This window comes from Spirillospora sp. NPDC048819, assembly GCF_040650055.1.
Taxonomy (GTDB): Bacteria; Actinomycetota; Actinomycetes; order Streptosporangiales; family Streptosporangiaceae; genus Spirillospora.
Genome location: NZ_JBEZGN010000011.1, coordinates 55767 through 109284 on the forward strand (window position 1 = coordinate 55767; position 53518 = coordinate 109284).

The following is a 53518-nucleotide window of genomic DNA, read 5'->3' on the forward strand; positions in this document are numbered from 1 at the left end:
ACCACGTCAGCGTCGAGGAGACCGTCGAGTCGATCTCCCCGGAGAAGCAGACGGCGCTCGGCGCGGGACGCTTCGTCAGCACGGTCAAGACGTACCGGGACGCGTCCGGCGAGATCGTCGCCACGCAGAAGTGGCGGCTGCTCCGCTTCCGTCCCGCCGGGAAGCCCGCGCCGAAGGCGCTGCGGCCGAGGCCCGCGATCAACCCCGACAACGCGTTCTGGTTCGACGCGGCCCGCGAGCACCGGCTCGTCATCCAGCGCTGCGCCGACTGCAAGTCGCTGCGGCACCCGCCCGGCCCGTGCTGCCCGCAGTGCGGCTCGTTCGACTGGGACACCGTCGAGGCGCAGGGCGAGGGCCACGTCCACAGCTACGTGGTCAACCACCACCCGCGCCACCCGGCGTTCGAGTATCCGCTGGTCGTCGCGCTGATCGAGCTGACCGAGGGCACCCGGCTGATCACGAACATGACCGGGGTCGCGCCCGAGGACGTCGAGGTCGGCATGCCCGTCGTCCTCGACTGGATCGACCCGGACCCCGACCTGTCGCTGCCGGCGTTCCGCCCGGCCGCCGCGAAGGAGCGCTGATGGACTTCACACTGGGCGAGGAGCTGGAGGCCGTCAGGGACCTGGCCCGGCAGATCTTCGCCGACCGGGCGACCCAGGCGCGGATCAAGGCCGCGGAGGAGTCCGAGCGCGGCTTCGACGAGGGCCTGTGGACGGAGCTGGGCGAGACGGGCCTGCTCGGCGTCGCGCTCCCGGAGGACGCCGGCGGGGCCGGGCTCGGCGCCGCCGGGCTGGCCGTCCTGCTGGAGGAGCAGGGCCGCACCGTCGCGCCCGTCCCGATCTGGCCGTCCGTCGTCGCCGCCTTGACGATCGCCGAGCACGGGTCGCCCGCGCAGCGGGACGTCCTGGACGGCTCGGCGCGGCTGACCGTCGCGCTGGAGGAGTTCGGGACGGCCGACCCCGCCGCGCCGCGCTGCACCGCCGTCCGCGACGGGGACGGCTGGCTGCTGACCGGCACGAAGGCCGTCGTCCCGACACCGTCCGGGACGAGCCACGTCCTGGTGGCGGCCTCCTCCCCGGACGGCCCCGGCCTGTTCCTGGTGGAGACCTCCGCGGCCGGGACGTCGTGGGAACGCACCGAAACCACCACCCGCGACAAGGCCGGACACCTCACCCTCGACGGCGCCCCCGCCCAGCCCCTCGGCGACGGGGCCCTGGCGGCCGCGCTCCGGCTCGCCCGCGTCTCCCTGGCGGCCGTCCAGATCGGCGTGGCCGAAGGCGCGCTCCGCCTGGCCGCCGACCACCTCACCGGACGCGAGCAGTTCGGCCGGCCGCTCGCCACGTTCCAGGCCGTGCAGCACCAGCTCGCCGACTGCTACATCGAGATCGACGCGCTCCGCGTCTGCCTCTGGCACGCGATCTCCCTGATCGCCGCAGGGGAGGACGCCGAGACCGCCGTCCTGGTCGCCAAATGGTGGTCGGACCAGGGCGGGCTGAACGTCGTCCACCGCGTCCAGCACCTGCACGGCGGCATCGGCGTGGACGTCGACTATCCGGTGCACCGGCACTTCCTGTGGGGCAAGCAGATCTCCGGGACGCTCGGCGGCGCCTCCTTCGACCTCGAACTCCTCGGAGCGGCCCTGTGAGCGACCACGAGGTGAAGCACTACGACGACGTGGCGGTGGGGGAGGAACTCCCCGAGCTGAGCATCCCGCTCACCCGCACGATGATCGTCGCGACCGCCCTCGCCAGCCGCGACTACCAGGACGTCCACCACGACCCGTCGCTCGCCGTCGAGCGCGGCTCCAAGGACGTCTTCATGAACATCCTGACGACCAACGGGCTCGTCGACCGGTACGTCACCGGCTGGGCCGGGCCCGCCGCCGTGGTGAAGGCGATCAGGATCCGGCTCGGTGCGCCCAACTACCCGGGCGACACGATGGTCCTCACCGGCACCGTCTCCGCCAAGCACGACGACCGCCGTGTCGAGATCTCGGTGCGCGGCGTCAACGCCCTCGGCCCCCACGTCACCGGCACGGTCGTCGTCCAACTGCAGGGAAGGGACTCATGAGCGTGCTCCCCGGGGCGGCCGCGATCGCGGGGATCGGCGCCACCGAGTTCTCCAAGGAGTCCGGCCGCAGCGAACTGCGGCTGGCCTGCGAGGCGGTCCTCGCCGCCGTCACCGACGCCGGCCTGGAACCGTCCGACGTGGACGGCATGGTGACGTTCACCGCCGACACCAGCTCCGAGATCCACATCGCCCGCAACCTCGGCATCGGCGAGCTGAAGTTCTTCTCCCGCATCGGCCACGGCGGCGGCGCCGCCTGCGCCACCGTCCAGCAGGCCGCGATGGCCGTCGCGACCGGCGTCGCCGACGTCGTCGTCTGCTACCGCGCGTTCAACGAGCGCTCCGGCGTCCGCTACGGCCTCGGCCAGGCGGACCGCCCCGTCGACGTCAGCGCCGACCGCGCCGCCTACTCGTGGATGACGCCGTTCGGCCTGGCCACCCCCGCCCAGTGGGTCGCCATGTTCGCCCGCCGGTACATGCACGAGTACGGCGCCACGAGCGAGGACTTCGGCCGCGTCGCCGTCGTCGACCGGGCGCACGCCGCGAAGAACCCCGCCGCGTGGTTCTACGGCCGCCCCATCACCCTGGAGGACCACCAGGCGTCCCGCTGGATCGCCGAACCGCTCCGCCTTCTGGACTGCTGCCAGGAGAGCGACGGCGGCCAGGCCCTCGTCGTCGTCTCCGCCGAACGGGCCCGCGACCTCCCGCACCACCCGGCGCTCATCTGGGGCGCCGCGCAGGGGTCCGGCAACGACCAGCACATGATGACGAGCTACTACCGCTCCGAGATCTCCGGCATCCCGGAAATGGGCCTGGTGGGACGGCAGCTCTACACGCAGTCCCGCCTCACCCCCGCCGACGTCCAGGCCGCGATCCTCTACGACCACTTCACGCCGCTCGTCCTGCCGCAGCTCGAAGAACTCGGCTTCTGCGCCAAGGGCGAGGCCAAGGACTTCGTCGCGGACGGCAACCTCGAACTCGGCGGACGTCTCCCGTTCAACACCCACGGCGGCCAGCTGGGCGAGGCGTACATCCACGGCATGAACGGCATCGCGGAAGGCGTCCGCCTCGTGCGGGGCACCTCGGTGAACCAGCCGGGCGACGTCCACAACGTCCTCGTCACCGCGGGTACGGGCGTCCCGACCAGCGGCCTGATCCTCGGCGCGGACGCGTGATCGAATAGCGCGGCCGAGATCTCGCTGTCGGTGCGACGCCGTGGGCGGTGCCGTTCATCGCCCGGCTCGCCGCCCACTCCGGGACGCGCCGGCGCGGGACGCTGGTGTCCCTGCTCGGTGCGATCGCCGCCACCGACGACGCCGCCCCGCAGGTCATCGCGGACGTGGGCGCGGCCCTGGCCGGCGAGACCCGGCTGCTGCTGCCGCTGCTGGACGATCCGGACGCCGGGATCCGGCACCACGCCACCTACGTGCTCGGCCACCTTCCTCGCGACCGCGCGGCCCAGGTGGTGCCCGCGCTGCGGGCGCGGCGGAGACGGGAGAGGTCGCCGCGCGTGCTGGCGGGCCTGCTGGCCGCCGCCGGCCGCCTCGACCCGCCGGGCAGCGCCGCATGACTGGCCGATGAGGTGGCGGGACGGTCGTCCGCCGTCCGTGCCGGCGCGTTGTGGGCGATCGCCGCCAACGGGCTCCCATGGTCGGACGCGGCTTCGGCCGCGGTCATCGAATGCTGGATGAAAGGTGAGCCGCTCAAGGGCTGGGTCTGGGCGGACGACCCGTTCGGCGACATCGCCGCCCGGATCGACGGTGCGTCGTTCTCGGCCCTGGCCCGCACGCTGTTCGACCAGGGCACCGCCGATTCCGCGCGGACGGCCATCGACGCCGCCTACGAGCGGTGCGTGCGGTCACGCTCGGCCCGCGCCGAGTCGGCGCCGCTGCTCGCAGCGGGCATCCGGCATCCCGACATCGGCGTTCGCCTCACCGCGGCCACCGCGATCCGTGATGTGGCCGAGGCCGCCGCGGAGGCCGTCGAATCCCTGGCGCAACAGGTCGCCGACCCACCGCCCGCCGCGTTCGAGGACGTCGGCTCACTTGAGGCGCGGGTGTTCGGCGCGGCTCTGGAGGCGCTGATCGCGCTCGGCGATCCCCGCTGGCGCAGACCGTTCATGACCGCGCTCGTCGCGGGCGGGATCACCGCGGACGCCCTGAACCTGCTCATCGACACCGGCGTGACCGCCGACCCGGAGCTGCTGGCCGCGGTGCGGCGGCGGCTGGCGGCGCTGCCTCCCGAAGGGCCCGCGGAGTCCGGCGGGTACGACGCGTACCTCGGCAGGATGCAGTGGCACAACGAGGTGAACGGGCTGACGCGGCTGCTGCACCTGTGGGGGCCGGTCGCGGCGGGCGCGGTGCCCGAACTCGTCCCGCTCGTCCTGCACGACCGCGGGTGGACGGTTCGGGCGCTCGCCGCGATCGGTCCCGCGGCGTCGGCGGCGGTGCCCGCGCTGACCCTGGTCCGCGACGACCCGGAGGCCCCCTGGGGGCGGCGCCTCGACTGCGCGCGGGCGCTCGCCGCGATCACCGGGGACACCGGACAGGTGAGCGCCCGCATCGCCGAAGCCGCAGCCTGCGGCGAGCCTCTGCCAGCGGCGCGAACGGCGGTCGAGCACGAACTGCCCATCGATAATCTCCTTCCCGCACTGCGCGACGTCGCGGCCACGTCCGGCGGGGACGACCCGTCCGCGATCCGGCGAGGCCGCGCCGCTCGTGGACGCCGTCCGGCGGCGGCTCGCACACCTGGGAGCCGGGCCGTGGATCGTCGAGCCGCTGCGGGACCTGGGCGCGGACGCCGCCCCGCTGCTGCCCGAGCTTCACGAACTGGCCAACGGCGATGCCGCGATACGGGGCGGCGGCTTCTACGGTCAGCAGGTCCGCCAGGACGAGGAGGAACGCCGCCGGCTCCTCGCCACCCTGCCCGGCCTCGCGACCTAGAAAGAGAAACCGCCCCCGCCGCGGTGGACGGGGGCGGTGTCGTGCCGTCCGGACTCGTCCGGTGCCCGATCAGTACTTGATCAGTACAGGCCCCACAGCTCGTAGCTGGCCCACGGCGCGGAGCTGCCCTTGCAGTCGTAGGCCTGCCAGCCGGAGGACATCCCGGCCTTGCCCGCCGCGGCGCAGCTGGAGTACCAGTAGAAGGTCTGGCCGGTGTTGTGCCACGACGCGGCGAGCGCCGGGGTGGCGGTCGCGCCGACGGTCAGTGCGGAGCCCGCGACCACGGCGGCGAGGGCGGCTTTCCTGATCCTCACGGATCCTCCCTGATTACTCGGAGTGGTCGTACGACTGCAGTGTGTGCTCGGAAGGTCTGCGGCCGGTATCCGGGAAATCACGTACGTTCCGGCGCGGCCAGCCCGGCTTCCCGTCGAAATCAATCTAGGCATTGACAAGATGGCCCTGTGGCGGTGAAACTTGTCAGTGACAAGTTCGAAGGGGGATCGACATGGCACCATTGATGTTCTTGATCGGAGGCACGCTGGCCGGGCTGGTGGCGGGCCGGGCGGGCGTCCGGAGGCTGCGGCCGTGGCCGGTGCCGCTGCGCGGCGGGCTCGCCCTGATGTTCACGGTGACGGGGATCGCGCACTTCGTCGGCATGCGCCAGGAACTGATCGACATGGTTCCGCCCGCGCTGCCCGCACCGGAGTTCCTGGTGAACGTGACCGGCGTGCTGGAGCTCGCCGGCGCGGCGGGACTCCTGTGGGGGCGGACCGCGCCGTGGGCCGCGGGCGGCCTCAGCCTGATGCTGGTCGGGATGTTCCCGGCGAACGTGCACCTGGCCCTCAACGGAACGGACCTTCCGTGGGACGACCGCCTGGTCCCCAGGACCGTGATGCAGGTGATCTTCCTGGCCGCGGCGCTGGCCGTGGTCGCGCACCACGCGCGGGAGGCCCGCCGCCCGGAGCCCGGGAACGCCCGGCCGGCGGACCGGCGGCTGAAGGTGTGAGCCGCCTCCTGCCGGGCGCGGACCTCGTCCGTGCCCGGCAGCTCAGGTGTTCGGAGGCGCGATTCTTCCGGTGCGGGCGGGGTTCAGCGAGTTTTCATCCGCCGGGACGGGCTCGTCGCCCGCGCTGTCGTGGCAGGCCAGAGGGGGTCGGGACGGGGCTGGACGGCAGCTTCCGACCAAAGGCGGGGTCGCGGCTGAGCAATGCGTGACATTTATTGGGATTTGTCCCAAATGTCACCGTCGCAGTGCCGCCGTTCCCGCCCCGCTCAGAGCGCCCCCCGCCCTGGCAGGGAACGGCCGCAGAAGGGCTCCCCCCGATGCGACGACCGTTCCTGCTCCTGCTACCCGCGGTGCTGGCCGCGGCGCTGATCGGCGTTCCCGCCGCGCCGGCGTCCGCGACCCCGCCCAACATCCCGTCCGCCTCCACCGCCGCGTACCGGCTGGCCGCGCTCACCGTCGCCGCCGAGTCGCACGCCGGCAGCTACGACCGCGACCTGTTCCCGCACTGGATCACGATCTCCGGGTCGTGCAACACCCGCGAGACCGTCCTCAAGCGGGACGGCCGGAACGTCGCCACCAACTCCTCCTGCTACCCGACCTCCGGCTCCTGGTACTCGCCCTACGACGGCGCCACCTGGTACGCGGCGTCCGACGTGGACATCGACCACGTGGTGCCCCTCGCCGAGGCGTGGGCGTCGGGCGCCTGGGCCTGGTCGACGTCCCGCCGCCAGACCTACGCCAACGACCTCGGCGGCCCCGAGCTGTGGGCCGTCACCGACAACGTCAACCAGGCCAAGGGGCACAAGGACCCCGCCGAATGGCAGCCGCCGCGTTCCGCGTTCCGCTGCACCTACGCCCGCGCCTGGATCCAGGTGAAGTGGTACTACGACCTCACCGTCGACGGCGCCGAGAAGAGCGCCCTGTCGGCGATGCTCGGCACCTGCTGACCGCAGGCGCCGCCGCCCCCGGCCATGCGGACGGGGCGGCGGCGCCCGCCGGGCCCTCAGCCGGCGGCGCAGCGGAAGCCGGTGTTGCCGGAGGAGCTGTCGGGGGAGTTGTTCGTGCGGGCGGCCACGCGGTAGCGGTTGCAGTAGGAGTCGTGGCACAGGTAGGAGCCGCCGCGCAGGGCTCTGCCGTCGTCCCAGGAGTCGGCGCACCATTCCCAGACGTTCCCGGCCATGTTGTGCAGGCCGTAGCCGTTCGGTGGGAAGGCGGTGACCGGGGCGGTGCCCTTGTAGCCGTCCTCGGCGGTGTTGCGGGTGGGGAAACGGCCCTGCCAGATGTTGCACATGTGCCGGCCGTCCGGGGTGAGGTCGTCGCCCCACGGGAAGCGTCTGCCCACCAGGCCGCCGCGGGCGGCGTACTCCCATTCGGTTTCGGTGGGGAGGCGGACGCCGGCCCAGCGGCAGAACGCGGTGGCGTCGTTCCAGGAGACGTGGACGACGGGGTGGTCGGCGCGGCCGTCCAGCGAGGAGCCCGGCCCTTCGGGCCGCCGCCAGGACGCTTCGCGGACGGCGCACCACCACGGGGCGCGTTCGGTCCGCGGGGAGACGCGGCGGAGCGAGGCCGGGAGGAAGCCCGCGAAGACGTGCGACCAGCCGAAACGTTCGGCGTCGGTGCGGTGTCCGGTGGCGTCGGCGAACGCGGCGAATTCGGCGTTGGTCACGGTGTACGGGGAAATGGCGAACGGCGCCACGGAGACCTCACGGACCGGGCCTTCGCCGTCGCCGGGATTCGCGTCGCGGTCCTCACCGCCCATCAGGAACGGGCCGCCCGGGAGATGGATCAGGGTGGTCACAGGTCGCTCAGGTCGTCGGCGATGTCGTGCAGGGTTTCGCGGCTGATGACGCCCACGGCCATTCCGGCGATTTCGAGGAGGGAGAACGGCATCGCCTCCGGCAGCAGCGGGCTGTCCATGAGGGCCCCGAGATGTTTCCGCAGGACGGCCTCGGCGGCCGGTTCGGCGACGAGGAGGTGCGTCGGCGTCGTCACGGACAGGCGGGACGCGGGGAACTCCGCGGCGGTCAGCGGCGGTTTTCCGGACGCCCGCACCTGGTCCCATTGCTTCTCGACCAGGAGATGCGCGGCGGTCACCGGCCCGGAGGGCGGCAGGCCGAGACGTTCGTACTGTTCGGCGGGCGCGTGTTCGGCGCGCATCAGGTCGACCATGAGCGTGACCATGCGCAATTCGAGTTCATCGTCGATGAGGGGTGAACGCTGTTCCGGGTCGTTCTCCAGGTCGTACAGGAGCGTGCCGAAGGAGTAGGGGTCGGTGTAGGAGAAACCGGGGAGCCGCAGCGGTGCGACGCCCTTCGTGAACGGGAACGGGTCGGCCATTGTCGCGTCCCGCAGCGTCTCCACCGGCATGCGGCCCCGCATGTGGGTGGGCATGAGGGTGTACTCGGCGAGCGGCCGGTTCCCCGGCTCCGCGCACGCGCGCATGTAGACGTGGCGGCCGTCGGTGACGCTGACATGGCCGCCGAAACAGCCGAACAGGCCCGCCTTCCGGACGGGGGAGTCCCGCGCGACGGTCTCGCGCAGCGGGACGCCCCGCATGTCGGGGGTGCGGTCGACGCCGAAGAACTCCAGGAGGGTGGGCCCGAAGTCGATCGTCTGGACGAGGCCGGCCCGCCGCTCGCCCGCGACCCGGCTGCGCGGATCCCAGATGAACAGCGGGGTGTGGATCGTCTCGTCCCAGAACGGCGGCGCGTTCTTGCCCCACCAGTCGTGCTCGCCCAGCAGGAGCCCGTGGTCGGTGCAAACGATGAGGAGCGTGTCGTCCCACAGGTCGAGTTCGTCCATCGTGTCGAGGACGCGTCCGAGGGACCGGTCGCACATGGACAGCAGCGCCATGTACTGGTTCCTCAGATGCGCGACCTGCTCGGGCGTCTCGGTGACCTGTTTGTAGTCGGGCCAGTCGAAGTGCGGGCCGTCGTAGTCGTCCGGGTAGAGCTTCCTGTAGTCGTCGTAGGTGAAGAACGGCTCGTGCGGGTCGAACGTCTCGATCTGGACGAACCAGTTGTCCTCGGCATGGTTGGTCTTGATGAAATGCAGGCCCGCGTCGAACGTGCCCGTCTGCGGATGGTCCGCCTCCTCCTTCATGTAAAGGCGGTTCACCCAGTCCTGGCGGCGCAGCGGGTTCGCCGAATGCGGGACGGAGTCGGGCACGGCGGGGTCGGCGACATGTCCCTTCCACTCGTCGCCCTCCTGCCCCCGGAAGAACTCGAAGGTGTTGAAGCGCGGATGGTAGGTCGAGCCGCCGTCCAGCCAGTAATGCTGGTGGTCGGTGGCCAGGTGCGTGTAGACGCCGTTCTCCTTGAGGATTTCCGGCACCGAGTCGTCGAACGGCTCCAGCGGCCCCCAGCCGCGATGCAGGAAGTTGTACCTGCCGGTGTGCATTTCGCGGCGCGCCGGCATGCACGGCATGCTGCCGCCGTAGCAGTTGTCGAACGTGGCCGTCCGCTCGGCGAGCCGGGTGAAGTTGGGGGCGTGCACGCCCGATGCCCCGTACGGCGGCAGGAACCGCCGGTTGAGGGTGTCGAACATGACCATGACGGCTTTCACCGCACACTCCTGATCCGGTAGACGGAGACGGAACCGAGCAGCATGATGACGGCGGCCGTGGCGTACAGGACCCGGTAACCGCCGACGAAGGTGAGCACGAGCCAGGCGACGCCGAACGCCAGCGGGACGTTCTGCGCCGCGTTGATGACGCCGAGGTCGCGGGCGCGGCTGCGCTGGTCCGGCAGCACGTCGGTGACCAGGGCCTGGTCGACGGACAGGAACGCGCCGTAGCCCGCGCCGAGCAGCACCGCCCCCGCCATCGCCGCCGGCCAGGCGGGCGCGATCGCGAGCAGCGCCGCCGCGCCGGCCTGCAGCGCCCCCGCGACGGCGATCAGGTCGCGGCGGCGTCCCAGCAGGTCCGACGCCTTGCCGCCGAGCCAGCCGGTCGTGGCGCAGCACACCAGGTAGATCAGCGTGAGGATGAGCAGCGACGTCTCCGGGTCGGGCCGGTGCAGGACGTCGGTGAGGAAGTACAGCAGGTACGTCGTCCCCGCCAGGTTCCCCGCGTTGATCAGAACCCGGGACGTCAGCGCCCAGTAGTAGTCGGGGTCCTTCCGGGGACGCGGGAACGGCACCCGCTCCCCGGGCCGGGGCGCCCCGACCGGGTCCGCGACCACGTCTGCGGGCATGTCCATGGGCGCGTCCGTAGAAGGGGCCATCGGCCGTTCGGCGGGCCGGGATCGTGTCCGGGCGAGGAAGAACGGCAGCGGCGACGCGGCGGCCAGCACCGCGATGAGCGCCCAGCTCCACGGAATGGACGTGACGACCATCGTTACCAGGATCATGCCGACGACGAGGGCGATCACCTGCGGGACGCCCATCGCGGCGGACGCGGCGCCCCGCCGGTGCGGCGGCACCCGGTCGGCGATCACGGCGCTGAGCGAGGCCAGCACCGCCGACGCCCCCACCGACACGACCACCATCAGGCCCGCCACGACCGGCCAGCTCGTCTGCGCGCCGATCATCGCGTACGGGACGGCGGCGAGCAGGAAACCGCCGAGCGCCCAGACGCGGCGGCGGCCGAACCTGGTCCGGCTCCGGTCGCAGAGCATCCCGGCGACCGGCACGCAGACCACCACGACCAGCGAGTTCTGGACCATCAGGTAGGACAGCACGCCCACCTTGTCGTCCGGTGCGATGTGCCCGATGAGGTGGGGCGTCATGAACTGCGGCGGCAGGAGGATGACGAGCCAGTAGCCGAACCAGGCGGCCCCGTATCCGAGCAGCCAGTTCCGCCCCACCCCGCCGTCGTCGCGGATGCCGGGAGGCCCGGCGACCTTCACCTCGTCCATCGGACCTCGGCTTCGCGGCGACGGGGCGTGGCGGTCATCGATCACCTCGGGGCGGGCGGCGGTTCATGGGGCTTCGTGAGTGATATCACCGATCCGGCCAAAAGTGAACAAGGCTCATGTTATTCGCCCGCGCCGGTGTCCTCCGAGGGGCCGGCCACCTCCGCGAAATAGGCGCGCAGGAGGCGGGCGCCGAGGGCGATCACGGCCGGGTCCCCGTCCTCGCGCGAGCGGTGGGCGAGCCGCAGCAGGCCGTCCGAGGAGGTGATGGCGACGAGCAGGACGCGCTCGTGGTCGGGCAGCGGCGGGAGCCCGGCCTTCTCGGTCCCGAGCTCGTACATGCGCGCCGCCATCTGCGCGTCGATCCGGTGCACGAGGTCGGTGTCGATGGCGCCGGTGTCGCGGAAGTCGGCCACGAAGAAGCCGGGGACGGTCCGGCGCAGCGCGAGGCTCTCCTCGTAGACCAGGACGGCCGCGTCCGCCCAGCTCCGCATCGGCTCGCGGGTCAGCCGTTCGTGGACGCGCGCGACCAGGATCGACAGGTTGCGCATCGCCAGCTCGTACAGCAGGCCGGACTTGCCGTCGAAGAACTGGTAGAGCGTGCCGATCGGGACGTTCGCCCGCCGGGCGACGTCCCGGGTGGTCAGCGCCTCGTGCCCGGTCTCGGCGAGCAGTTCGGCGCACGCGTCGAGCAGCCGCTCGACGCGCTCGACGCTGCGCCGCTGGGTCGGCCTGCGCCGCACCCCGTCCGGAGTCCCCATCCCCCACCTCTCGAAAACATGACGCATGTTCATGTTAAATATGACGCACACTCATGTTAGGAGAGGAGAGCGCGTGCTTCCCCGATTTCCCGAAGGCTTCCTCTGGGGCACGGCCACGGCCGCCTACCAGATCGAAGGTGCGGTGAAGGAGGACGGCAGGGGCGCCTCCATCTGGGACGCCTTCTGCGCCGAACCCGGCCGGATCAGGAACGGCGACACCGGCGACGTCGCCTGCGACCACTACCACCGCTGGCCGGAGGACGTCGCGCTGATGGCCGGCCTCGGCGTCGACGCCTACCGGTTCTCGGTCGCGTGGCCGCGGATCCAGCCCGAGGGCCGCGGACCCGCCAACGCCGCGGGCCTCGACTTCTACGACCGGCTGGTCGACGCGCTCGCCGAGCGGCAGATCACGCCCGCGCTCACCCTCTACCACTGGGACCTTCCGCAGGCGCTCCAGGACGGCGGCGGCTGGCTGAACCGCGACACCGCCCACCGCTTCGCCGAGTACGCCGGCCTCGTCGCCGACCGCCTGGGCGACCGGGTCGGCATCTGGATCACGCTGAACGAGCCGTTCGTCCACATGTCCGAGGGCTACGCCATCGGGACGCACGCCCCGGGGGAGACGCTCCTGCTGGACGCCCTGCCGGTGGCCCACCACCTGCTCCTCGGCCACGGACTCGCCGTTCCGGTGCTGCGGGAGCGGACGTCCGGCCAGATCGCGATCACCAACAACTACAGCCCGGTGTGGACGGCCACCGGCGCCCCCGCGGACCGCAGGGCCGCCGACGCCTTCGACGCCCTCCAGAACCGCCTGTTCACGGACCCGGTTCTGCTCGGCCGCCTGCCCGACCTCGCTGCCTTCGGCGTCCCGGCGGAGCCGGACTACATCCGCGACGGCGATCTCGCCGTGATCTCCGCGCCGCTCGACCGCCTCGGCGTCAACTACTACAGCCCGACCCGGATCGCCGCCCCGGGCGGCTCCGGCGACGCCGCCCCCGGAGCGTCCGTGCTCAGCGAGGTTGAGGGGCACATCCAGGCCGCCGGGCTGCCGTTCGCGGACACGCCCATCGAGGGCTACCCGGTCACCGCGTTCGGCTGGCCGGTCGTCCCGGGCGGGCTCCACGAACTGCTGACGGGACTGCGCGGCACCTACGGCGAGGCCCTGCCGCCGATCCTCATCACCGAGAACGGCTGTTCGGCCCGCGACGAGCCGGGCACCCCCGACCGCGACCGGATCGCCTACCTGGACGGCCACATCCGGGCACTGCACCGGGCCATCGAGGACGGGGTGGACGTCCGCGGCTACTTCATCTGGTCGCTGATCGACAACTTCGAGTGGGCCGAGGGCAACGACCAGCGATTCGGTCTCGTGCACGTCGACTTCGCCACGCAGAAGCGCACGCCCAAGGCGTCCTACCACTGGCTGCGGGACCAACTGGCCGCGCGCCGATAAATTAGAGAGAGTCTCTAGAGAGAGTCTCCAGTACCGGCTACGCTGCCCTGCCATGGGCGAGACGCTGAACGTGGTGGTGACGGGCGGGAACCGCGGGGTGGGGCGGGCCGTGGCGGCGGAGGCCGCCCGGCGCGGCCACCGGGTGACGATCATGGCGCGGCGGCCGGACGAAGGGCGGGCCGCCGCGCGGGAGATCGGCGCGGAACTCCTCGTCGGGGACCTGTCGACCCTCCGGACGGCGCGGGCCGCCGCCGGGGAGATCGCCGCGGCGGTCCCCGCCATCGACGCGCTCGTCCACAACGCGGCGGTCTGGCCCAGCCGCCGCGACCTCAACGAGGACGGGTTCGAGCAGGCGTTCTTCACCAACCATCTCGCGCCGTTCCTGCTGAACCAGCTGCTTGAGCGGCAACTGCGGCGGGTCGTGCAGGTCAGCGCCGGCCTGTACGTCATGGGCAAGGTCGACCCGGATCGCACGCCGGCCGGCGCTGACTTCAGCGCCACCAAGACCTACGCCAACACCAAGCTCGCCAACCTGCTGATGGTCCCGCTGTTCGCCGAGCGGTGGAAAGATGCCGGTGTGACGATCGACGCCGTGCACCCGGGCGTCCTGCGGACCGGCCTGGGCGAGCGCGGTGGCGTCCAAGGACTGCTGCTGCGGACCGTCAAGCGGACGCTCAAGTCCGCCGAGGCCGGCGCCGAGCCCGTGGCGAACCTGCTGACCGCCGAAGGGACGGGCCGGTACTTCCACGGACGCAGGGAGCAGCGGCTCAAGCCCGTCGCCCGCGACACCGCCCTCGCCCGGCGGCTCTGGGACGACGCCGTGAAGGCAGTCGATGCCGCGTAAGCACCAGGGCACGGACGTGACCGTCGCCCGGGTCCTCGACGCGGCCCTCCGGGTGCACGCGGAACACGGCCGCGAGGGCTTCACGATGACGGCCGTCATCGACGCCACCGGCCTGAGCAGCGGCAGCCTCTACCACCATTTCGGCTCCTTCGACGGCCTCGCCGCCGCGCTGTGCGCCCGCTGCCTGGCCGATCTCCTGGACGCCCTCCTCGACGCGCTCACCGGGATCACCGAGGCGCGGGCGGGCGTCGAGGCGGTGGCACGCGCCTACCTGGCGTTCACCCGGGAGCACAGCGACGCCGCGCGGTTCATCCACGCGTCGGCGCACGCCGCGTTCCTCCCTGAGCACGCGGACGTCGTCGCCGAACTGAAGGCGCCCCGGATCGCGCGTCTCGTCGAATGGATGGTCCCGCACATCAAGGCGGGAGAGGTGGCCCCGCTCTCGCCCGCGACGATGGAGATGCTCCTCATCGGCCCCGTCGCCGAGACCGCCCGCCGCTGGCTGTCGTGCGACCCCGCCATCGACCTGGACGAGGCCGCCGACGTCCTCCCGTCCCGCATCTGGCGGTCGCTCCAACCCTGACTCCCCGGCTCCCGACGAGCAGGTGACGCATGGCCCCTCTACGCCCCGGCGACCCCCGCACGATCGGCCCCTACCGGCTCGACGCCCGCCTCGGCGAGGGCGGCATGGGCCAGGTGTTCCTGGGGGAGTCGCCCGGCGGACGCCAGGTGGCGGTGAAGCTGATCCGCCCCGAACACGCCGGCGACGCCCACTTCCGGGAACGGTTCGCGCGGGGGCGGCGCCGCCGCGATCGCGTTCAACCGGGACGGGCGACGGCTCGCCACCGGGAACAAGCGCGGACGGCACGCTCGTCAGCGGCAGCCAGGACCGGGAGATCCGGGTGTGGGACGCCGCCGCCCGCCCCGCGAAGCGGCCGGGCACCCTGAGCGGCCACACCACCGAGGTCTCCACGGTCGCGTTCGCGCCCAACGGCAAAATGCTCGCCGCCGCTGCGGGCTCCGGCAGCGGAGCAACCCGCCTCTGGCGCTACCGATGACTCAGCTGGCCCTCGCCCCGGCCGGCGGTGCGGTGAGCGCGTAGATCAGCAGCACGCACAGGGCGATGGTGAGCACCGACCAGATGGGAAACGCCTGAAGGAAGGCCAGGTGCCCGATCGCCGCCAGGACGGCGAAGAACACGCCGACCGCACGGGCCCACATCTGGCCCGCCACAATGCCGGCGCCGACCGCGATCTGGACGATGCCCAGAATGAGCCAGATCCAGCCCCAGGCCGTGAAATCGAAGACCAGGATCTGGTTCTCGCCGACGAGGTAGTAGTCGTCGTCGAACAGCGCCACCAGTCCGGCGATGATGTTGAACGCGCCGACCACCAGGGCGAGCGTGCCGGCGAAGGTCAGCCACCCCGAGGTGCGGTGGCGCTGCCGCGTGGAGGCCGAGGCAGCGCCGTGGGCCATCTTGGTCGTCATGGGAACCCCTCCCTCACGGCGGACCGGGGCCGCCGACTCGGTGACCGAAAGCTCCCCCTTTGTGGGGAGGGTGCAAACCTTGACCAACCGCCTTCTAAGGGTGATTTGACGAAAACGTGCACCGTCCATGAAGTGGCGAAAAGGCCGCACAACCGGCGTGGCATCGACGCCTTGACGGCGGGTATGCAGGAATGCCAGCGGCGTATTCGTCCGCGGATCGGGGACGCATATGGGCGAGGCCATCGGGGAACTGCTGCCGCTGGCGGTCGGGGTGGCGATCAGCCCGATCCCGGTCATCGCCGTGATCCTCATGCTGCTGGCGCCCCGGGCACGCGCCTCCGGGCTGGGCTTCCTTATCGGCTGGGTCGCCGGCATCGTGATCGCGACGACCGTGCTGATCGTGATCGCCAACGCCGTAGGGATGACCGCCTCGTCCGGCGAGCCCAAGACACCGGTCTCGTGGATCAAGCTGCTGCTCGGCGTGCTCATGCTGACCTTGGCCGCGAAGCAGTGGACCACACGTCCCGTCCAGGGTGAGGCCGCCGAACTGCCCGGGTGGATGAAGGCCATCGACAAGCTGACCCCGGCGAGGGCGGCGTCGCTGGGGGCGCTGCTGTCGGCGGTGAACCCGAAGAACCTGATGATGTGCGCCGCCGCAGGAATCGCCATAGCCCAGGGCGAGATGGGCGCCGGCGGCGAGACCGTCGCGGTCGCCGTGTTCACCGTGATCGCGGCGTCCAGCGTGGCGGTGCCGGTCGCGGTCTACCTCACCAACGCCGAACGGATGCGCGGCCCACTGAACACCCTCAAGGCGTGGCTGGAGCACAACAACGCCACAGTGATGTTCGTACTGCTGCTGGTCATCGGCACCGTCCTACTCGGCAAGGGCCTCAGCGGCCTCATCAACTAACCTCACCACCCAGCGCGGCGGCCGTCGAGGATCCGGGGCGTCCGTCCCGCCGATCTCATCCCCGCCGACCACGACCGACCCCCAGCACTACCGCAGACAACGCGGCGGTGGAAATGTTCGCGGGTACATCTGGTGTTTGAGGAGACCGTCGATCCGCTCGGCCGCCGCCTGGGCGTCCCCGCACGCGAACAAGAACTCCGACCGTCCCGTCTTGACGGCGAAGTAGCCCCAGGTCCCGCGGGGTGTCGCCCGCACGGCGATCACGAGCCCGACGTCGCGCTCGATCCCGCTGGCGTACACCCTCAGCAGCGGAAGCGAAACCGGAAAATCCTTGCGTCGGTAGTAGCGGAGCAGCCGCCATCCGCAGGGTTCGAGCGCGGCGGCGAGCGACTCCAGGTCCCGGACCGTCCGTCGGCGCCCCACCCAGGTCCGCCACCGCAGCACCGCTCTCAACGGAGCGTCGCCCAGGTGACCTTGCCGCCCTCGTCCAGGGGCCGGACGCCCCACCGCTGGACGAGCTCCGCCATGAGCAGCAATCCTCGCCCCGAGGTCGCTGCGTAATTCTCCGGCGGTATGAAGGGCAGGCCCTCACCGGCGTCCTCGACCTCCACGACGACAAGGCCGTCGTGTCCGTCGCGGAACACCCGCACGACGATCGGACCTTTCCCGTGCAGGTAACTATTGGTGACCAGCTCGCAGACCACGAGCCGTCCCACGTAGTCGTCGCCGATTCCCCACTCCCGGAACCGCTCGGCGAGAAACCGCCGCGCCAGGCGTGGCGCCTGATCATCGGATTCCAGAACGAGAGTCGGTATCTCCTCCACGCGAGCCGCTGACGGCATTGCCCTGACCCTTCCGTGACGTTTCCGTTGATGCGCCTGACAGCGTGCACGCTCCGCGATAGCTTCGCTACGTTCCGGAATGGACCGCAACAAACCAGGAGGGGCCATGCACGCGCGGGATTCACTGGACCCGTCAAGATCAATCTGGCACTTCATCGCGGTTCACCTGCGGCGATACCGTGAGGCGCACGGAATGTCCGGCCAGGCTCTCGGGGACGTCCTCGACTGTGACCGTTCGACCGTTTCCCGATACGAGTCCGCGACGCTCAGGCTCAAGCGCGCCCACGCCGAGATCATCGACCGCCTCTGGGCGACGAACGACATGTTCACGAACCTGGTCGACTTCGCCGACAGGGCCGACGAGGGGGATTGGCTCCTGTCGCTCGCGGAGTTCGAGCGGCGTGCGACGCGTATCAGGATGTCCGATACGTCCGTGATCCCTGGCCTTCTCCAGACGCCGGACTATGCACGCGCCACGCTGATGGCCGGTACCGCCGACGACCCGAACTCAGCCCTAGAGCGGCGGATGTCCCGCAAGGCGGCCGTCTTCGACAAGGAGAACCCTCCGCGCCTGACCGCGTTTCTGGGGTGGGCAGTTTTGGGGCAATTGGTCGGCACGCGTGAGGTCATGCGGGATCAACTCGCCCATCTGATCGAACTGAGCGAACTTCCGCAGGTCAGTCTCCGGGTCGTGGAGAAGGAAGCTGGGGCGCATCCGGGACTCGACGGCCCTTTCATGATCCTCACGGTCGATGATCGCGACGTTGCCTACACCGAGGCTGCAAGCCGTGGCCGGTTCCTGATGGACCCGTTCGATATACAGGAGGTGGCAGTAAGGTACGACTTGATAAGCGACATAGCCGCCCCTGTCGGCCCGTCTCGGGCCCTCCTGAGAGCCGAACTGGAGAAATATTCATGACCACCTGGCGCAAGTCGAGCCGCAGCGGCACAGGTCAGGAGTCCGCGTGCGTGGAGGTCGCGAATCTCTCGGGAAACGTGGGGATGCGCGACAGCAAGGATCCGGATGGTCCGAAGCTGCTGGTCAGCCGTGACTCCTTCCGTGCTTTCGTGGCTGAGCTGAAGCGCTGATGCCTACGGGTATGAGTCGCACTCTGTGGCGGAAGTCGAGCCACAGCGGCACGGGCTCGCAGAGCGAGTGTGTGGAGGTTGCGAACATCCTCGGAAACATCGCCGTCCGCGACAGCCAGGATGCGGATGGTCCGAAGCTGCTGGTCAGCCGTGATTCCTTTCTGGCGCTGGTGGCTGAGTTGAAGCGTTGACGGCTCCCCTTCGTGGTGGAGGGGTAGTCGAGGTCAGAAGGAGAAACCGCCCCCGCTGAACCCGCCGCCGCTGAAGCCGCCCCCGTCGTGGCCTCCTGCGTCGTGGCCGCCTGGGTCGGAGGGGCTGGTGGGCCAGGCGCCGGTGCCGTCCCGGCGTCTGGACGGAGTCGGCGTGCGGGGAGGCGGAGGGAAGGGGTCGGCGCGGCCGGACCTGCTCGCGGCCCTGCGGATGCCCCTCTGGAACGCGTCCCGCCATCTCGTGGGAAAGAAGCGCTCCTCGGCGCAGAAGGCGGTCAGGAGGGTGCCGTCGGGGTCGGCGGCTTCGTAGCGCTCCCACTGCTCGGTGGCGAACAAGAACGCCGCCTTTTGAAGCTCATCCACGCCGGAGGGGACATAGCCGGCGTCGACGGCGGCAGCGCGCATCTCCTCGTCGCCATAAAGGGCGCTTCGGCATATATCGTCGCGGGCCGCGGGGTCCTCCAGCCGCCGCAGCGCTTGCCTGCACGCCTGCATTAACTCCGGCGGGGCCTCGATGGAGAACCCGTCGCGCAGCGACTTCACCACGCCGTGGGTCCTCCACCACGCGGGTGAGCAGCGCCGGGCTCGTACCTGTCCACAGCCGGTACGGCCGGGGCCTGGGAGCTTCGCCCGGTCTCGCCGCGTAATAGGCGGCGTCGCCGACGCCTTGGGAGAACGCCGAGTGGAGGGCGTCCAGGATGTCGGGCTGGTCGGTCCGGGCCAGCAGATCGCACAGCGGGCCGAAGTCTTCGCCGGGGGTGCGTGTCGTCCTCGGCCGGTTCGAGGAGGAAGGCGATGACCGGGGACGGCGTGGGGCACGGGGCGACGGAGTCGAGACGCTTGGAGAAGACGTTGCCCATGGTCGTGAAGGCGAACGCGGCCATCATCTCCCGCAGCGCGTACGGGTTCGCAGCCGCCGACCGCGCCGCCCGGAGGGCGATCGAGGACGCGCGGCCACCCTCGGGTGCCGTCCACACGATGCGGGCGAGCTCCTGGAACGGCCTGGGCTTGCGGGACATCATGGCGTCCGGGCCGAAACCGCGCGCGAGCCGCCGTCTCACCCGCTGAGCCTGCACCCAGGCCGCCCCGAAGCCCTTCACATGGCCCCACCGGTGCGCGCCACGCCCGTCAGTCACAGGAGGAGTGTGCCAAATGCCGGTTCGGGTGGCGCGCCTCATGAGAAGGCGGCGACTCCCTCGTATTCGGCTTGGCGTGCGTCGCCGGTCACCTCGTATTCGAGGAGGAGCAGGCCGTTCGGTGTGGCCTCGTGGTGGAGCAGGCGGAGGCCGGACGGGGTGCCCGCGCCGGTCAGCAGCCGCCGGCCGGTTCGGAGGACGGCGGGGGCGACCACGAGGCGGAGCGTGTCGATCAGGCCCGCCGACAGCAGTGAGTCGCCGAGGCGGGCGCTGCCGTGGATCTGGAGTTCCCGGCCCGGCCGTGCCTTCAGTTCGCCGACCGTGTGGACCGGGTCGCCCTTGAGGACGGTCGTGGGATTCCACGTCCCTTCGGTGAGGGTGTTCGTCACGACGTATTTCGGGAGTGTGTTCATCCGCTCGGCGAAAGGGTCGGCCGGGTCGGTGATCTTCGGCCAGTCGCGGGCGAACGCCTCGTAGGTCCGCCGTCCGAGCAGCAGGCCGTCGGCCAGGTCGAGCCAGTCGGACGCGCGCTGGACGAACGTCCCGTCCATGTGGGGGACGAGCCAGCCGCCGCGAGCGAAGCCGCCGCTGGTGTCCTCCTCCGGCGAGCCGGGTCCCTGGCTGACCCCGTCGAGGGTGACGAACTCGGTGAGGGTGATCTTCACTGCGACTCCTCGGCGAATGCGGCGAGCTGGGCGGCGACCGTGCCCCAGCCGTCGGCGAAGCCGAGCTTCTCGTGATGGGCGCGGGCGTCCGGGGTGCCGTGGCGGACGACGAGCCGGTAGTCCGTGCCGTCCGGGTGGTCGTTCAGCGTGATCGTGGCGGTCATCGCGACCGGGGCGGGGGTTGCGGGACGCCATGTGCTGTCGATCGCGTTCGTGAACACGATCCGTTCGAGTTCGTCGACGGCGAGGAAGCACGCGTCCATGTGCGGGACGAACTCGGCCCCGTCGTCGCTCAGCCGCGTCACGAATGCCCCGCCGGGCCGCACGTCCAGGCGGTCCACCCGGCAGCGGGACGGAGCCGGGACCCACCACCGCTCAAGGCGGGACGGGTCGGTCCAGGCGCTCCACACGGTCGCCCGGGGCGCGCGGATGATCCGCTCCAGGCCAAGGTCGAGGTCGGGATTCATCGCGTGTTCTCCTCCGGGTCGGTGACGAACTGTTCGAGGCGGTCGGTGCGCCCCTCCCAGATCCGGCGCTGCTCCGCGAGCCAGTCGTCGACGAGGGCGAGCCGCTCGCGGTTGAGCACGCAGGTGCGCACCCGGCCGGACTTGACCGTGCGGATGAGCCCGTTCGATTCGAGGGTCCGCACGTGCTTCATGAACGAAGGGAGGGTCATCGGGAACTCGCGTGCGAGGTCGCCGACGCTGGTGGGCCCGTGGCCGAGGCGCCGGACGACCGCGCGCCGCGTCGGGTCGCCGAGGGCGACGAACACCCCGTCGAGCTGCGCCGAATACTGTGCCATGAGGCTAAGTATCACATCGGACGATAGTTAGCGCAAGGGCTAAGTGTTGAGCCTGGCCGGCAACGATCTAGAAAGTGCGCTTTGCTCGACGGGGGGTCTCGCGCGGTGCTGCGGCTGAGCGGGCTAGAAGCCTGCTGAAGATCTTGTGTGAGGGGCTGTCTGGCTGTGGGTCGGACAGCCTCCGTGGTTATGCGTCGGCGGTGGAGAGGTGCCACATGCCGTTGGTTCTGGTTAGTCCGAGGTTGATCAGTCTGCGGAGGTTGAGGGCGGCGGCCCGGGTGCAGAGCCAGGCGTCGCCTGCGATGGTGCCGCGGTAGCGGAGGCGGCGGTTGCCTTGGTGGACGAGCCAGGCGACGGCGCGTTCGACCGGTGGTCTCCAGCGGCGGTAGTCGGCTTGCCATGCCGGGTCGCCGGCGGCCTGGCGGCGGGTGGCTGGTGGTGCCGCCCGCCGGGGGCCGAGAGCCTGACAGTGTGCCCGGAGGGGCAGGTCACGGTGGCGGAGGTGGTGTCGATGGCGAAGTCGTCCAGGGTGAGGCCGCCGGGGACGACGGGCTGCGGTGGGGCGGGCTTGACGAACAGCCGGTGCCCGGCCGCCCGCAGGGTGTGGAGGGCGTGGCCGGTGGAGTAGGCGGTGTCGGGCGAAGACGTCCACCGGTGCCTGCTCGGCGGCGAGCAGGTCCAGGCCGACGACGGCCTCGTGGTGGGCGGGCCCGGCGCCCGGCCGCAGGGCCACGGCGGTGAACAGGCCGGTCTCGGGCTCGACGGCCAGGTGGGCCTTGAAACCGTCCTGGCGGTGGCTGCGGGTCTTGTGCACGTGCCGCGCATGGGGATCGACGACCGAGATCACCCGGACCGGTGCGGTGCCGTCCACGATGCGCCAGCGTCCGTCGCGTCCGTCGGACCCGTCGGCCGGTTCGACGTCCTGACCTGCGACCAGGGCCAGTAGTCATGCGCGGTGCACCGGGCGGCGGCGACCTCGGCCGCAGCCGGCACCTCGCGGATCACCGCCCGGACCGCGGCGATCAGCTGGGTGACGGTGTCCTGGGTGGCTGCCCGATCGTCTCCCCGGCCCATTCCCCCATCACCACACCGCAACAGCCTGGCCCCGCCGCGTCCGCGGCGAGGCCAATACACCAAGATCTTCAGCAGCCTTCTAGGTCGTGTTTAGAAAAGTATCGGCGAGCCGGGGGCGGGGGCTGTCAGGGCCGTTTCTGTGGTGGGTGGGCCGTGATGCAGTCCGCAGTCGGCAATGAGGACGGCGCCGCTCCCGCCGTCATGCGGCGCGGTGTAAATGGCGCGATGGCGGACGGGGCGCAGGTGCGGCGGTTTCGGGGGAAGAACAAGGCTCCGGCGTGGCGGCGTCCGGCCGGTGGGCCGGTGACGGTGGTGCGGTTACGGCTGACTCCGGACCCGGCGGCCCGGCACCGGCTGGAGGGGCTGTTCGCCGCGGCGTGGAGTCTGAAGCGGGCGCTGCGGCGTGATGCCCGGTCCCGCGCGTCGGCCTACCGGGCCGGTTGTCGGCGCGGCCGCACCCCGGGGGAGGCCAAGCGGTGGCGGGTGCGGCTGGGATTGTCGCGGGAGGCGCTGGAGCGGGCGGCCTACCGGCATCTGGACGCCTCCGGGCATTTGAAGCATCACCTGTCCAAGGCGGTGGCCATGCACATCGCCGACGAGGTGTGGAACGGCCTGGAACGGCACCTGTTCGCCGACGCGTCGGGGCGCCGCCAGGGTGTGCCCAAAGTGGGTTCGTGGTGGGAGTTCACCCGGATTCCGGGACGTGCCCGTTCCCACACCAAGTCCCGTAAGTGGGAGACGTTCCGGTTGCACGGCACTCTGGCCGGTCACCTTGCCGCCCACCGTGCGCCCGGCCTGCCCGAAGGCACCACCCCGCAGGAGGCGGCGGCGTTGCCGCCGGGGACCGGCGTGCTGGCCCAGCCCCGCACGATGCCGGTGCCGCCGGCGCCCCGCAGCCGGGGGAACAAGGGGGTGTGGTGGGAGCATGACGGGCCGCTGACGCTGGTGTACGCGGGTGGCCCGGACGGGCGCCGGGGCGATCTGGTGGTGCCGGTGCGGCTGCCGCAGGGCGCGGGGCAGTGGCCGCACCTTGTGCACACCCTGGGCGATCCGGAGGCGTTCCACAAGGTCGATCTGGTGCGCCGCCAGGATCCGGCCGAGCCGGGCGGGTGGATATACGAGGCGCACCTGATGGTGCTGCGACCCGCCTACCTCGCGCCCTCGACGGCGGCGCGGCGAGCCCACGCCCCCATGGGCCGCTGCGGCGGGGTGGACGGCAACGTCTCCAACCTCGCCGTGGTGTCGGTCCCCGCCGGGCCGGTCCCCGCCGGGTTGGCCGCCGCCGGGGCATCGCCGCAGACGGCGGTGGTCTCCTCGAAGGTGACCACGCCGCCCGACGAGCAGACCCGCATCACCCGCCGCGAACGCAAACGGCGCCGCCGGCAGCGGGCGCTGGAGCGCTCCCGCCGCGCATCCAACACCGCCCAATACCAACTCGGCAAACGCCAACGCAAACGCCAACGTCGGCGGCAGGCGGCCGGGCTCCCACCCAAACAAGTCACGGTGCCCGGCGGGGCACGGCTGTCGCGGAGCGACGGCAAACCCCGCCACGCGTATCGTCGCGACACCCTGTCCAACAACTACCGGCGGCTGCGTGCCCGTGACACGGCCGCCCAGCAGCGCGCCGCCCAATCTCGCAAGACCCGGGCGCAGCGGGTCGCTGGGCAGATCGTGGCGGTGCACGGCCCGATCCTGGTGGTCGAGGACTGCGACATCCGCGGCTGGTTCCGGCTGTGGGGACGGGCCTGCGCCCGGTTCACCCCCGGCATGCTCATCACCGCCCTGGACCACGAATGCGCGAGCACGGGCGGGCGGCTGCTGCGGGCCGCCACCCGCACCACCGCCCTGTCCCAGCACTGCCCCTGCGGACGCCGCGTCCCCAAACACCTCGGCGTCCGCACCCACCACTGCCGCATCGCCGACGGCGGCTGCGGCCTCACCGGCGACCGCGACCTGGTCTCCGCCGCCCTCGCCGCCTTCACCCAGCTCAACGACCCCGACGACCCCTCCACCGCACAGGTGGACTACCACACCTCCCGCCACGTCCTGTGCGCGGGCGGGCCAGGGCTGCCTGGAGCCCTGACCGAGTCAACCGCACCCATCCCCACACCCGGCACCGGCCCGTCCGGTCCCGGGACGGGGAACGCGGCAGCCACCCCCACCAACCCCCGCCGCCGCAAGCCGCGGCGGCGCCGGCGGGCGGCCTCTGCTCGGCGAACCCGGACCAGTACGGTGCCGACCCCGGATGAACCACCCCCACCCACCACACCGCCGGGCGGGGGCCATGGTCACGCTGGACAGACACCGACCACGAACCCGGCTGTTCAACAAACCCCCACCACGGGACTTGTTAAACAGGCCTTAGCTTTGCAGGACGTCCTTGATGAACACGAGCCCGTCGATCTCGGACAGGTGGGCCGGGTCCAGGGAGGCGTAGCCGAACCAGGGCGACATGCGGTGGGCGGGGCGTGCGTCGCCGAGGGCGGCGGCCAGCCGGGGGACGTCGACGACAAAGCGGTCCTCTGGGAGCGCGTAGAGGAGCCCTTCGAGGGTGTCCGCGGGCGGGACGTCCACGCCCTGATGACGGATCGTGCCGAGGGCTGTGGCGACGAACGCGTAATCCTCGCCCAGGTACGAGTTGACGATCGCACCGGCGCTCCACCACTCCAGCGGAAGCTCGCCCATCCGCATCGAGCTCTTGTCCCGCTGGAGATGGCTGTTGTGGGCGTGGACCAACGCCGGGCCCCACTCGGTGACGGCGAGGAGGTTGGCGGCCATCATCGAATCCCGCTGGCCGCACATTCGCGTCACGCGGGCCGGGGAGGTGTCGGCCATCCAGTAGTGGTAGCCGAGCAGGCCGGTGGCGGTGCGCCCGTACAGCCGCGCCCGTTCCCAGTCGTGGCGCGAGGTCGCCGCGATCAGGTGCGGCGTCTGCGCGTCGAGCAACGCGATCAGGTCGTCGGCGAGTATCCGCAGTTGCCCGGCCTCGGTCGACCGGCCTATGGACTGGGAGGGGTCCATCACTGTGGCGGGGTTGGACCATCGGTCGTCGCTGCCGAGGAGACGGTCGAGTGTTTCCGCGGTGCAGGGGAGCAGGTCTGTCTCGACTTGGGCGGCGAGGTAGCCGTGGAGTGCGGTGAGGGCCTGCCGGGGGCTAGCGGCCCAGAACTCCAGCGGGCCGTCGATACCGGCGAAGCGCAGATGCTCGGACGCGGGCCGGACGTCGTTGTAGGCGCGCATCCAGCGCACGAGCTCGCGGTTGCCCGCCTGCGCGCCCCACTCGTGGCTGAAGCCGTGCTCCATGACGTCGTCGAGGGTGCCGGTGCCCGAGGTGACGTAGTCGTCCACGAGCAGGCCCATCATGCAGTCGCTCTCGATGGAGATCGACCGGTAGCCCTCCTGCTCGACGAGCTGCCGGAAGAGCTCGTTGCGCAGGTCGAGCAGAGCGTCCTCGCGGTGGGTGGGTTCGCCCAGGGCGAGGATTCGTGGCCGGCCGGGGAGGAGGCTCATGACGGCGGCGGCCTCGACGGGATGGGTGCTGTCCTTGATGTCGGTAGCCATGCCTTCAACGGTATCGTTGAACCTTCGGTTGAAACTTCACCGTGATATCGGCAGGGTAATGGGACGAAACCTTCAAAACGGCGGACGGCTGCGGCCCGTTGACCTGGCGCGCGGGCACGGTCTGTCCACGCAGGCGATCCGGAACTACGAGGACGCCGGCATCCTCCCGGCCGCCGCTCGCACGGCCCACGGCTACCGCACCTATACGCCGCTGCACGCGCGGGCCCTGAGCGCGTTCCTCGCCCTGGTGCCCGGCCACGGCCACCAGACGGCGACGTCGATCATGCGGGCGGTGAACGAGGACGCGGCCGAGGAGGCGTTCCGCCTCATCGACGTGAGCCACGCCCAGCTCCTCGACGACCGCCGGACCCTCCAGGCCGTGGAGAGCGCCCTCCGCGACCTGGACCCCGGCGCGGCGTCCTACCGCACCACGGCGTCCGATCGCACCACGGCGTCCGATCGCACCACGGCGTCCGGGCCCGCCGGCGCGGCATCCGAGCCCGGCGGCATGGCGTCCGGGCCCGGCGCCACGGTGTCCCGGCCCGGCGGTGCGGTGTCCGGGTCCGGTGGCACCTTCATCGGGCCGCTGGCGGACCAGCTCGGGATCCGGCCCGCCACGCTGCGCAAGTGGGAGCGTGCCGGGCTGGTGCGCCCGCGCCGCGACCCGCTGACCGGCTACCGCGTCTACGACGAGGCCGACGTGCGGGACGTCCGGCTGGCCCATCAGCTCAGGCGGGGCGGTTACCTGCTGGAGCAGATCGCCCCGCTGATCGCCCAGGTGCGGTCGGCCGGCGGGCTGGAGCCGCTGGAGGGCGCCCTGCTCGACTGGCACGGCCGGCTGTCCGCGCGCGGACGCGCGATGCTGGCCGGGGCCGCCGAGCTGGACGCCTACCTCCGCGCACGCGGTTGACACGCCCGTTCGGGCCGCGGCCGGCTCGTTCTCACCCCGATCCGGTTTCGGTGCGGTGCCACATCTGGAGGTAGACCTCGGCGCCCCGGGCCAGATCGTCGATGACCTCCTGGCCGCCGACGTTGCCGACGTCGGCGAGCCAGTCGGGGACGAGGCCGTAGTTGGCGACGCCGTCGGTGTTGAGGTCCCAGGTGCGGGTCCCGGTGCGCAGGCGGTCGAGCTTCACCGTCAGGTCGAACGGTGAGGTGTACGGGTAGCGCAGCGGGTCGGTGTTGTCGCCGCGCGGGGGAGGAAGCGCGCCCATCCCGTTGGCGTCGAGGCCGTAGCCGTAGCCGAAGGCGGTCCCGGAGGTGTGGTGGGCCTTGTTGCGCTTCCACTGCTGGACGAAGCCGTCCGCCGCGTGGCCGTAGCCGGTGATCATGCCGCCGAGGGCGTAGACGCGGGGCTTGTAGGTGTCGTCCATCCAGCTGTGGGACGAGATGACGCCCGGGTAGCGCGCCTCCTCCAGCAGGCCGAGGGTCTCGTCGGCGGCCTTCACGCTCATGTGGTCGATCTCGACGATCATGTGGCGTTCCATCAGGCCGCGCACCATGTGTTCGCCGAGGTCGCTGAGCCCGTTGACGTTGCAGTGCGGCGCCTCCGGATACAGCGGCAGGGTGATTCCGGCCTGCCCGAGCAGGCGCAGGAGTTGCGCGACCTGCTCGTTGACCGCGCCGGCCGGTTCGATGGTGTTGTCGTGGGCGGGGCCGGTGCAGGTCTCGGCCTGCCAGAAGCGTCCCGTCCCCAGGAAGTTGCCCGCGTTGACGAACGCGCCCGTGGTGCCGCCGTCGAAGCGGACGCCGCACAGCGCGTTGTCGTACTTGTGGCACACGAACATGGAGGACACGCCCAGGCGCTTCATCTCGTCCAGGCCCTGGTCGATGTCCTGGCGGGTGCACTGCGGCTCACCGGCGATCACACGGCAGCCGAACGGCTCGGAGGTCTCGACGCCGAGGACCACGGCGAGCTTGCCCGCCTCGATCACCCGGCGCGCCTCCGCGGAGTCGCGCACGATCCGGAACCAGCCTTCGCCGGGCCCGCCGCTGCGCCGGTCGATGCCCTCTTCCATCTCCCGCATCCGCTGCGCCTGGAGGCGGATGACGTCCATCTCGTCGCACGAGTTGCGCTTGAGCGGATAGATCTCGCAGAGTTGCCGGTTCGCCACCAGATGGTTGACGAGGATGCGCTGGCCGGCGCGCCAGGAGCGTTCCAGCCATTTGTAGTGGGCCTGCTGGTGGGTGCGGGAGTCGTATGCGGGCCAGTCCTTGAACGTGGGCCAGCCGGTCGGGTCGTGTGTGCCGAACGGCGTGCCGTGCCTGGTGAAGTTCTCGAACCAGGCGAACACGCCGTTGCCGGCGTGGTCGGGGCAGTCGCGCAGCGCCTCCTGGATCCCGCGTGGGTCGAACGGCTTTCCGCACATCAGTTGCCCGCCGAACGCCTCGTACGACATCAGGTGGGTGTGGGCGTCGATGTAGCCGCGCACCTCACCGTCGGGGGTCGTCGCGGTGAGCGGGGCGGCGGGCGGTGGCGCCGCGTGTGCGGCGGGTGTCAGGAAGGAGGCGATGAGGAGGAGGACGAACGGCAGCGAAGCCGAACGCCGGAGGGTGGGGGTGGGGGACATCCGGCACCTCGCGCGGGGGGAGCGGTCGGACGGGGACTGAGGTGCCTGCTATATGCCCGGTCTCACCGGAAAATGAACAAACCTCATGTTACTAATCCGAGTCCGGCCCCGTCACGCCAGATGGGCGCGGCAGGGGTGCGGACGCTTCCACTCGCTCTCCCAGGTGTCCAGCGCCGTCGCCGCCGCCTCCCGTCCCGGGCGCAGGAAGCCGAAGTACGCCACGACGACCTCGTGGGCGTCCTCGAACGAATAGTCCTCGCTCCAGTCGTCGGAGTAGAGGTCCTGCAGGTGCACGCCCCGCTCATCGACCACGACGCGCCAGGAGTTCCCCTGCCAGGAGTTCTGCGTCTCGGGCCCGTGCCAGACGTCCTCGGTCCAGGCCAGCACGTCGAGGCAGGACGTCGCGTCGCTCTGCACGTCGCTCGTCAGCATGGAGCCCAGGGCGCTGTAGTCCGGGCTGGAGGGCTCGCTCGCGACCACGCCCAACTCGTTGCGGAAGAACCTGATTTTCGTCGTTGTCATTTTCGTCTCAGATGTCAGAAGACCGGCCAAGCCGAGTTCCAGTCGCGACCGGAGCGGTTGAACGAACCCTCGACGACCAGGCCGTCCGCCATTCCCTGCCAGCGGCGCGGGTTCCCGAACCTGTCCTGTGCGGTGACCGTGTGGTTGTCGAAGGCATTCCGGATCGTACGGTCCACGCTCTGCGGCGTCCAATTGTCGGGGAAGAACGTGCTGGCGAACGGTTTGTCGACCCATTGCCCGTTGCCGTCCCGCATCTGCACCCGGGCCCGGTAGGTGCCGTGCGGGCCGGTCGCGGTCACGGGGCCGACCCTGCGGTCCGGCCAGTCCTGACCCATGAAGCGGTGATGGTATCCGCCGGGCGTGCGCTGGCCCGGGTTCGGGCCGCCCCTGGCCGTCCTGATCTCACCCCGGAACACGTGGTGGTGCCGGCTGCTTTTGTTCACCTTGCGGCGCATCCACTTGATCGCCGGTTCGAACAGGCCCGCGCCGCCGCTCCCGCCGCCGCGGGACCTGCCCCGCAGCACCAGTGCGGTGAGGAGAACGCGGACAAGGAGCATCGTCCGTCGCATGCCACCGTCCGCCTAGCCGTTGAAGATGGCCTGGAGGGCCATGTCGATGAGCAGGTCGATGGCGATGCCCGCGAGTTCCTTGAAGATCGGGATCTCCAGCAGCGAGGCGCCGAAGGTGACGGCGGCCGTCGCGATCGCCTGGGCGATCTGGATGGCCAGGATCGTCAGCTGGATGATGACGTTGATCTTGAGGGCGAGGACGATGGCGCCGCAGACCATGAGGCCCGCGCCGATGATGGTCGCCGCCGTCCCAAGATCCTCGAGGTTGCTCTTCGGGGAGTCCTCCTTGGTCCATTCGGCGCGGAACGCCTCGATGTCGTCGCCGCGGTTGGCCTGCATGATGCGCTGGGCGTTGCCGTCCGCCTCGCCGAGCGGGCCGCCGTGCGCGCCGGCGAAACCCAGCCAGGCGCCGCCCATCGACAGCAGCTTCGTCTCGTCGGCCTCCGGCCAGGTGTAGCCGAGCATCGACAGAAGCGAGATCAGTTCGCCGGGGAGTTGTAGACCCATCAGCCGAGTACGTCCCGGACCCGGTTGATCTCCACGACGTTGCTCTGCTCGCCCGCGACATGGTTGGCCGCGACGAACTTCATCGCCTGCGCCTGCTCGTCCAGGGCGGTCAGGTTGTCCTCGTAGCACTCCACGGCGACCTGGTAGACGGCCTGGTAGCACCCGCCGATGAGGAAGCCGATGTCGTCCTGCCCCCACGGTTCTCCGAAGCCCGCCAGTTCCTGCTGGAACGCCTGCCAGTCGGCCGCCAGTCGCTGCGCGGCCGTGCTCATGCCCTCGCCCGCGGTCCGGATCAGTTCCGGATCGACCTCGTATCCCGGCATACCCATGGCTGCCCCTCCGTCAGTGGCGTTCGAAACCGTTCATGAGGTTCTGCATCGATGTCACGTAGGCACGCATCTGCGTCAGGCTTTGGTTCCGCAGCTCGCCGAGCCGTTCTGTGAGATCCGCGGGCCCGGCGGCGCCCGCCCCGGCCGTGGCCTGTTCCAGTGCGTCGAGGGCCGCGTTGATCGCTGCGGCGGCGCGATCGGCGATCTCGTGGGAGCCGAGGCGCAGGGCGCGCGGTGCGACGCTGACCCGGTCGATGCGCCCACCGGCGGTGACGCGCACCGTCACCAGGCCGTCCGGGTCATGGCCCTCGACGGCTTCGGGGGGCGGTTCGGAACAGGGGCCGCCCGCCTGTTCGGCGAACCCCGACACGCGCTGGAGGAGGCCGTTGAGGTCGTCGGCCGCGGTGTCGCGTGTCATCGCGTCCTCTTTCATCGCATCCTCGCCTGGACGCGCGCGACGGCCTCGTTGATCGATTCGTCGATGAGCGCCAGCTGCCGCAGGCCCTGGTCCCGGACGTCGCGCAACGTCGCCGCGAGCGCAGCCGGGTCCGCCGGGGGCGCCTCCGCCGAGTCCGTCCGGGACCGCAGGTCGTCCAGCGCCGCGTTCGCCGCCTCGGCGATCAGCGCCCCCAGGTCCTCCGGGGTGCGGCGCAGCGCTCGGGGGTCGAGTTCGAGGCGGGTGACCCTGCCGCCGGACGCGGTCACGCGGACCTGGTCGTCGCCGGCGCGACCGGTTCCCTCGGGCGCCGTCCCGGCGGTGCCCGCACGCAACTCGGCCAGGCGGCGCTGCGCGTCCGCCAGTCGTGCCCAGCGGTCGTCTCCGGGCATTTCGCTCATCGGCCCATTCCTCGGATCGAAGATCAAGTCACAAGGGCAACCCTAGCAATGAACGCGAGACTGGAACATCCGGGCGTTTGCGTACAGACAGGACCGGGGAATTGCTCCGCTTACCGAAAGTTCCGCGATATGCACCACTTTCTCTTGAGTCACTCTGTTCGGTCCTCGCCGCCTGGAGCGTGCTCAATTCCCGTTCGTCGCCCACCATGACGGGATCGTCACGATCCGCTCGGTGGTACCGATGAGCGGGACGGTGTGGTCCGGGTGCGCCTGCGGTGGCCACTATGGAGGGTTATGAGCGAGCTGACGATCGCGGGAGTGCTGGCATGGGCCGCCGAGGGGTCTCCGGACATGGAGGCCGTCGTGGACGGGGACGTCCGGGTGACCTACGCGGAGTTGCGGAGGCGGGTGCGCGAGGCGACGGGCGCGTTCATCGGCGCCGGCGTCGAGCCGGGGGACCGCATCGCGATCTGGGCGCCGAACAGCCTGTCCTGGATCGTCACCGTGCTGGGCGCCCTGGGCGCGCGGGCGACGCTCGTGCCGCTCAACACCCGGTTCAAGGGCGACGAGGCGCGGTGGCCGCTGTCCAAGGCGCAGGTGAAGCTGCTGTTCGTCGAGGACGGGTTCCTCGGCATCGACTACCCGGCCATGCTCGGCCTGGACGAGACGGGCGCGATCCCCGGGCTGCCCGGGCTGGAGGCCGTCGTCACGTTCAACGGGACGGCGCGGCCGGGCGTCATCACCTGGGACGAATTCGCCAGCACAGCCGTCTCGGCGGAGGAGGCCGGCGCTCGGGCGGCGGCCGTCGAGCCCGGGGACGTCGCCGACATCCTGTTCACGTCCGGGACGACCGGGCGGCCCAAGGGCGTCATGTGCACGCACGAGCAGAACGTCCGCACCTATGAGGCGTGGACGGGACGGACGGGCGTCCGGGCCGGTGACCGGTACCTCATCGTCAACCCGATGTTCCACTCGTTCGGCTACAAGGCGGGCGTGCTGGCGTGCGTGCTGAAAGGCGCCACGATGGTGCTCCAGCGGACGTTCGACGTCCCGGAGACGCTGCGGCTGATCGAGCAGGAGAAGATCAACGTCCTGCCCGGCCCGCCGACGATCTACACGTCGCTGCTGGACGCCCCCGGCCGCGACGAGCGCGACCTGTCGTCCCTGCGGCTGGCCGTGACCGGCGCGGCGGACGTGCCCGTCGCGCTGGTGCAGCGGATCAAGGCCGAGCTGTTCCCGGAGGTCGTCACCGCGTACGGGCTGACGGAGGCGTCCGGCACGGTGACCGCCTGCTCGGTGGACGACGACGCCGAGACCATCTCCACCACCTGCGGCCGGCCCATCGCGGACGTCGAGGTCGCCATCGTCGACGAGAAGGGCGAGCGGGTCCCGGCGGGCACGGACGGCGAGGTCCTCGTCCGCGGCTACAACGTGATGGCCGGGTACCTGGACGACCCGGAGGCCACCGCGGCGGCCGTCCGCGACGGCTGGCTCGACACCGGCGACCGGGGACGCCTGGACGAGCGCGGCAACCTCGCCATCACCGGGCGGACGAAGGAGATGTTCGTCGTCGGCGGGTTCAACGTGTACCCGGCCGAGGTCGAGGACGTCCTCGCGCGCCATGACGCCGTCGCCGAGTCCGGCGTCGTCGGCGTCCCGGACGCCCGGATGGGCGAGGTGGGCCGCGCCTACGTGCGGCTGCGCCCGGAGCGGGAGGCCACGGCCGGGGAGCTGATCGCGCACTGCCGGGAGCTGCTCGCGAACTTCAAGGTCCCCCGGGAGGTCGTCTTCGTGGACGACCTCCCGAAGACCGCGTCCGGCAAGGTCCGCCGCGTCGAGCTCAAGGACCGCGCCTAGCTCACAGAGCGGCCATGACGCGCGCCCTGTGCTCGGACGGCGAGCCCCACGCCGAGTACAGGGCGCGTGCCTTGCGGATCCACAGCGACGGGTCGTACTCGTCGGTGTAGCCGATCGCGCCGTGCACCTGCAGGGCGGTCTTCGCCAGCCCGTAGGACGCCTGCGACGCGGCGACCTTCGCGGCGGACACGTCCCGCGCGAAGTCCGGCGTCCCGTACGACAGCGCCGCCCCGTACACGAGCGGGCGGGCGAACTCCAGCTCGACCAGCGCGCTCGCCAGATGATGCTTGATCGCCTGGTATTCGCCGATCGGTCGGCCGAACTGCTCCCGCGTCTTGGCGTACTCCACGGACACGTCCAGCAGCGCCTGCCCGACCCCGACCTGCTGCGCCGCGCACAGCAGCGCGCCGAAGCCGGTGAACCCGCCGCCTCCCTCGGCGCGGAAGAGCCGCCGGGCCGGGTCGAGGGAGGTGAGACGTTCCCCAGTGCGGGTCTCGGTGCCGTCCGCGGTGATCACCAGGTCGGCGACGTCGGCGTCCAGCGCGTGCGGGACGGCCATCGACACGATCGCCTCCCCTTCCGCGATCCGGGAGAGCAGGGGGGAGTCGCCGAGCAGTTCGGCGGCGGCGAGCGTTTCGACATAGGGGCCGGGCGCGGCGGCGCGTCCGAGCTCCTCCACGGCGACGACCAGCTCGACCGGCAGGAGACCGGCGCCGCCGTGCGCCTCGGGGACGGCCACCGCGAACACCCCGGCCTCGGCGGCCGACGACCACAGCGCGCGTCCGGGACCGGAGTCGCCCGCCGCCCACGCGCGGGTGATCTTCGGCGTGCCGGCCTCGGCGAGCAGCTCGCGGAGCGTCTCGCCGAACATCCGCTGCTCGGCGGAGAGAACGAACTTCACCGGGACCCCCTCGGCAGGCCGAGCAGCCGCTCGGCGATCACGTTGCGCTGGATCTCGTTGGTGCCCGCGTAGATCGGGCCGGCGAGCGAGAACACGTAGTTCTCCAGCCACTCCGACTCCAGCTCGCCGTCCGGGCCGAGCAGGTCGAGGGCCGTCTCGTGCAGCGCCACGTCCAGTTCCGACCAGTAGATCTTGTTGAGGCTCGACTCCGACCCGATGTCCTCGCTCCGCGAGATCGTCTCGAAGCCCTTGAGCCGGTACGCCCGCGACCTGATCCAGACGTCGGCGACCCGGTCCCGCAGCGCCGTGTCGGACGGGTCGGCGCGTTCCCGCCACAGCTCGACGAGCCGCTCGGCCGCCGCCGTGAACCGGCCGGGGCTGCGCAGCGTGAGGCCGCGCTCGTTGCCGGCCGTGGCCATCGCGACGCGCCAGCCGTCCCCGGCCGTCCCGATGACGTCCGCGTCGGGAACGAACACCCTGTCGAGGAACAGTTCCGCGAAGGCGGGCTTGCCGTCCAGCCGCCCGATCGGACGGACCGTCACGCCCTCCGCGTCCAGCGGGAACATCAGGTACGTCAGCCCCTTGTGCCGCGCCGAGTCCGGGTCGGAGCGGAACAGCCCGAAACCGCGGTCGGCGAACGCCGCCCGGGAACTCCACGTCTTCTGCCCGTTCAGCAGCCAGCCACCGTCCGTCCGGGTGGCGGTCGAGCGCAGCGCCGCCAGGTCGCTGCCCGCACCGGGCTCCGACCACGCCTGCGCCCAGATCACCTCGCCGGCGGCCATCGGCGGCAGGATCCGTGTGAGCTGCTCCGGCGTGCCGTGCTTCAGCAGCGTCGGCGCGAGGAGGTTGATGCCGTTCTGGCTGACCCGCCCCGGCGCGCCCGCCGCGTAGTACTCCTCCTCGAACACCAGCCACTGTAGGACGGAGACGCCGCGCCCGCCGTACTCCTCGGGCCACGACACGACCCCGAGCCGTGCCGCGCCGAGCGCCCGTTCCCACTCCCGGTGCGCGGCGAAGCCCTCCTCGGTCTCCAGCGACGGCAGCGGTTCCGCCGGGACGTGCTCGCGCAGCCATGCCCGCACCTCGGCGCGGAACGCCTCGTCCGCCGGCCCGAACTCGAGATCCATCTCGCGTCCCTTCTTTCTAACAACTGTTTGGTAGAGTAACGGTTCTCCCGCCCGCCGCCACCACGGCGTCCCGCCCAGTCGGACGCGCAGGCTCCCCGCCTTCGGCGGCGGCCGTTCGGTCAGGGGCGGCGGGCGCCGGCGAAGACGCCGATGCCGTTCGCGACGGCGCGTTCCGTCCCGTCCGAGGGCGTGTTGCGGACGGTCGCCGACTTCTCGCCGCGGCTCCGCGCGACGAACGTCGACGAGCCGCCGCCGTCCAGGTTGACGCCGTCGTCCACACCGGCCTTGTCCAGGAGGGACGCCAGCTCGGCGAGGGTCAGGCCGCCGCTGCGCTCCGACAGGCCGTCCACCACGACGAGGTACATGCGGCGGCCGTCGCGGTCGAACCCGGCGGCCGTGCGCGGCGCCGGGCCGTGCGGGCTCAGGCCGCTCAGGGGTTCACCGTCGCGCAGGATGGCGAAACCGCCCACGGCGAACCTGAACCGCCTCGGGCCGGTGAAGCGGTAGCCGACCCGCACCCGGTCGCCCGGACGCAGCCCGCGCAGCGCGTTCGCGCCCTTCTCCCGCCCGACCAGCACGGTCGTGCCGCGCGGGATCGCGCCCGCGCCGACCTCGTCCGTCACCTCGGTGACCACGCCCCGCCGGACGGTCACCTCGGCGGTGTCCGTGCTGCACGGGGCGTTGCGGGCGGTGTCCGTCCCGCACACCGCGCGCCGCCGCGACGTGCTGCCCCAGTCATGGGTGAACGCCCCCGCGCTCCCGACCGGCAGCGCGTACTGGTTGAGCCCGCGCAAGGCGACGGTGACGCGTTCCGATCGGACGGTCCCGGTCAGATGGAGCCGGCCCAGGCGGCCGCGCCGGTCGGCGCCGATCCCGATGACGTCCTCACTGGACGTGCCGGGCGGCAGCGCCGGGCCGAACCGCTGCCCGTCCGGCACCGCCCCCTTGAGCGGACGGCCCGCGTCCACCTCCGGGCCGGACGACGAGCCGGTCGCCGCGACGCCCGGGCGGGTCTCGCTGATGTTGAAGAAGTCGCCGTTCACCCCGGCCACGGCGCGCTGCGCGTCCGCCATCGCCGAGACCGTCCGCCGCGCCGCGACCTTCGGCGGACGCAGCAGGCCCACGCGCACCCCCGGAGCTCGCAGGTCGACGTCCAGCAGGTTGCCGAGGACCGGGCCGCCGACCCCCGACGTCCTGAACGTCCTGGACACCACGCCGGGCGCCAGCCGCTCGGACGACGTGAACCGCAGTTCCCCGGCCGTCCTGGACGGTGCCGGCGCGAGGGTCCGCGCGTCCAGCCGCTCACCCGACCCGGCGCCGTCGACGTCCGGCGGACCCGCCGCGTCCGCACGTGCCGCAACGGCGCCGGCGGACGCGATCACGGCCGCGACCGCCCCGGCCACGAACCTTCGCATCACGCGCGGGCGCCCCTCACGGCGGAGACGGGAACCCGTTGATCATGACGCTCACCGCGTGAAACGCAGGCGATCCGACCGCCAAGACTCCCCGAAGATCCGGTGTCATCCGGCCGCCGCGGCCCCGATCACCCCGCCGGGGTGACGGCGACGGCTTCCAGATAGGTGGACGGGACGTCCACGGTGCCGTCATCGGCGAGGTTGTGGCGGTTCACGTACCGGGTGAGGTCGGCGGTCAGCGCCTCCCGCCCGTCACCGTCGAGAGCGCCGAACGCCACCGTCAGCGGGCCGAAGTAGGACCGGAACCAGCCGACCATGTCCGCCGGTGAGCGGAAGCGAAAACGCCACTGCCGCTCGGTGCAGTCGAGGGCGGAGACGTGCGGGCCGAAGAGATCCTCCACATGCTTCGCGGTGCCCCACAGCGTGGGCGCAGGGGGGCCGGCCGACCCGGCGGTGTACTGCTCGACCAGGCGCAGCAGCTCGCCGAGGTACCCGTCCGGCGCCCAGCTCGCCACCGCGATCCGCCCGCCCGGCCGGACGACGCGGAGCAGTTCGTCCGCCGTCCCGCGGTGGTCCGGGACGTACTGGACGCCGAACGTGGAGACGGCGACGTCGAAGGATCCGTCCGGATGCCCCAGCCGCCGGGCGTCACCGGTCTCGAACGCCACCTCCAGCCCCTCGGCGGCGGCGCGGACCCTCGCCCGCTCCAGCAGCCCCGGCACATAGTCGACCCCGGTGACGACGCAGGAGCGGCGCGCGGCGGCCAGCGCGGTGTTGCCCGTCCCCGTCGCCACGTCGATCACCCGGTCCCCGGCCCGGACCGGCGCCGCCTCGCAGAGCAGCTCGCCGACGAGGAGCCACAGGTTGCCGACCCGCCCGTAGTCGCCGCTCGCCCACGTGTCCCCGCTCCCGGTGTCGACTCCCGTGACGTCCTCGCGCATGCGCCCGCCTCCAGCCGGCTCGATGTGGTCTTCGTGATCGCCCGCCGCCGGGCGTCAGCGGATCCGGGCCACGCCGCAGAACGCGTCCACCTCGGGCGGCTCCTCGAACGGGGACGGCTCGGTGCGCCACCGCGACACGGTGACGACCCCGGGCTCCACCAGGTCCATGCCGGTGAAGAAGCCGGTGATCCGCTCGGGGGAGCGCAGGTTGTAGGCGATGCCGCCCGCCTCGACGTAGCGGGTGATCGCGCGGGCGCGGGCGGTGTCGTCCACGCCGTCCTCGCCCGGCGTCCCGAAGACGTCGGTGCCGTCGTTGATCACCACGTGGCTGCCCGGCGCGAGCGGCGCGACCAGCCGGGCGAGGACGCCCTCCGGGTCCTCCTCGTCGGTGAGGTGCCCGAGGATGCCGAGCAGCAGCAGCGCCACCGGACGGCCGAAGTCCAGCGTCTCGGCGGCCTTGGCGAGGATCACGTCAGGATCGCGGATGTCGGCGTCGATGTAGGAGGTGGCGCCCGCCGGCGAAGAGCTGAGCAGCGCGCGGGCGTGCGTGAGGACGAGCGGGTCGTTGTCGACGTACACGATCCGCGCGTCCGGCGCGGCCCGCTGCGCGACCTCGTGCGTGTTGTCGACCGTCGGCAGACCGGTGCCGATGTCGAGGAACTGCCGGATTCCGGCCTCGCCCGCCAGATACCGGACGGCGCGGCCGAGGAAGGCCCGCGAGTGCCGGGCGATGTCCGCCTGCGCCGGGAAGATCCGGAGGAACTCGTCGCCGACCTCCCGGTCGACGGGGTAGTTCTCCTTGCCGTTCAACCAGTAGTTCCAGATGCGCGCCGAATGCGGGACGGACGAGTCGATCTGCGGTTGCCCGGCCACGGGACCCTCCAATGTCGAGATTGTCGCGGTCTGCGGGTGATCATACTTTCCGTCGTGCTGACTTTCCGTCGGACGCGCTGTCTTCTCGCCGACACCCCTGCCGAAACCGGGGTCACCAGGGCTAGGATCGCGATCTAGAATCCGATTCGGGTGTGCCGGAGGGGTCATTGGCGAAGATCATCGAGCACGGCACCTGGACGCTGAAGCCCGTGGACGAGGACCTGCACGACCCCGGCCCGGAGCTGCTGTGGAACGAGTCCTACTACTTCGACTTCGCCGCGCCGGACGGCTCCATCGCGGGCTACGTGCGGCTCGGCCTGTACCCGAACTGGGACCGCGCCTGGTACTGGGCCGCGCTCGTCCGCCCAGGCCGCCCCCTGCTCCTCGTCGCCGACAACAACGCGCCGCTTCCCCGGCCCGGCACGGCCGACGTCCGCGCCGACGCGTACACGGCGACCCAGCGGATCACCGAGCCCTTCGGCCCGGCCCTCATCACCCTGGACGCGACCGCCTCGATCCTCCCCGACCCCACGGCCGCCTACGGTGACCACGGCACCGCCGAAACGACCCCCCTCACCTTCGACCTGCGATGGGACACCGTCAGCGGCGCCTACCCCTACAAGGACATCCCGCGCTACGAGATCCCGTGCACCGTCTCCGGCACCGTCACCGCCGGCGGCGAGACCATCGCGATCGACGCCCACGGGGAACGCGACCACAGCTGGGGCGAACGCGACTGGTGGAAGGTGTCCTGGCTCTGGACGTCAGGCCGCCTCGGCGACGGCACCTTCATCCACGGCATGCAGGCCAACATCGGCTTCCCCCTCGCGTGGCCGTGCTTCGCCGTCCCGCCCGGCGGCGAGATCGAGCACCGCGCCGGCTTCACCGCCGAGACGGCCTTCGCCGACGGCCTGCCCGCCCGCTCCAGCCTCCGCTTCCCCGGCGCCCCGATGACGGTGACCCCGGTGGCGTTCGCCCCCGTCGCGATCACCTCGCCCGACGGGCGCCCCGCCCGCTTCCCCCGCGCCCTGTGCCGCTTCGACACCGACGACGGCCGCACCGGCCACGGCTGGACGGAATGGCACCAGCCCCCCGGCTGGCGGGACCACGGCTGGTCCCATCTCGCCGAGGAGAACCCATGACCCGACCGGTCTCCGGCGCCGGCGACCTGACCGCGTCCTGGGTGAGCGACGCCCTCGGCACGGAGGTCACCGCCGTCCGCACCGAGCCCGTCGGCACCGGCCAGGTGTCCGACAGCCTCCGCCTCTTCCTCACCTACGCCGGCCCCGCCGGCCTTCCGCCCACCATGGTCGCGAAGGTCCCCGCCGCCGACCCGTCCAGCCGCGCCGCCGCCCGCGCCATCCGCACCTACGAGGTCGAGTCGAGCTTCTACGCCGAGATCGCCGGCCGTCTCGACGCGGGCATCCCGGCCTGCTACTTCGCCGCCTACGACCCCGAACCGGACGAGTACGCCGTCCTCCTGGAGGACCTCGCGCCCGCCGTGCCGGGCGACCAGCTCGCCGGCATCACCCCCGAGGACGCCGCCGCCGCGATCGACGAGATGGCCGCGCTGCACGCCGCCGGCTGGGACGACCCGGAACTCGCCGCCCTGCCCTGGCTCAACCGCCACGACGCCGACTCGGCCGCCTTCACCGCCGCGATGGTCACCGGCCTGTACGACGGCTTCAAGGAACGCTACGCCGCCGACCTGGACCCCGGCGTCATCGCCCTGATCGAGGACTTCCTCCCCTCGATCGGCGCGTACCTGGCCGACCGGGAGGGCCCGTCCACCCTCTTCCACGGCGACTTCCGCGCCGACAACCTCCTGTTCGGCGGCCCCCGCGCCGCCGTCCTGGACTGGCAGACCTGCGCCTACGGCCCCGGCCCGGCCGACCTCGCCTACTTCCTCGGCTCCAGCCTCCCCACCGAGACCCGCCGCACCCGCGAACGCGCCCTCGTCGAGCGCTACCACAAGGCCCTGACCGCCCGCGGCGTCACCCTCGCCTGGGACGACTGCTGGGACGCCTACCGCCGCCACGCCTTCCACGGCATCGTCATGTCCATCGGCGCCTCCATGATCGTCGAACGCACCGACCGGGGCGACGAGATGTTCCGCACCATGACCACCCGCCACGCCCGCCACGCCCGCGACCTGGACTCCCTCACCCAGATCTCCTGACGCGCGGCTCCGGCCTAAGCCGGTTTGCGGGCCACCGCGCCCCACAGTGCGGCGGGTGCGGACGCCTCAAGGTCGGACCGAGGACGCCACCGGGGAACCTGGACGACGCCGGGCTCGACGAGGTCCAGCCCGCGGAAGAACCCGGAGACCTGCTCGCGGTCGCGCAGTGTGACCTTCTCCGCCGAGTTCTCGTTCATGGCCCGTTCGAACGCGGCCATCTCCTCCGGGAAAATGTCCTTCGCGGTGTGGGAGACCACCAGGTAACTGCCCGGCGGTACGGCGGCCATCAGGGTTTCCGTGATCCGGTACGGGTCCGCGGCGTCGGAAATGAAATGGAGGACGGCGACGAGCATGACCGCCACCGGCTCGGTGAAATCCAGCGTTCGGGAGGATTCCCGCAGGATCCCGCCGGGGTCGCGCAGGTCGGCGTCGATGTAGTCGGTCACGCCCGGGCCGCTGCTCCTCAGCAGCGCCTCGGCATGAGCCAGCACGATCGGATCGTTGTCGACGTAGGCGATCCGGCATTCGGGCCTGACGGCCTGGGCGACCTCATGGGTGTTATTGGCGGAGGGCAGCCCGGTGCCGATGTCGAGGAACTGGCGGATCCCGGCCTCGGCGACCAGGTACTCCACCGTCCGCGCCAAGAACGCGCGGTTGGCCCGCACGGACTTGACCGTGGCCGGGAAGGCTCGCAGGCCGGCTTCAGCGGCCGCCCGGTCGGCGGCGAAGTTGTCCTTGCCGCCCAGCCAGACGTCATAGACCCTGGCCGGATGGGGGGTGTTCGAATTGAACCGGGAGAGCTTGTCCTGATCCGACGACTCTCCGGGCAGATCCGATGCCACGAACGTCTCCTCAAGGACCGCTATCAATTGTGCGGAATCACCATATCCGGCATGCCTTCGGCTCTCTGCTCTTTCAGGCGCCGGCGCCGCCGTCCACCGGAACGTTCGCGCCGGTCACCATCGACGCCCGGTCGCTGAGCAGCCACGCGGCCGCCTCCGCGATCTCCCGGGGCTCGGCCATCCGTCCGAGCGGGATCGATGCCTTCGCCCGCTCGATGATGCCGGGCGTCGCCGCCTCCCAGGCGTCGATCATCTCCGTGGCGGTGCCGCCGGGGGTGATGCCGTTCACCCGGATGCCGTCGCGGGCCCAGCTCACCGCGGCGGTCTCGGTGATGCTGTTGAGCGCGCGCTTCATCGCGCCGTACGCGGGCAGGGCGGGGTTCGCGCGGCGGCTGCCGATGCTCGAGGTGTTGACGATCGCCCCGCCGCCGCTGCGGCGCATGAGCGCGGCCTCGGCGGTCATGGCGGTCCAGTGCGAGCGGAAGTTCACGGCGAACTGCTCGTCGATGTCCTCCTCGCTCGTGGCGTCGAGCGGGCCGGGCCGCTGGATCACCGCGCCGTTGTTGAAGGCGCCGTCGAGCCGCCCGTGCAGCTCCTCGACGCGGTCGACGGCCGCGCGGACGCTCGCGCGGTCGGCGAGGTCCAGGGTGACGGCGTCGGCGACGCCGCCGTCGGCGCGGATCTCGGCGACGATCCGCTGGAGGGCTTCGGTGCTGCGGGCGGCGAGCACGACGGCCGCGCCTTCCCGAGCGAAGAGCCGGGCGGCGGCCGCCCCGATGCCGCGGCTGGCGCCGGTGATGAAGACGACCTTGCCGGAGAGCAGGCCGATGGTCGCGATGTCGGTGTTGTTCGTCATGACGACAGTGTTGGGTCGGCCCCCGGACCGTATGCAGGCACAAGCGGTACCAGGATCCGCCGCCGCACGGCGTGCAGACTTGGGGTATGGACAAGCATGAGCTCGGGGCGTTCCTCCGCAGCCGCCGTGAGCGGCTACACCCGGAGGACGTCGGCCTCCCCTCGGGCTCGCGACGCCGGACACCGGGCCTCCGCCGCGAGGAGGTCGCGGTCCTCGCGCACATCTCCACCGAGTACTACGTCCGGCTGGAGCAGGGCAGGGCGCCGCGACCCTCGGGCGAGGTCCTCGCCGGGATCGCGGGCGCGCTGCGGCTCACGGACACCGAGTCCGATCACCTGCACGTCCTCGCAGGCACGGCGCCGAGCCGCACCGGCCTCCACCGGCGCGACGTCCGCCCGAGCATCCTCGCGCTCCTCGAACGACTGCCGCAGACGGCCGCCTTCGTGACGTCCGCCGCGTTCGAGGTGCTGGCGTGGAACGACCTCGCGGCCGCGCTCATGGAGGACTTCGCCGAACTCGCCCCGCAGGACCGCAATCTCGCGCGCCGGGCCTTCCTCGGGCCGTCGCCCGCCGATCAGCCGCTCTACGGGATCTCGGATGCCGCGGAGTTCCGGCTCAACGTCGTCATGGTGCTCCGGTCCACCCTCGCCCGCTACCCGTCCGACCCCGCGGTGACCGGACTCGTCGACGACCTCCGCGCCGGCAGCCCCGAGTTCGCCCGGCTCTGGGAACGGCACGACGTGCAGGCCGCGCCGATGCTCACGAAGACCTTCCGCCACCCGGTCGTCGGAGAGATCACCGTCGACTGCGACTCGCTCGCGCTCACCGACCGCGACCAGCACCTCGTCCTCTACAGCGCGCCACCGGGATCCCCCGGCGCCGAGGCCCTGGCCCTCCTGAACGTCCTAGGCACCGACGCCGCCGACTACCTGCGATAACCGTCCCAGCCCACCGCCCCGCGAGCTGGACTCGCTTGCGCTCACCGGGTGACACTCCAGCGCATCCGGGCGCCGGCGGGGCCTGGGCCCTGGGGCCCTGTTTTCGGGTTTTGCCTTGACATGAATGGACGCCGTCCAATTTACTGGGAGCGCTCCCAAAAAACTGGTGTTCATCATGTTCACGCAAGTGTGGGAGCGCTCCCATACTTAGTTGAAAATGGGATCACGGGGCTCGGCGTCCGCCTTCGCGCGGTGCCGTGGGAAAGGTTTCGGGCAATGACCGTAAGTGGCGGGGCCTCGGTCTCTCAGGCGCCATCCGGCGACGGCGGGCCGGGCTCGGCGGGCGATGACGCGGTGCCGGCCGCACCCGGCCGGTGGGACGCTCACGTGTGGTGGATCGCCTTTGCCGCCGGAGTGATCGGCGCAGCGGCCGTGTGGCTGTTCATGCCCCATGGCCGCGACATCGGGTCGGCTTGGGAACTGCCGGTCAAGCTGCTCGTCTTCGCCTGCCTGGCCTGCGGAATCGCACTGTTCCCCTGGCCGTCCAAGCTTCCCCATTGGGTGCTGTACGCGCCGTTCCTCTTCTTTACCGGCTACCTCGTTCCGCGGATCAGCGGCTTCTACTATCTGGACGGCGAACGCGCCCAAGGCGACAGTTTCTACACACATCTATACCTGCTGCTTTATCCGGGCGTCGTCCTCACCATCGCCGCCGCTTACCGGCTCGGCGGCGGGACGCCCGGACGGTGCCTGAAGGTCGTCTTCACCGGAATCGTCATCATCTTCTCCGGCTTCCTCGACCTCATGTGGTACGTCGTCAACCCGATCGGCATCCCGCAGGAGATCGACGCCCCGCACATCAACCTGATCACCGGCGGCCCGATCTCGTTCGGCGCGACGGTCGTCTTCGCACTGGCCCATCTTCCGATCATCGCCGGGTTCAACCTGCTGCCTCTGGACCGCTGGATCGGGCGCCTGCTCGGCACCGGACGGGTCCGTACCTGAGGCGGGAAGGGACACCATGCCTACGTACGGGGACGCGTCCGCCGCCATCGAGATCTCCGTGGCGGCGCCCGCCTACAACGAGGCGGAGAACATCGCCGCGGCGGTGACCGAATGGCGGACCTACCTGGAACGCGACACGGCGATCGCCGCGTGGGAGATCGTCGTCTGCGACGACGGGAGCACCGACGCGACCGGTGACATCCTCGAAAAGCTGCGTGCGGACTGCCCCGAACTGGTCGTCGTGCGGTTCGACCGCAACCGGGGGGCGGGCGCCGCGATCCGCGCCGCGATCGCGCACACGCGGATGGAGTGGGTGCTGCTCCTGGACTCCGACGGCCAGTTCCCGATCGCCAACCTCGACCGGTTCCTCGGGCTCGTCCGGGCCGGTGAGGGGACGGCCTTCTCCGGCGCCCGGATCCGGAAGGCCGACGGCGCCGCGTACCGGTGGGGCTCGGCGGCGAGCGGCGCGGTCAGCAACGTGCTGCACCGCACCCGGTACCGCGACTTCAACTCGATCTTCAAGCTGGTGCACGGCCCGCTGCTGCGCGCGCTGCCGCTGGAGGCCGGCGGGATGAACTGCTCGACCGAGATCACCGCCCGGGTCGTCGAGCTCGGCCGCACCTGGGTGGAGATCCCGATCGAGCACCGGGCGCGGGCCGGCGGCGGACGCGGCTGGCGGTACTGGCGCGGCGCCCGCGACCGGGCGCTGCTGGTCGGCTACCTCGGCTACCGGCACTGGCTGCAGCGGCGGGGCGTGCTGCGCGCCCCGTCCGCCGGCGATCTGGAACGGCGGGCCGCCGGGGAGGTCCGGTGAGCGCCGCGGTCGCGATGTTCAGCGGCGGGCGGGGCGGTGCGGCGATCGCGCGCCGGCTGCTGCGCACGCCCGGGATCGGGCTGTCCCTGCTGATCAACGGCTACGACAACGGGATGTCGACCGGCGCGCTGCGCCGTTACCTGCCGGGGATGCTCGGGCCGTCGGACTTCCGCAAGAACCTCCTCCTGCATCTGGACGCCCGCGACCCGGCGCAGGCGGCGCTGGCCTCCGTCCTGGAGCACCGCCTCCCGGACGGGACGACGCCGCGCGATCTCGCCGAGTTCGTCGACGGGCTCGCCGTCGACCTCGTCGAGGGATGCCACGCGCTGCCCCGGCGGCCGCGGCTGGCGATCGCCCGGGACCTGGCCGTCTTCCTGGACCGCCTCGGCGCCGGCGCCGGCCGCTTCGACCTCGCCGACTGCGCGCTCGGCAACCTGGTGTTCGCCGGCGCCTACCTGCGGCTGGGGGAGGACTTCAACGCGGCGGTCGGCTCGTCCGCCCGGACGTTCGGGTCCCCGGTGCGGCTGCTGAACGTGACCGGCGGCGAGAACGCCCATCTCGTGGCGCTCAAGGAGAACGGGCGGCTGCTGGCGGACGAGGCGGAGATCGTCGCGCCGCAGGACCCGTCGCCGATCACCGGCCTGTTCCTGCTCCGCGAGCCGGTCCGCGACCGGGACGAGCTGGAGGCGATGCCCACCGGGCGGCTGCGGCGGGTCCTGGCCGGACGCCGCGCCGAGGTGTCGCCGAACCCGGCGGCGCTGGAGGCGATCCGGGACGCCCGCCTGATCGTGTACGGGCCCGGCACCCCGCATTCGTCGCTGTTCCCGAGCTACCTGACGCCGGGCGTCGCGGACGCCGTCGCGGCGAGCCGCGCCGCGGCGAAGGTCATGGTCGTCAACATCCGGGAGGACCACGACGTCCGGGGGCTGAGCGCGTCGGAGCATGTCGGCCGCGCCCTGCTCCATCTCGGCGACCCGTTCAACGAGCGGCGGACCGTCACCCATGTCCTGTGCCATGAGAACCCGGCCGCGGGCGTCCCGGCGGTTCCGGTGGACGTCCCGGAGGGCGGCGGGCGGGTGAGGGCGCGGTGGATCAGCGCGGACCTGGAGGATTCCGCGCGTCCGGGCACGCACAGCGGGCGGCGCACCGTGGACGTCCTCACCGCCCTGGCGGGCATTCCCGCCGAAACGCCGCTGGAGGAGGCCGGATGATCTGGCTCTGCGACCTGGACGGGACGCTCGTCGACTCCGCCCCCGCCCACGACGCGGCCTTCCGCGCCGCGCTCGCGGAGATCGCCCCCGACCTGCTGGGTTCCTTCCGATACGACGACCACGCGGGGGCGGGCACCGACGAGGTCGCGGCCGTCCTGGGGCTGGGCGCCGAAGACGCCGGGCGGCTGATCCGGAGCAAGCGGCGGCACTACCGCGCCCATGTCGACGCGGGGAAGGTGGCGGTGTTTCCGGGGGCGCACCGGTTCCTCGCGGCGCTGGCCCGGCGCGGTCAACCCGTGTACCTGGTGACGAGCGGCAGCCGCGGCTCGGTGGAGCGGGTGCTGGCGGCCTGCTCGCTGGACGGGTGCTTCCGCGGCGTCCTCACCGGCGACGACGTCCCGGTGAGCAAGCCGGATCCGGCGTTCTACCTGTCCGCGTGCGAACGGTGGGGCATCGGGCGGGCGGAGGCGGCGGCCGTGGAGGACTCCGTCCACGGGGTCGCCTCCGCCGTCGGAGCCGGGCTGGCGACGTTCCAGGTGCACGCGGCCGAGCCCGCCTCCGGAGCGATCCACGTGAACGGACTGGACGACCTCGTCGCCCTTCTCGACCCGGAGGCACGGCCATGACCGGCTCGGTGTGCGCGGTGATTCCGGCGGCGGGACGCGGGACGCGGCTCGGCCTGGACGTTCCGAAGATCATGCTGGAGGTCGCCGGCGGCGTCACCGTGTGGCATCTGCTGTACCGCCGGCTGCGGCCGTCCACCGGGCATGTCCACGTCGTCGTGGCGCCCGAGGCGGAGGGGCCGTTCCGGCGCCTCGCCGCCGCGGAGATCGGCCGCGGCGCCGTGTCCGTGAGCGTCCAGCGCGAGCCGACCGGCATGGGCGACGCCGTCTTCGGGGCGTCCGGGCACTGGGCGTCCCATGACGGGATTCTGGTGGTCTGGGGCGACCAGGCGAACCTGTCCGAGACGACGGTGCGCCGCGTCGTGGACGCGCACCGGCGGGCGCCTGGGCTCACCATCCCGCTTGTGCCGATGCCCGATCCGTACGTCGAGTACGAGCTCGCGGGCGGCCGGCTGCTGCGCGTGCGGCAGTCCCGCGAGGGCGACGAGTGCCGTCCCGGCGGGCTCAGCGACGTCGGCGTGTTCTGCCTGGGAACGGACGGGCTCGAAACGGCCTGGCGGGACTACCTCGCCGACGCCGCCCGGGGCACGGTGACCGGAGAGGTCAACTTCCTGCCGTTCCTGGCCTACCTCTCGCAGGCACGCGGCCGCGATGTGACCCCGGTCCATGTGACCGATCCGGACGAGGCGCGTGGCATCAACACCGCGGAAGACCTGGAGTTCGCCCGGCGGGCCCACGCGGGGCGCGCGAGGTGAAGCCCCCGCGGACGGGGCTGCTCGGCGGGCACGGGTGGGCGGCCGGGCCGACGCTGCTGAGCAGCCTGGCCAGCGGCACCGCCGCGGGCACCACGCTCGTCATCGCCCGGGGCGCGGGCCCGCGGGAGTTCGGGCACTTCACCCTGGTCCTGACGATCGCGCTGATCGTCGCCGTGGGCATGCTGATGAGCCTGCACTACGTGATGCTCCAGGAGCTGCCGCGGGCCGAGCCCGCGGACCGTCCGGCCCTGGCGGCGACGGCGTTCCTCTCCACGCTGGCGCTCGGCGGCGGCCTCACCGCCGCCGGGGCCCTGCTGTCCCCGGTCCTCGCCGTCCCGGTGGGCGTCGACGCCCGGACGCTGTGCTTCTCGTTCGCGCTCGGGCTGTCCCTGGCGTTGAACCAGCTGACCGAGGGCCTCCTGCGCGGCCTGAAGCGGTACACGTTCGTGGCCACCCTCAAGCTGGCCGTCGCCGTCGTCTACCTGGCCGGTTCGGCGGTCTGCCTGCTGGTCTTCGGCATCCGCGACGCCGAGGTCTACCTCCTCGCGCTGATCGCGACGAACGTCGTGTTCGTCCTGGTGGCGGTGCCGGGCCTGGGGATCGTCCCGCGCTCGTGGTCGTGGGCGCCGGCGCGCTCGCAGTACCGGCTCGGCGCCTACATGACCGTGATCGCCGCGCTGACCGGCGTCCTGTTCGGGATCGACGTGATCTTCCTGAACCACTGGGCGGGGAAGGGGGACGTCGGCGTGTACTCGGTCTACAACGGCTTCCCCAAACGGCTGCTCGGCGTGCTGTTCACCGACGGGGTCGGCCTGGTGCTGCTGCCGGCCCTGGCGGTGGCGGACAAACCGGCCGTGATGCGGCGCATCGCGCGGATCACGCCGCTGGTCGCCGCGGGGACGGCGGCCGTGTCGTTCGCCGCGAGCACCGTGTTCTTCTTCCTGCTCGGCGGCGGGTACCCGTACTCGCTCGGGCTGATGGCGCTGTCGTCGCTCGGCATCGGAGCGCACATGGTCTTCAACCTGTACTCCGTCGCGCTGTCCATGGACGGAGTGCGGGGCGCGCGGCTCCTGGTCGGCTGCCTGGCGGCCGGGACGCCCGCCGCGCTCGCCTGCCTGGCGGCGTGCGTCGCCCGGTGGGGGCTGACCGGGGCACTGGCCGGCTTCGCGCTGGGCAACGCGATTCTCGTGGCGGTGGTGGCCACCGCCACGGCCAGGACGTACCGGCCGGCGGGCCCGCCCCGGCGGCCCGCCGCACAAGAGGGGGAGACCGAACGCGTGGAGGCGCAGCGGTGAGGATCGCCTACGTCGTCAACCAGTTCCCGCCGAGCGTCGCCACCGGGCTCGGCCGGTACGTCGAGCTGATCACGCCGCATCTCGCGCGCGAGCACCGGCTGGCCGTGTGCACGCTGAACGACGGCCGGCAGCCCGTGCACCACGCGAGCGGAACGGTCACCGTGTACCGGCCGCTCGGCCGCGTCCTCGGCGCGATCAACCGCCGGCGCCGGCTCAACCGCACCCGCAGGATCGAGTTCCTGCTGCTCACCCTGAACGTCGTGGTGAGCAACTGGCGGTACTTCCTGCGGCTGCGGCGGCTCGGCCCGGACGAGCGGCCCGACCTGGTCGCCGTCCACGACACGACGAACTTCCTGTGCGGACTGCTCTGCCATTACGTGCTGCGGCTGCCGGTCGTGCTGCACGTCCACACCACCGAGTACGGCGTCGCCCCGCAGCGCAGCATCACCGACCCGCTGCGCCTGTTCGCCGCGGTCGAGCGGTGGCTGGCGCGGGTCGCGCGGCGCGTCGTCGTCCCCACCCCGGAGGTCCGCGACCAGCTGACCGCCGCCGGCTGGGACCGGACGCCGATCGACGTCGTGTGCCTGGGCGGGACGTTCGAGCGGGTCCTCGCCGATCCCGCTCTCGACCGGGACGAACTCCGCCTCGGCGCCGCCGCCCTGCGGGCACGCCTCGCGATCCCGCCGGGGGACCCGGTTCTCCTGTTCGTCGGACGTCTCGAACGGCAGAAGGGGATCTACGAACTCCTCGAGGCGATGCGGAGCATCCGCAAGGACGTCCCCGGAGTGCGCCTGGTGCTCGTCGGGGAGGGAGACGACGCGGGCGCCGCGCGCATCGTCATTGAGACGGGACTGGACGGGCACGTCCTCACCTCCGGGGGGTTCGTCGGCGGGCGGGAGCTGCTGGAGTACTACGAGATGGCCGACGCCTGCGTGTTCCCCTCCCTCTTCGAGCCGTTCGGCCTGGTCGCGACCGAATCGATGGCGATGGGCAAGCCGACGATCCTCGGCGCCGGGTTCTCCCGCGTCTTCCTCGGCGACGCGGACCGGCCCGCCGCACGCTTCATCGGCGGCACCGGCCCGGACGCCATCGCCAACGCCGTCACCGAGGTGCTGACCCGCCCGGAGCTCCGGGCGGCCCTCGCCGAACACGGGGAACGGCTCGTCCGGGAACGGCTGAGCTGGGCGGGGACGGCCGGCGAGACCCTCGCCGTCTACCGCGCGGCACTGGGCGGCCGGCCATGACGACCCTCTCCCTGATCGTCCCCTGCTACAACGCGGCGAAGACGCTGCGCCCGTGCCTGGAGGCGGTGCTGGCGCAGACCCGCCGCCCCGACGAGATCGTCGTGGTCGACGACGCGAGCGCCGACGACTCCGCCGCGATCGCGGCCGGGCTCGGCTGCCGCGTCGTGCGGCTGCCCGTGAACCGCGGCGTCTCGGCCGCCCGGAACGCGGGCGTCGCCGCCACCACCGGGGACGTCGTGTTCTTCCTCGACTCCGACGTGGAGCTGCGCCCGGACGCGGTGGCGAACGCGCTGCGGATCCTGGAAGACGATCCGGAATGCGGGTGCGTCCAGGGCGTCTACGAGCCCGAGCCCCTCATCGACGACGGGCCTGCCGAGTGGTACCGCGTCCTGCACGCCGCGTACTGGCGCCGCCGCCACCTCGGCGACGTCACCGGCGTCGTGTTCGCGCTGGCCGCCATCCGCCGCGACGTGCTGCGCGCCGTGGGCGGGTTCGACGAGACGCTGCGCGACTGCGAGGACGTCGAGTACGGCGGCCGGCTCGCGGGCACGTGCCGCGTCGTCCTCACCGACGAGGTGCGGGGGCGCCACGACGACGCGAGCCGCCTGCTGCCGATCCTCGCCGAGCAGTGGCGCCGGGCCGTCCCGCTCATTCCGCTCGCGCTCACCGCGTCCAGGCGGGGCGGCGGGCAGCCGGAGCACGCCAACCGTCCCGCCGGCATCCTCGCCTGCGCGCTGGCGATGGCCTCCCTGCCGCTGGGCCTGCTGCACCCGGCGCTCTTCGCGCTGCCCTCCGCCCTCCTGGCCTGCTTCGCCGCCGCCGACCCGGGGCTGCTGCGCTTCGTCCACCGGCACCGCGGGCCCGCGTTCACCGCCTACTTCGTGACGGTCCACCTCGCGGTGCACGTGGTGCTGGTCTCCGGCCTGGCCTTCGGCTCCCTCCGCCTCCTCCCGGGCCTGCGGCGGCCCCCGCCCTCCCCGGAGACGGGGTGACAACCCCGGCCGGGGGCAGATCCGGCCGTTTCCTGGACAAGGTCGCATGCGGGATGGCATGAAGTAGGGCGATCCGCTCCGATCTTCCGCGCTCAGGGCGGGCGCACCGTACCCGGGCGGAGCCGGAGGGAACGCATGCACGAGGTCGCCTTCTCCGTGCTGGGCCCGGTCGAGGTGAGCGTCGGCGACCGCGTCCTGCCGCTCGGCGGCGGACGGCAGCGGGCGCTGCTCGTGCGGCTGCTGCTCAGCGCGGACCAGGTGGTGCCGGTCGACCGGCTGGTGGACGAGCTGTGGGGGGACCGCCCGCCCGCGTCGGCTCGCACGCAGGTGCACACGCTGGTGCATCGGGTTCGCCGCGCGCTGGGGGAGGCCGGCGCCCTGATCGAGACCCGGCCGCCCGGCTACGTCCTGCGCGCGGGCTCGGCCCAGGTGGACGTGACCGCGTTCACCGAGCTGGTCGGGGACGCCCGTGACAGCGCCGCCGCGGAACGGCCGGCGGAGGCGGTCGGCGCGTTCCGCGAGGCGCTCGGCCTCTGGCGCGGTCGGCCGCTGGAGGGCGTCGACGCCGCGTTCGTGTCCCGCGAGGCGGCGCGCCTGGAGGAACTGCGCCTGGCGGCGGTGGAGGAATGCCTGGCGCTCGAACTCTCCCTGGGACGGCACGGCGCGGTCGTGGCGGAGCTGACCGCGCTGGTCGGCGAGCATCCGCTCCGCGAGGAGTTACGGGCCCGGCTGATGCTGGCCCTCTACCGCTGCGGACGGAGGCCGGAGGCCCTGGACGTCTACCGGGAGGGGCGGGCGCTGCTGGTCGAGGAGACCGGACTGGAACCCACCCCCCGGCTCCGCTCGCTTCACGAGGCCATCCTCAGGGGCGACCCGGAGTTGCGGTTCGCGACGCCGGAACCGTCGCCGCCGCAGCAGGAGCCGCGACCGTCGGCCCCGGCGCCGCCCGAGCCGGAACCCGTCCCCGTTCCCCCGCCCGTGCGCCCGCCGGTGCCCCCGCCCCCGCCCTCGGCCGCGGGTCTCCGGCGGCTCCGGGTTCGGGGCGTCGGCGTCACGCTGGCCCTGGCGATGCTCGTCGGCCTCGGGGGCGGCGCGACACGGGCGGGCCAGGACCGGCCGGCCGGGGTGCCGGCGGAGGACCGGCAGTGGATTCCGGGGCCGGCATGGGTGAACGCGCCGCCCGTCCCCGTCGCGAAGACGTTCTTCGGCGCGACGATCGGCGGCACGGGCAGCGGCACTATGCCCGGCTTCCGCATAGGGTCGGTGCGGTTCTGGGACGACGGGACGAAGTGGTCCAACGTCCAGCCGCGGCGGGACGTGTTCGACTGGTCGACCCTCGACCGCCTGGTGGCGGGCGCCGAGCGGGCGCGGCTGCCGATGACCTACACGATGGGCATCACCCCGGCCTGGGCGGCGCCCGACAGCCCCAGAAGCGCCTACACCGACGACTCCAGGACGGACCCGCCGCGCGACCTGGCCGACTGGGACCGCTACGTCCGCGCCGTGGTCACCCGATATCGGGGACGGATCGAGGCTTACGAGCTCTGGGACTACCCCAACACGCCCTATCACTACACCGGGGACCTTCCGACGCTGGTGGAGATGACGCGCCGTGCAGGCGCGATCATCGACGCGGTGGATCCGCGGGCCACGGTCGTCTGCCCCTCGATCGGCGACCTGTGGAAACCGGAGGGGCGGCGGTACCTCGCCCGCTTCGGCGCGATGGGCGGCTTCACCCCCTGCGACGCGGTCGCCGTCAAGCTGCATCCGCGGCAGGGGGCGGGACGGCCCGAGGAGATGACCGAGCAGGCGGAACTGATCTACAACACGCTGCATCACGTCGGGGTCCACCTGCCGATGTGGGCCACCGGCCCCGCCCACGACATCCCGACCGTCGAACCGCTGGGCGAGGAGGACGCCGGCAACTATGCCGTCCGCTACTACCTGGCCGGCCTGTACGCCCGCTACGACCGCATGTACTTCTACAGCTGGGGTGTGCGGAACCTGCCGCTGGTCCTCCAGGTGGAAGGCTTCCCCCCGACCCGGGCCGCGCTGTTCGTCCAGCGGCTCCAGCAATGGCTGGACGGCGCCCGGATCCGGTCGTGCGGGCGGGGACGGGCGGCCGGCCTGCCCGCCGGCGCGTGGCAGTGCCGGTTCCGGCTCGCGGCGCCCTCCGGAGGCGGGGAGGAGGGCGCGGTGCGGTGGATGGCCGAGGGCACGGCCGAGATGCCGGTCGAGCCGGGCGCCTACCGGGTGGACCACCTCGGCGGCCGTACGGTCGCGGTCCGCGGCGGGCAGACGGTGACGCTCACCGAACGTCCCATCCTGATCCGCTTCCGCCGTGAATGAGCGCCCTGACCAGGTATGACAGGCCGCTGATAGCAGACGGACAGCCGGGATGGGCTATCCATGCCGGGCGGGCTCGGGGGACGGGTGGCCGGCTCGCGGTCCTTTCGTCACCCGTGCCGTGCGCGAATCGGAGGTCTGCGCTCAATGAAGTGGCGGGTGACGGGGGCGGGGATCGGTGCCTGCCTGCTGACCATGATGGGGATGTCCGGGTGCGCGGCCGAAGACCCCCCGGAGAAGAAGGTGGCCGACAGGCTGAGGACGG

63 protein-coding genes and 1 pseudogene (2 of these 64 only partly in view) are annotated in these 53518 nt (G+C 72.0%); 34 read left to right on the forward strand and 30 right to left on the reverse strand.

Translation table 11 applies throughout. The features are described 5' to 3' along the window. From AB0C35_RS17380 to AB0C35_RS17405, 6 genes are all read left to right on the forward strand, one after another. Positions 1-584 carry the 3' portion of a MaoC family dehydratase N-terminal domain-containing protein gene (locus AB0C35_RS17380; RefSeq protein ID WP_358456446.1) on the forward strand. The gene continues 370 nt to the left of window position 1, outside the view, so the window shows 584 of its 954 coding nt (coding positions 371-954); its start codon lies off the left edge, out of view; it ends in the stop codon at positions 582-584. Next, positions 584-1648 (forward strand): acyl-CoA dehydrogenase family protein, encoded by a 1065-nt coding sequence (locus AB0C35_RS17385; RefSeq protein ID WP_358456449.1) that lies wholly within the window; start codon positions 584-586, stop codon positions 1646-1648. Before AB0C35_RS17380 ends, AB0C35_RS17385 begins: the two co-directional genes overlap by 1 nt. Beyond that, entirely contained in the window at positions 1645-2073 is a 429-nt protein-coding gene (locus AB0C35_RS17390; RefSeq protein WP_358456452.1) for a MaoC family dehydratase, read from the forward strand. Before AB0C35_RS17385 ends, AB0C35_RS17390 begins: the two co-directional genes overlap by 4 nt. Continuing rightward, a complete protein-coding gene (locus tag AB0C35_RS17395) occupies positions 2070-3245 on the forward strand; it encodes a lipid-transfer protein (protein WP_358456454.1) in 1176 nt (391 codons plus the stop codon). Before AB0C35_RS17390 ends, AB0C35_RS17395 begins: the two co-directional genes overlap by 4 nt. A 47-nt stretch (positions 3246-3292) precedes the next feature. Then, a complete protein-coding gene (locus tag AB0C35_RS17400; protein ID WP_358456456.1) occupies positions 3293-3640 on the forward strand; it encodes a hypothetical protein in 348 nt (115 codons plus the stop codon). A gap of 117 nt (positions 3641-3757) precedes the next feature. Then, on the forward strand, positions 3758-5092 hold the full coding sequence (locus tag AB0C35_RS17405) for a hypothetical protein (RefSeq protein ID WP_358456459.1): 1335 nt from the start codon (positions 3758-3760) through the stop codon (positions 5090-5092). Here AB0C35_RS17405 and AB0C35_RS17410 read toward each other — a convergent pair whose 3' ends face one another. Beyond that, entirely contained in the window at positions 5093-5326 is a 234-nt protein-coding gene (locus AB0C35_RS17410) for a hypothetical protein (RefSeq protein WP_358456462.1), read from the reverse strand. It lies immediately after the preceding gene. Between the two features lie 191 nt (positions 5327-5517). Here AB0C35_RS17410 and AB0C35_RS17415 point away from each other — a divergent pair, with 191 nt between their 5' ends. Together AB0C35_RS17415 and AB0C35_RS17420 are read left to right on the forward strand one after the other, a co-directional pair. Beyond that, a complete protein-coding gene (locus tag AB0C35_RS17415) occupies positions 5518-6018 on the forward strand; it encodes a DoxX family protein (RefSeq protein ID WP_358456465.1) in 501 nt (166 codons plus the stop codon). A 317-nt stretch (positions 6019-6335) separates the two neighbouring features. After that, entirely contained in the window at positions 6336-6965 is a 630-nt protein-coding gene (locus AB0C35_RS17420) for an HNH endonuclease family protein (protein ID WP_358456468.1), read from the forward strand. A gap of 56 nt (positions 6966-7021) precedes the next feature. Here AB0C35_RS17420 and AB0C35_RS17425 read toward each other — a convergent pair whose 3' ends face one another. The 4 genes from AB0C35_RS17425 to AB0C35_RS17440 all read right to left on the reverse strand — a co-directional run bounded on the left by AB0C35_RS17425 (position 7022) and on the right by AB0C35_RS17440 (position 11632). Further along, complete coding sequence (locus AB0C35_RS17425; RefSeq protein ID WP_358456471.1) at positions 7022-7816, reverse strand: formylglycine-generating enzyme family protein; 795 nt, start codon at positions 7814-7816, stop codon at positions 7022-7024. Then, a complete protein-coding gene (locus AB0C35_RS17430) occupies positions 7813-9582 on the reverse strand; it encodes a sulfatase (protein WP_358456474.1) in 1770 nt (589 codons plus the stop codon). The genes AB0C35_RS17425 and AB0C35_RS17430 overlap by 4 nt, the downstream gene beginning before the upstream one ends. After that, on the reverse strand, positions 9579-10874 hold the full coding sequence (locus tag AB0C35_RS17435) for an MFS transporter (RefSeq protein ID WP_358456477.1): 1296 nt from the start codon (positions 10872-10874) through the stop codon (positions 9579-9581). The genes AB0C35_RS17430 and AB0C35_RS17435 overlap by 4 nt, the downstream gene beginning before the upstream one ends. 119 nt (positions 10875-10993) lie before the next feature. Then, positions 10994-11632, reverse strand: a complete 639-nt coding sequence (locus AB0C35_RS17440; RefSeq protein WP_358456480.1) for a TetR/AcrR family transcriptional regulator — start codon at positions 11630-11632, stop codon at positions 10994-10996. Between the two features lie 40 nt (positions 11633-11672). Between AB0C35_RS17440 and AB0C35_RS17445 the strand changes: the two genes are divergently transcribed. The 3 genes from AB0C35_RS17445 to AB0C35_RS17455 are packed head-to-tail and all read left to right on the forward strand — an operon-like array spanning position 11673 to position 14512. Next, positions 11673-13085 carry a GH1 family beta-glucosidase gene (locus tag AB0C35_RS17445; RefSeq protein ID WP_358456483.1) on the forward strand — a complete coding sequence of 471 codons (1413 nt, stop codon included), beginning with the start codon at positions 11673-11675 and terminating at the stop codon, positions 13083-13085. Positions 13086-13137: 52 nt separating this feature from the next. Beyond that, the gene (locus AB0C35_RS17450) at positions 13138-13929 is read left to right on the forward strand and encodes an SDR family NAD(P)-dependent oxidoreductase (protein WP_358456485.1); all 792 of its coding nucleotides are present in this window, start codon (positions 13138-13140) and stop codon (positions 13927-13929) included. Continuing rightward, the gene (locus AB0C35_RS17455; RefSeq protein ID WP_358456488.1) at positions 13919-14512 is read left to right on the forward strand and encodes a TetR/AcrR family transcriptional regulator; all 594 of its coding nucleotides are present in this window, start codon (positions 13919-13921) and stop codon (positions 14510-14512) included. Before AB0C35_RS17450 ends, AB0C35_RS17455 begins: the two co-directional genes overlap by 11 nt. 38 nt (positions 14513-14550) lie before the next feature. On the opposite strand, the gene AB0C35_RS17460 is transcribed toward AB0C35_RS17455, so the two are convergent. Continuing rightward, positions 14551-14775 carry a hypothetical protein gene (locus AB0C35_RS17460; RefSeq protein ID WP_358456885.1) on the reverse strand — a complete coding sequence of 75 codons (225 nt, stop codon included), beginning with the start codon at positions 14773-14775 and terminating at the stop codon, positions 14551-14553. A gap of 8 nt (positions 14776-14783) precedes the next feature. Between AB0C35_RS17460 and AB0C35_RS17465 the strand changes: the two are divergent. Both AB0C35_RS17465 and AB0C35_RS17470 read left to right on the forward strand, forming a co-directional pair. Continuing rightward, a pseudogene (locus tag AB0C35_RS17465) lies at positions 14784-14840 on the forward strand (hypothetical protein); the annotation flags it as partial. Further along, the gene (locus AB0C35_RS17470; protein ID WP_358456876.1) at positions 14832-14987 is read left to right on the forward strand and encodes a hypothetical protein; all 156 of its coding nucleotides are present in this window, start codon (positions 14832-14834) and stop codon (positions 14985-14987) included. The pseudogene AB0C35_RS17465 and the gene AB0C35_RS17470, both read left to right, overlap by 9 nt. Position 14988: 1 nt before the next feature. On the opposite strand, the gene AB0C35_RS17475 is transcribed toward AB0C35_RS17470, so the two are convergent. After that, complete coding sequence (locus AB0C35_RS17475) at positions 14989-15417, reverse strand: hypothetical protein (protein ID WP_358456491.1); 429 nt, start codon at positions 15415-15417, stop codon at positions 14989-14991. 229 nt (positions 15418-15646) lie between these two features. On the opposite strand from AB0C35_RS17475, the gene AB0C35_RS17480 reads away from it, so the two are divergent. Then, on the forward strand, positions 15647-16327 hold the full coding sequence (locus AB0C35_RS17480; RefSeq protein ID WP_358456494.1) for a GAP family protein: 681 nt from the start codon (positions 15647-15649) through the stop codon (positions 16325-16327). 87 nt (positions 16328-16414) lie between these two features. Here the strand turns inward: AB0C35_RS17480 and AB0C35_RS17485 are convergent, their stop codons facing one another. Beyond that, positions 16415-16771, reverse strand: a complete 357-nt coding sequence (locus AB0C35_RS17485) for a hypothetical protein (protein WP_358456497.1) — start codon at positions 16769-16771, stop codon at positions 16415-16417. 5 nt (positions 16772-16776) lie between these two features. Beyond that, positions 16777-17169, reverse strand: coding sequence for an ATP-binding protein (locus AB0C35_RS17490; protein ID WP_358456499.1), 393 nt, complete (start codon positions 17167-17169; stop codon positions 16777-16779). Positions 17170-17275: 106 nt separating this feature from the next. Here AB0C35_RS17490 and AB0C35_RS17495 point away from each other — a divergent pair, with 106 nt between their 5' ends. Genes AB0C35_RS17495 through AB0C35_RS17505 form a run of 3 tightly spaced genes read left to right on the forward strand, consistent with a single transcriptional unit; the run spans position 17276 to position 18449 of the window. Further along, a complete protein-coding gene (locus AB0C35_RS17495; protein WP_358456502.1) occupies positions 17276-18088 on the forward strand; it encodes a helix-turn-helix transcriptional regulator in 813 nt (270 codons plus the stop codon). Next, complete coding sequence (locus tag AB0C35_RS17500; protein WP_358456504.1) at positions 18085-18258, forward strand: DUF397 domain-containing protein; 174 nt, start codon at positions 18085-18087, stop codon at positions 18256-18258. Before AB0C35_RS17495 ends, AB0C35_RS17500 begins: the two co-directional genes overlap by 4 nt. An 11-nt stretch (positions 18259-18269) precedes the next feature. Then, positions 18270-18449: a DUF397 domain-containing protein gene (locus AB0C35_RS17505; RefSeq protein WP_358456506.1), complete on the forward strand. Its 180-nt coding sequence runs from the start codon at positions 18270-18272 to the stop codon at positions 18447-18449. Positions 18450-18482: 33 nt separating this feature from the next. Here AB0C35_RS17505 and AB0C35_RS17510 read toward each other — a convergent pair whose 3' ends face one another. Next, on the reverse strand, positions 18483-19013 hold the full coding sequence (locus AB0C35_RS17510) for a hypothetical protein (RefSeq protein ID WP_358456509.1): 531 nt from the start codon (positions 19011-19013) through the stop codon (positions 18483-18485). A gap of 249 nt (positions 19014-19262) precedes the next feature. Here AB0C35_RS17510 and AB0C35_RS17515 point away from each other — a divergent pair, with 249 nt between their 5' ends. Further along, entirely contained in the window at positions 19263-19535 is a 273-nt protein-coding gene (locus tag AB0C35_RS17515; RefSeq protein WP_358456511.1) for a hypothetical protein, read from the forward strand. 106 nt (positions 19536-19641) lie between these two features. Here AB0C35_RS17515 and AB0C35_RS17520 read toward each other — a convergent pair whose 3' ends face one another. The 4 genes from AB0C35_RS17520 to AB0C35_RS17535 all read right to left on the reverse strand — a co-directional run bounded on the left by AB0C35_RS17520 (position 19642) and on the right by AB0C35_RS17535 (position 21803). Continuing rightward, positions 19642-20268 (reverse strand): dihydrofolate reductase family protein, encoded by a 627-nt coding sequence (locus AB0C35_RS17520; RefSeq protein ID WP_358456514.1) that lies wholly within the window; start codon positions 20266-20268, stop codon positions 19642-19644. Next, positions 20265-20735 carry an SRPBCC domain-containing protein gene (locus AB0C35_RS17525; protein ID WP_358456517.1) on the reverse strand — a complete coding sequence of 157 codons (471 nt, stop codon included), beginning with the start codon at positions 20733-20735 and terminating at the stop codon, positions 20265-20267. The genes AB0C35_RS17520 and AB0C35_RS17525 overlap by 4 nt, the downstream gene beginning before the upstream one ends. Continuing rightward, positions 20732-21070, reverse strand: coding sequence for a metalloregulator ArsR/SmtB family transcription factor (locus AB0C35_RS17530; protein ID WP_358456520.1), 339 nt, complete (start codon positions 21068-21070; stop codon positions 20732-20734). The genes AB0C35_RS17525 and AB0C35_RS17530 overlap by 4 nt, the downstream gene beginning before the upstream one ends. A gap of 187 nt (positions 21071-21257) precedes the next feature. After that, positions 21258-21803 carry a transposase gene (locus AB0C35_RS17535; protein WP_358456879.1) on the reverse strand — a complete coding sequence of 182 codons (546 nt, stop codon included), beginning with the start codon at positions 21801-21803 and terminating at the stop codon, positions 21258-21260. Here AB0C35_RS17535 and AB0C35_RS17540 point away from each other — a divergent pair. Then, positions 21702-22016: a hypothetical protein gene (locus tag AB0C35_RS17540; protein WP_358456887.1), complete on the forward strand. Its 315-nt coding sequence runs from the start codon at positions 21702-21704 to the stop codon at positions 22014-22016. The genes AB0C35_RS17535 and AB0C35_RS17540 overlap by 102 nt on opposite strands. A 1276-nt stretch (positions 22017-23292) precedes the next feature. On the opposite strand, the gene AB0C35_RS17545 is transcribed toward AB0C35_RS17540, so the two are convergent. Together AB0C35_RS17545 and AB0C35_RS17550 are read right to left on the reverse strand one after the other, a co-directional pair. Continuing rightward, entirely contained in the window at positions 23293-23565 is a 273-nt protein-coding gene (locus tag AB0C35_RS17545) for a hypothetical protein (protein WP_358456523.1), read from the reverse strand. A 940-nt stretch (positions 23566-24505) separates the two neighbouring features. Next, positions 24506-25705, reverse strand: a complete 1200-nt coding sequence (locus AB0C35_RS17550) for an erythromycin esterase family protein (protein ID WP_358456526.1) — start codon at positions 25703-25705, stop codon at positions 24506-24508. 58 nt (positions 25706-25763) lie between these two features. Here AB0C35_RS17550 and AB0C35_RS17555 point away from each other — a divergent pair, with 58 nt between their 5' ends. Beyond that, positions 25764-26615: a TioE family transcriptional regulator gene (locus tag AB0C35_RS17555; RefSeq protein WP_358456529.1), complete on the forward strand. Its 852-nt coding sequence runs from the start codon at positions 25764-25766 to the stop codon at positions 26613-26615. A gap of 31 nt (positions 26616-26646) precedes the next feature. On the opposite strand, the gene AB0C35_RS17560 is transcribed toward AB0C35_RS17555, so the two are convergent. From AB0C35_RS17560 to AB0C35_RS17590, 7 genes are all read right to left on the reverse strand, one after another. Further along, positions 26647-28275, reverse strand: coding sequence for a Coagulation factor 5/8 type domain-containing protein (locus tag AB0C35_RS17560; RefSeq protein ID WP_358456532.1), 1629 nt, complete (start codon positions 28273-28275; stop codon positions 26647-26649). Between the two features lie 111 nt (positions 28276-28386). Then, the gene (locus AB0C35_RS17565) at positions 28387-28797 is read right to left on the reverse strand and encodes a hypothetical protein (RefSeq protein ID WP_358456535.1); all 411 of its coding nucleotides are present in this window, start codon (positions 28795-28797) and stop codon (positions 28387-28389) included. Positions 28798-28811: 14 nt separating this feature from the next. Further along, a complete protein-coding gene (locus tag AB0C35_RS17570; protein ID WP_358456538.1) occupies positions 28812-29366 on the reverse strand; it encodes an EndoU domain-containing protein in 555 nt (184 codons plus the stop codon). A 12-nt stretch (positions 29367-29378) separates the two neighbouring features. Then, positions 29379-29873 carry a hypothetical protein gene (locus AB0C35_RS17575; protein ID WP_358456541.1) on the reverse strand — a complete coding sequence of 165 codons (495 nt, stop codon included), beginning with the start codon at positions 29871-29873 and terminating at the stop codon, positions 29379-29381. Beyond that, positions 29873-30202, reverse strand: coding sequence for a hypothetical protein (locus AB0C35_RS17580; protein WP_358456544.1), 330 nt, complete (start codon positions 30200-30202; stop codon positions 29873-29875). Before AB0C35_RS17580 ends, AB0C35_RS17575 begins: the two co-directional genes overlap by 1 nt. Positions 30203-30215: 13 nt before the next feature. After that, entirely contained in the window at positions 30216-30620 is a 405-nt protein-coding gene (locus tag AB0C35_RS17585) for a YbaB/EbfC family nucleoid-associated protein (RefSeq protein WP_358456547.1), read from the reverse strand. Positions 30621-30631: 11 nt separating this feature from the next. After that, positions 30632-31039, reverse strand: a complete 408-nt coding sequence (locus AB0C35_RS17590) for a YbaB/EbfC family nucleoid-associated protein (protein WP_358456549.1) — start codon at positions 31037-31039, stop codon at positions 30632-30634. Positions 31040-31333: 294 nt separating this feature from the next. On the opposite strand from AB0C35_RS17590, the gene AB0C35_RS17595 reads away from it, so the two are divergent. Next, complete coding sequence (locus tag AB0C35_RS17595) at positions 31334-32896, forward strand: FadD3 family acyl-CoA ligase (RefSeq protein ID WP_358456552.1); 1563 nt, start codon at positions 31334-31336, stop codon at positions 32894-32896. 1 nt (position 32897) lies between these two features. Here the strand turns inward: AB0C35_RS17595 and AB0C35_RS17600 are convergent, their stop codons facing one another. The 5 genes from AB0C35_RS17600 to AB0C35_RS17620 form a co-directional block, all read right to left on the reverse strand. Further along, complete coding sequence (locus AB0C35_RS17600) at positions 32898-33797, reverse strand: acyl-CoA dehydrogenase family protein (protein WP_358456554.1); 900 nt, start codon at positions 33795-33797, stop codon at positions 32898-32900. Continuing rightward, a complete protein-coding gene (locus AB0C35_RS17605) occupies positions 33794-34924 on the reverse strand; it encodes an acyl-CoA dehydrogenase family protein (protein ID WP_358456556.1) in 1131 nt (376 codons plus the stop codon). Before AB0C35_RS17605 ends, AB0C35_RS17600 begins: the two co-directional genes overlap by 4 nt. A gap of 119 nt (positions 34925-35043) precedes the next feature. Continuing rightward, complete coding sequence (locus tag AB0C35_RS17610) at positions 35044-36339, reverse strand: phosphodiester glycosidase family protein (protein ID WP_358456559.1); 1296 nt, start codon at positions 36337-36339, stop codon at positions 35044-35046. A 128-nt stretch (positions 36340-36467) separates the two neighbouring features. Then, entirely contained in the window at positions 36468-37280 is an 813-nt protein-coding gene (locus tag AB0C35_RS17615; protein ID WP_358456561.1) for a methyltransferase domain-containing protein, read from the reverse strand. 54 nt (positions 37281-37334) lie between these two features. Further along, positions 37335-38153: an SAM-dependent methyltransferase gene (locus AB0C35_RS17620; RefSeq protein ID WP_358456564.1), complete on the reverse strand. Its 819-nt coding sequence runs from the start codon at positions 38151-38153 to the stop codon at positions 37335-37337. Between the two features lie 167 nt (positions 38154-38320). Here AB0C35_RS17620 and AB0C35_RS17625 point away from each other — a divergent pair, with 167 nt between their 5' ends. Further along, positions 38321-39295 (forward strand): hypothetical protein, encoded by a 975-nt coding sequence (locus AB0C35_RS17625; protein ID WP_358456567.1) that lies wholly within the window; start codon positions 38321-38323, stop codon positions 39293-39295. After that, positions 39292-40332 (forward strand): phosphotransferase, encoded by a 1041-nt coding sequence (locus AB0C35_RS17630; protein ID WP_358456570.1) that lies wholly within the window; start codon positions 39292-39294, stop codon positions 40330-40332. Before AB0C35_RS17625 ends, AB0C35_RS17630 begins: the two co-directional genes overlap by 4 nt. Before the next feature lie 14 nt (positions 40333-40346). Here AB0C35_RS17630 and AB0C35_RS17635 read toward each other — a convergent pair whose 3' ends face one another. Then, positions 40347-41174: an SAM-dependent methyltransferase gene (locus tag AB0C35_RS17635; RefSeq protein ID WP_358456573.1), complete on the reverse strand. Its 828-nt coding sequence runs from the start codon at positions 41172-41174 to the stop codon at positions 40347-40349. 73 nt (positions 41175-41247) lie between these two features. Continuing rightward, on the reverse strand, positions 41248-42030 hold the full coding sequence (locus tag AB0C35_RS17640; protein WP_358456575.1) for an SDR family oxidoreductase: 783 nt from the start codon (positions 42028-42030) through the stop codon (positions 41248-41250). An 86-nt stretch (positions 42031-42116) separates the two neighbouring features. On the opposite strand from AB0C35_RS17640, the gene AB0C35_RS17645 reads away from it, so the two are divergent. From AB0C35_RS17645 to AB0C35_RS17695, 11 genes are all read left to right on the forward strand, one after another. Then, positions 42117-42968 (forward strand): helix-turn-helix transcriptional regulator, encoded by an 852-nt coding sequence (locus tag AB0C35_RS17645; RefSeq protein WP_358456576.1) that lies wholly within the window; start codon positions 42117-42119, stop codon positions 42966-42968. A 276-nt stretch (positions 42969-43244) separates the two neighbouring features. Further along, entirely contained in the window at positions 43245-43973 is a 729-nt protein-coding gene (locus AB0C35_RS17650) for a hypothetical protein (RefSeq protein ID WP_358456578.1), read from the forward strand. Between the two features lie 16 nt (positions 43974-43989). Next, a complete protein-coding gene (locus AB0C35_RS17655) occupies positions 43990-44787 on the forward strand; it encodes a glycosyltransferase family 2 protein (protein WP_358456581.1) in 798 nt (265 codons plus the stop codon). Then, a complete protein-coding gene (locus AB0C35_RS17660; RefSeq protein ID WP_358456584.1) occupies positions 44784-45998 on the forward strand; it encodes a 2-phospho-L-lactate transferase CofD family protein in 1215 nt (404 codons plus the stop codon). Before AB0C35_RS17655 ends, AB0C35_RS17660 begins: the two co-directional genes overlap by 4 nt. Beyond that, a complete protein-coding gene (locus AB0C35_RS17665) occupies positions 45995-46624 on the forward strand; it encodes an HAD family phosphatase (RefSeq protein WP_358456587.1) in 630 nt (209 codons plus the stop codon). The genes AB0C35_RS17660 and AB0C35_RS17665 overlap by 4 nt, the downstream gene beginning before the upstream one ends. Beyond that, entirely contained in the window at positions 46621-47376 is a 756-nt protein-coding gene (locus AB0C35_RS17670; RefSeq protein ID WP_358456589.1) for an NTP transferase domain-containing protein, read from the forward strand. The genes AB0C35_RS17665 and AB0C35_RS17670 overlap by 4 nt, the downstream gene beginning before the upstream one ends. Continuing rightward, positions 47373-48671, forward strand: a complete 1299-nt coding sequence (locus AB0C35_RS17675) for a hypothetical protein (RefSeq protein WP_358456591.1) — start codon at positions 47373-47375, stop codon at positions 48669-48671. Before AB0C35_RS17670 ends, AB0C35_RS17675 begins: the two co-directional genes overlap by 4 nt. Beyond that, a complete protein-coding gene (locus AB0C35_RS17680) occupies positions 48668-49915 on the forward strand; it encodes a glycosyltransferase family 4 protein (RefSeq protein ID WP_358456597.1) in 1248 nt (415 codons plus the stop codon). The genes AB0C35_RS17675 and AB0C35_RS17680 overlap by 4 nt, the downstream gene beginning before the upstream one ends. Beyond that, on the forward strand, positions 49912-50907 hold the full coding sequence (locus tag AB0C35_RS17685; RefSeq protein WP_358456604.1) for a glycosyltransferase family 2 protein: 996 nt from the start codon (positions 49912-49914) through the stop codon (positions 50905-50907). Before AB0C35_RS17680 ends, AB0C35_RS17685 begins: the two co-directional genes overlap by 4 nt. 135 nt (positions 50908-51042) lie before the next feature. Further along, the gene (locus AB0C35_RS17690; RefSeq protein ID WP_358456607.1) at positions 51043-53256 is read left to right on the forward strand and encodes a BTAD domain-containing putative transcriptional regulator; all 2214 of its coding nucleotides are present in this window, start codon (positions 51043-51045) and stop codon (positions 53254-53256) included. A gap of 144 nt (positions 53257-53400) precedes the next feature. Then, positions 53401-53518, forward strand: partial view of a hypothetical protein gene (locus tag AB0C35_RS17695; RefSeq protein ID WP_358456610.1) — the 5' portion only. It continues 701 nt past the right edge of the window; the window shows 118 of its 819 coding nt (coding positions 1-118); it begins with the start codon at positions 53401-53403; the stop codon falls past the right edge of the window.

Excerpts from the sequence above, each read along its gene's own strand:
- AB0C35_RS17385 (WP_358456449.1), top strand. The coding sequence starts at position 584 with ATGGACTTCACACTGGGCGAGGAGCTGGAGGCCGTCAGGGACCTGGCC.
- AB0C35_RS17395 (WP_358456454.1), top strand. The coding sequence starts at position 2,070 with ATGAGCGTGCTCCCCGGGGCGGCCGCGATCGCGGGGATCGGCGCCACC.
- AB0C35_RS17405 (WP_358456459.1), top strand. The coding sequence starts at position 3,758 with ATGAAAGGTGAGCCGCTCAAGGGCTGGGTCTGGGCGGACGACCCGTTC.
- AB0C35_RS17415 (WP_358456465.1), top strand. The coding sequence starts at position 5,518 with ATGGCACCATTGATGTTCTTGATCGGAGGCACGCTGGCCGGGCTGGTG.
- AB0C35_RS17420 (WP_358456468.1), top strand. The coding sequence starts at position 6,336 with ATGCGACGACCGTTCCTGCTCCTGCTACCCGCGGTGCTGGCCGCGGCG.
- AB0C35_RS17435 (WP_358456477.1), bottom strand. The coding sequence starts at position 10,874 with ATGGACGAGGTGAAGGTCGCCGGGCCTCCCGGCATCCGCGACGACGGC.
- AB0C35_RS17440 (WP_358456480.1), bottom strand. The coding sequence starts at position 11,632 with ATGGGGACTCCGGACGGGGTGCGGCGCAGGCCGACCCAGCGGCGCAGC.
- AB0C35_RS17445 (WP_358456483.1), top strand. The coding sequence starts at position 11,673 with ATGACGCACACTCATGTTAGGAGAGGAGAGCGCGTGCTTCCCCGATTT.
- AB0C35_RS17450 (WP_358456485.1), top strand. The coding sequence starts at position 13,138 with ATGGGCGAGACGCTGAACGTGGTGGTGACGGGCGGGAACCGCGGGGTG.
- AB0C35_RS17455 (WP_358456488.1), top strand. The coding sequence starts at position 13,919 with ATGCCGCGTAAGCACCAGGGCACGGACGTGACCGTCGCCCGGGTCCTC.
- AB0C35_RS17475 (WP_358456491.1), bottom strand. The coding sequence starts at position 15,417 with ATGACGACCAAGATGGCCCACGGCGCTGCCTCGGCCTCCACGCGGCAG.
- AB0C35_RS17480 (WP_358456494.1), top strand. The coding sequence starts at position 15,647 with ATGGGCGAGGCCATCGGGGAACTGCTGCCGCTGGCGGTCGGGGTGGCG.
- AB0C35_RS17490 (WP_358456499.1), bottom strand. The coding sequence starts at position 17,169 with ATGCCGTCAGCGGCTCGCGTGGAGGAGATACCGACTCTCGTTCTGGAA.
- AB0C35_RS17495 (WP_358456502.1), top strand. The coding sequence starts at position 17,276 with ATGCACGCGCGGGATTCACTGGACCCGTCAAGATCAATCTGGCACTTC.
- AB0C35_RS17500 (WP_358456504.1), top strand. The coding sequence starts at position 18,085 with ATGACCACCTGGCGCAAGTCGAGCCGCAGCGGCACAGGTCAGGAGTCC.
- AB0C35_RS17505 (WP_358456506.1), top strand. The coding sequence starts at position 18,270 with ATGAGTCGCACTCTGTGGCGGAAGTCGAGCCACAGCGGCACGGGCTCG.
- AB0C35_RS17515 (WP_358456511.1), top strand. The coding sequence starts at position 19,263 with ATGACCGGGGACGGCGTGGGGCACGGGGCGACGGAGTCGAGACGCTTG.
- AB0C35_RS17525 (WP_358456517.1), bottom strand. The coding sequence starts at position 20,735 with ATGAATCCCGACCTCGACCTTGGCCTGGAGCGGATCATCCGCGCGCCC.
- AB0C35_RS17530 (WP_358456520.1), bottom strand. The coding sequence starts at position 21,070 with ATGGCACAGTATTCGGCGCAGCTCGACGGGGTGTTCGTCGCCCTCGGC.
- AB0C35_RS17550 (WP_358456526.1), bottom strand. The coding sequence starts at position 25,705 with ATGGCTACCGACATCAAGGACAGCACCCATCCCGTCGAGGCCGCCGCC.
- AB0C35_RS17555 (WP_358456529.1), top strand. The coding sequence starts at position 25,764 with ATGGGACGAAACCTTCAAAACGGCGGACGGCTGCGGCCCGTTGACCTG.
- AB0C35_RS17560 (WP_358456532.1), bottom strand. The coding sequence starts at position 28,275 with ATGTCCCCCACCCCCACCCTCCGGCGTTCGGCTTCGCTGCCGTTCGTC.
- AB0C35_RS17565 (WP_358456535.1), bottom strand. The coding sequence starts at position 28,797 with ATGACAACGACGAAAATCAGGTTCTTCCGCAACGAGTTGGGCGTGGTC.
- AB0C35_RS17570 (WP_358456538.1), bottom strand. The coding sequence starts at position 29,366 with ATGCGACGGACGATGCTCCTTGTCCGCGTTCTCCTCACCGCACTGGTG.
- AB0C35_RS17575 (WP_358456541.1), bottom strand. The coding sequence starts at position 29,873 with ATGGGTCTACAACTCCCCGGCGAACTGATCTCGCTTCTGTCGATGCTC.
- AB0C35_RS17580 (WP_358456544.1), bottom strand. The coding sequence starts at position 30,202 with ATGGGTATGCCGGGATACGAGGTCGATCCGGAACTGATCCGGACCGCG.
- AB0C35_RS17585 (WP_358456547.1), bottom strand. The coding sequence starts at position 30,620 with ATGACACGCGACACCGCGGCCGACGACCTCAACGGCCTCCTCCAGCGC.
- AB0C35_RS17590 (WP_358456549.1), bottom strand. The coding sequence starts at position 31,039 with ATGAGCGAAATGCCCGGAGACGACCGCTGGGCACGACTGGCGGACGCG.
- AB0C35_RS17595 (WP_358456552.1), top strand. The coding sequence starts at position 31,334 with ATGAGCGAGCTGACGATCGCGGGAGTGCTGGCATGGGCCGCCGAGGGG.
- AB0C35_RS17605 (WP_358456556.1), bottom strand. The coding sequence starts at position 34,924 with ATGGATCTCGAGTTCGGGCCGGCGGACGAGGCGTTCCGCGCCGAGGTG.
- AB0C35_RS17610 (WP_358456559.1), bottom strand. The coding sequence starts at position 36,339 with ATGCGAAGGTTCGTGGCCGGGGCGGTCGCGGCCGTGATCGCGTCCGCC.
- AB0C35_RS17615 (WP_358456561.1), bottom strand. The coding sequence starts at position 37,280 with ATGCGCGAGGACGTCACGGGAGTCGACACCGGGAGCGGGGACACGTGG.
- AB0C35_RS17630 (WP_358456570.1), top strand. The coding sequence starts at position 39,292 with ATGACCCGACCGGTCTCCGGCGCCGGCGACCTGACCGCGTCCTGGGTG.
- AB0C35_RS17640 (WP_358456575.1), bottom strand. The coding sequence starts at position 42,030 with ATGACGAACAACACCGACATCGCGACCATCGGCCTGCTCTCCGGCAAG.
- AB0C35_RS17645 (WP_358456576.1), top strand. The coding sequence starts at position 42,117 with ATGGACAAGCATGAGCTCGGGGCGTTCCTCCGCAGCCGCCGTGAGCGG.
- AB0C35_RS17650 (WP_358456578.1), top strand. The coding sequence starts at position 43,245 with ATGACCGTAAGTGGCGGGGCCTCGGTCTCTCAGGCGCCATCCGGCGAC.
- AB0C35_RS17655 (WP_358456581.1), top strand. The coding sequence starts at position 43,990 with ATGCCTACGTACGGGGACGCGTCCGCCGCCATCGAGATCTCCGTGGCG.
- AB0C35_RS17665 (WP_358456587.1), top strand. The coding sequence starts at position 45,995 with ATGATCTGGCTCTGCGACCTGGACGGGACGCTCGTCGACTCCGCCCCC.
- AB0C35_RS17670 (WP_358456589.1), top strand. The coding sequence starts at position 46,621 with ATGACCGGCTCGGTGTGCGCGGTGATTCCGGCGGCGGGACGCGGGACG.
- AB0C35_RS17685 (WP_358456604.1), top strand. The coding sequence starts at position 49,912 with ATGACGACCCTCTCCCTGATCGTCCCCTGCTACAACGCGGCGAAGACG.
- AB0C35_RS17690 (WP_358456607.1), top strand. The coding sequence starts at position 51,043 with ATGCACGAGGTCGCCTTCTCCGTGCTGGGCCCGGTCGAGGTGAGCGTC.